This window comes from Rhizobium sp. R693, assembly GCF_002211315.1.
Lineage (GTDB): Bacteria > Pseudomonadota > Alphaproteobacteria > Rhizobiales > Rhizobiaceae > Rhizobium.
On sequence record NZ_LOKY01000008.1, the window covers coordinates 1 to 57283 of the forward strand.

54 protein-coding genes and 3 pseudogenes (1 of these 57 cut by a window edge) are annotated in these 57283 nt (G+C 60.0%); 37 read left to right on the plus strand and 20 right to left on the minus strand.

The genetic code is table 11. The features are described 5' to 3' along the window. The 4 genes and pseudogenes from ATY79_RS09050 to ATY79_RS31355 form a co-directional block, all read left to right on the plus strand. Positions 1 to 311 (plus strand): annotated as a pseudogene (locus ATY79_RS09050) (hypothetical protein); the annotation flags it as partial. A gap of 94 nt (positions 312 to 405) precedes the next feature. After that, positions 406 to 893, plus strand: a pseudogene (locus ATY79_RS09055) (two pore domain potassium channel family protein). 99 nt (positions 894 to 992) lie between these two features. Further along, positions 993 to 1466, plus strand: coding sequence for a DUF992 domain-containing protein (locus ATY79_RS09060; RefSeq protein ID WP_088703587.1), 474 nt, complete (start codon positions 993 to 995; stop codon positions 1464 to 1466). A gap of 137 nt (positions 1467 to 1603) precedes the next feature. Continuing rightward, a pseudogene (locus ATY79_RS31355) lies at positions 1604 to 1693 on the plus strand (transcriptional regulator); the annotation flags it as partial. Between the two features lie 261 nt (positions 1694 to 1954). On the opposite strand, the gene ATY79_RS09070 reads toward ATY79_RS31355, so the two are convergent. Then, entirely contained in the window at positions 1955 to 2821 is an 867-nt protein-coding gene (locus ATY79_RS09070; protein WP_088703588.1) for an aldo/keto reductase family oxidoreductase, read from the minus strand. A gap of 121 nt (positions 2822 to 2942) precedes the next feature. On the opposite strand from ATY79_RS09070, the gene ATY79_RS09075 reads away from it, so the two are divergent. From ATY79_RS09075 to ATY79_RS09125, 10 genes are all read left to right on the plus strand, one after another. Beyond that, complete coding sequence (locus ATY79_RS09075; RefSeq protein ID WP_088703589.1) at positions 2943 to 3836, plus strand: LysR family transcriptional regulator; 894 nt, start codon at positions 2943 to 2945, stop codon at positions 3834 to 3836. A 1009-nt stretch (positions 3837 to 4845) separates the two neighbouring features. Further along, complete coding sequence (locus tag ATY79_RS09085; protein WP_245312336.1) at positions 4846 to 6855, plus strand: protease modulator HflK; 2010 nt, start codon at positions 4846 to 4848, stop codon at positions 6853 to 6855. Then, entirely contained in the window at positions 6852 to 7862 is a 1011-nt protein-coding gene (locus ATY79_RS09090) for a protease modulator HflC (RefSeq protein ID WP_088703591.1), read from the plus strand. The genes ATY79_RS09085 and ATY79_RS09090 overlap by 4 nt, the downstream gene beginning before the upstream one ends. A 2-nt stretch (positions 7863 to 7864) precedes the next feature. Beyond that, positions 7865 to 8902 (plus strand): protease modulator HflK, encoded by a 1038-nt coding sequence (locus tag ATY79_RS09095; RefSeq protein WP_088703592.1) that lies wholly within the window; start codon positions 7865 to 7867, stop codon positions 8900 to 8902. Further along, positions 8899 to 10848 carry a heavy metal translocating P-type ATPase gene (locus tag ATY79_RS09100; protein WP_088703593.1) on the plus strand — a complete coding sequence of 650 codons (1950 nt, stop codon included), beginning with the start codon at positions 8899 to 8901 and terminating at the stop codon, positions 10846 to 10848. The genes ATY79_RS09095 and ATY79_RS09100 overlap by 4 nt, the downstream gene beginning before the upstream one ends. 646 nt (positions 10849 to 11494) lie before the next feature. Beyond that, positions 11495 to 13954, plus strand: coding sequence for an arylsulfatase (locus ATY79_RS09105; RefSeq protein ID WP_088703594.1), 2460 nt, complete (start codon positions 11495 to 11497; stop codon positions 13952 to 13954). Between the two features lie 21 nt (positions 13955 to 13975). Next, positions 13976 to 15478, plus strand: a complete 1503-nt coding sequence (locus ATY79_RS09110; protein WP_088703595.1) for a DUF1254 domain-containing protein — start codon at positions 13976 to 13978, stop codon at positions 15476 to 15478. A gap of 33 nt (positions 15479 to 15511) precedes the next feature. Beyond that, on the plus strand, positions 15512 to 15934 hold the full coding sequence (locus ATY79_RS09115) for a hypothetical protein (RefSeq protein WP_088703596.1): 423 nt from the start codon (positions 15512 to 15514) through the stop codon (positions 15932 to 15934). A 139-nt stretch (positions 15935 to 16073) separates the two neighbouring features. Further along, a complete protein-coding gene (locus ATY79_RS09120) occupies positions 16074 to 16307 on the plus strand; it encodes a hypothetical protein (RefSeq protein ID WP_088703597.1) in 234 nt (77 codons plus the stop codon). After that, entirely contained in the window at positions 16301 to 16498 is a 198-nt protein-coding gene (locus ATY79_RS09125) for a hypothetical protein (RefSeq protein ID WP_088703598.1), read from the plus strand. The genes ATY79_RS09120 and ATY79_RS09125 overlap by 7 nt, the downstream gene beginning before the upstream one ends. Positions 16499 to 16633: 135 nt before the next feature. Here the strand turns inward: ATY79_RS09125 and ATY79_RS09130 are convergent, their stop codons facing one another. The 5 genes from ATY79_RS09130 to ATY79_RS09150 all read right to left on the minus strand — a co-directional run bounded on the left by ATY79_RS09130 (position 16634) and on the right by ATY79_RS09150 (position 21413). Continuing rightward, a complete protein-coding gene (locus ATY79_RS09130; RefSeq protein ID WP_088703599.1) occupies positions 16634 to 16837 on the minus strand; it encodes a hypothetical protein in 204 nt (67 codons plus the stop codon). A gap of 797 nt (positions 16838 to 17634) precedes the next feature. Beyond that, a complete protein-coding gene (locus tag ATY79_RS09135) occupies positions 17635 to 18855 on the minus strand; it encodes an MFS transporter (protein ID WP_088703600.1) in 1221 nt (406 codons plus the stop codon). Then, on the minus strand, positions 18852 to 19955 hold the full coding sequence (locus tag ATY79_RS09140) for an FAD-dependent oxidoreductase (RefSeq protein ID WP_088703601.1): 1104 nt from the start codon (positions 19953 to 19955) through the stop codon (positions 18852 to 18854). The genes ATY79_RS09135 and ATY79_RS09140 overlap by 4 nt, the downstream gene beginning before the upstream one ends. Further along, positions 19952 to 20668, minus strand: coding sequence for a cupin domain-containing protein (locus ATY79_RS09145; protein WP_088703602.1), 717 nt, complete (start codon positions 20666 to 20668; stop codon positions 19952 to 19954). Before ATY79_RS09145 ends, ATY79_RS09140 begins: the two co-directional genes overlap by 4 nt. Position 20669: 1 nt before the next feature. Further along, positions 20670 to 21413, minus strand: coding sequence for an SDR family oxidoreductase (locus ATY79_RS09150; protein ID WP_088703715.1), 744 nt, complete (start codon positions 21411 to 21413; stop codon positions 20670 to 20672). Between the two features lie 104 nt (positions 21414 to 21517). Between ATY79_RS09150 and ATY79_RS09155 the strand changes: the two genes are divergently transcribed. Next, positions 21518 to 22426, plus strand: coding sequence for a LysR substrate-binding domain-containing protein (locus ATY79_RS09155; protein WP_088703716.1), 909 nt, complete (start codon positions 21518 to 21520; stop codon positions 22424 to 22426). A gap of 153 nt (positions 22427 to 22579) precedes the next feature. On the opposite strand, the gene ATY79_RS09160 is transcribed toward ATY79_RS09155, so the two are convergent. Continuing rightward, a complete protein-coding gene (locus tag ATY79_RS09160; RefSeq protein ID WP_189637986.1) occupies positions 22580 to 22885 on the minus strand; it encodes a hypothetical protein in 306 nt (101 codons plus the stop codon). Positions 22886 to 23261: 376 nt separating this feature from the next. Here ATY79_RS09160 and ATY79_RS09165 point away from each other — a divergent pair, with 376 nt between their 5' ends. Further along, on the plus strand, positions 23262 to 24074 hold the full coding sequence (locus ATY79_RS09165; RefSeq protein WP_088703603.1) for an alpha/beta hydrolase: 813 nt from the start codon (positions 23262 to 23264) through the stop codon (positions 24072 to 24074). A gap of 724 nt (positions 24075 to 24798) precedes the next feature. Here ATY79_RS09165 and ATY79_RS09170 read toward each other — a convergent pair. Next, on the minus strand, positions 24799 to 25776 hold the full coding sequence (locus ATY79_RS09170; RefSeq protein WP_088703717.1) for a L,D-transpeptidase: 978 nt from the start codon (positions 25774 to 25776) through the stop codon (positions 24799 to 24801). Positions 25777 to 26506: 730 nt separating this feature from the next. On the opposite strand from ATY79_RS09170, the gene ATY79_RS09175 reads away from it, so the two are divergent. Next, the gene (locus ATY79_RS09175) at positions 26507 to 27442 is read left to right on the plus strand and encodes an ABC transporter ATP-binding protein (RefSeq protein WP_088703718.1); all 936 of its coding nucleotides are present in this window, start codon (positions 26507 to 26509) and stop codon (positions 27440 to 27442) included. 368 nt (positions 27443 to 27810) lie between these two features. After that, positions 27811 to 28029 carry a hypothetical protein gene (locus ATY79_RS09180; protein WP_088703604.1) on the plus strand — a complete coding sequence of 73 codons (219 nt, stop codon included), beginning with the start codon at positions 27811 to 27813 and terminating at the stop codon, positions 28027 to 28029. 34 nt (positions 28030 to 28063) lie between these two features. On the opposite strand, the gene ATY79_RS09185 is transcribed toward ATY79_RS09180, so the two are convergent. Further along, positions 28064 to 28963, minus strand: a complete 900-nt coding sequence (locus tag ATY79_RS09185; protein ID WP_088703605.1) for a DUF6328 family protein — start codon at positions 28961 to 28963, stop codon at positions 28064 to 28066. Between the two features lie 194 nt (positions 28964 to 29157). Here ATY79_RS09185 and ATY79_RS09190 point away from each other — a divergent pair, with 194 nt between their 5' ends. Beyond that, entirely contained in the window at positions 29158 to 30114 is a 957-nt protein-coding gene (locus tag ATY79_RS09190) for an SDR family oxidoreductase (RefSeq protein WP_088703606.1), read from the plus strand. Positions 30115 to 30408: 294 nt separating this feature from the next. After that, positions 30409 to 30594, plus strand: a complete 186-nt coding sequence (locus ATY79_RS09195; RefSeq protein ID WP_088703607.1) for a DUF3008 family protein — start codon at positions 30409 to 30411, stop codon at positions 30592 to 30594. Positions 30595 to 30915: 321 nt separating this feature from the next. On the opposite strand, the gene ATY79_RS09200 is transcribed toward ATY79_RS09195, so the two are convergent. The 4 genes from ATY79_RS09200 to ATY79_RS09215 all read right to left on the minus strand — a co-directional run bounded on the left by ATY79_RS09200 (position 30916) and on the right by ATY79_RS09215 (position 34837). Continuing rightward, positions 30916 to 31800, minus strand: coding sequence for an SMP-30/gluconolactonase/LRE family protein (locus ATY79_RS09200; RefSeq protein WP_189637987.1), 885 nt, complete (start codon positions 31798 to 31800; stop codon positions 30916 to 30918). Next, positions 31778 to 32851 (minus strand): sn-glycerol-3-phosphate ABC transporter ATP-binding protein UgpC, encoded by a 1074-nt coding sequence (ugpC, locus tag ATY79_RS09205; RefSeq protein WP_088703609.1) that lies wholly within the window; start codon positions 32849 to 32851, stop codon positions 31778 to 31780. Before ugpC (ATY79_RS09205) ends, ATY79_RS09200 begins: the two co-directional genes overlap by 23 nt. An 8-nt stretch (positions 32852 to 32859) precedes the next feature. Further along, positions 32860 to 34083 (minus strand): mandelate racemase/muconate lactonizing enzyme family protein, encoded by a 1224-nt coding sequence (locus ATY79_RS09210; protein ID WP_088703610.1) that lies wholly within the window; start codon positions 34081 to 34083, stop codon positions 32860 to 32862. A 91-nt stretch (positions 34084 to 34174) separates the two neighbouring features. Beyond that, entirely contained in the window at positions 34175 to 34837 is a 663-nt protein-coding gene (locus ATY79_RS09215) for a GntR family transcriptional regulator (protein ID WP_088703611.1), read from the minus strand. Between the two features lie 271 nt (positions 34838 to 35108). Between ATY79_RS09215 and ATY79_RS09220 the strand changes: the two genes are divergently transcribed. From ATY79_RS09220 to ATY79_RS09255, 7 genes are all read left to right on the plus strand, one after another. Further along, complete coding sequence (locus ATY79_RS09220) at positions 35109 to 36332, plus strand: extracellular solute-binding protein (protein ID WP_088703612.1); 1224 nt, start codon at positions 35109 to 35111, stop codon at positions 36330 to 36332. 130 nt (positions 36333 to 36462) lie between these two features. Continuing rightward, positions 36463 to 37332, plus strand: a complete 870-nt coding sequence (locus ATY79_RS09225) for a sugar ABC transporter permease (protein WP_210421400.1) — start codon at positions 36463 to 36465, stop codon at positions 37330 to 37332. Positions 37333 to 37334: 2 nt separating this feature from the next. Next, positions 37335 to 38189: a carbohydrate ABC transporter permease gene (locus ATY79_RS09230; protein ID WP_088703613.1), complete on the plus strand. Its 855-nt coding sequence runs from the start codon at positions 37335 to 37337 to the stop codon at positions 38187 to 38189. Continuing rightward, a complete protein-coding gene (locus ATY79_RS09235) occupies positions 38186 to 38938 on the plus strand; it encodes an SDR family oxidoreductase (protein ID WP_088703614.1) in 753 nt (250 codons plus the stop codon). Before ATY79_RS09230 ends, ATY79_RS09235 begins: the two co-directional genes overlap by 4 nt. Before the next feature lie 231 nt (positions 38939 to 39169). Then, entirely contained in the window at positions 39170 to 39379 is a 210-nt protein-coding gene (locus tag ATY79_RS09240) for a cold-shock protein (RefSeq protein WP_088703615.1), read from the plus strand. Between the two features lie 457 nt (positions 39380 to 39836). Next, complete coding sequence (rpsU, locus tag ATY79_RS09250; RefSeq protein ID WP_088703720.1) at positions 39837 to 40076, plus strand: 30S ribosomal protein S21; 240 nt, start codon at positions 39837 to 39839, stop codon at positions 40074 to 40076. A 35-nt stretch (positions 40077 to 40111) separates the two neighbouring features. Then, positions 40112 to 40339, plus strand: coding sequence for a hypothetical protein (locus tag ATY79_RS09255; protein WP_088703617.1), 228 nt, complete (start codon positions 40112 to 40114; stop codon positions 40337 to 40339). Positions 40340 to 40538: 199 nt separating this feature from the next. Here ATY79_RS09255 and ATY79_RS09260 read toward each other — a convergent pair whose 3' ends face one another. Continuing rightward, positions 40539 to 41258, minus strand: a complete 720-nt coding sequence (locus tag ATY79_RS09260) for a GntR family transcriptional regulator (RefSeq protein ID WP_088703618.1) — start codon at positions 41256 to 41258, stop codon at positions 40539 to 40541. Positions 41259 to 41456: 198 nt separating this feature from the next. Between ATY79_RS09260 and ATY79_RS09265 the strand changes: the two genes are divergently transcribed. The 10 genes from ATY79_RS09265 (at position 41457) to ATY79_RS09310 (ending at position 50781) form a co-directional block, all read left to right on the plus strand. Continuing rightward, on the plus strand, positions 41457 to 42290 hold the full coding sequence (locus tag ATY79_RS09265; RefSeq protein ID WP_088703721.1) for a transporter substrate-binding domain-containing protein: 834 nt from the start codon (positions 41457 to 41459) through the stop codon (positions 42288 to 42290). Between the two features lie 73 nt (positions 42291 to 42363). Continuing rightward, a complete protein-coding gene (locus ATY79_RS09270; RefSeq protein WP_088703619.1) occupies positions 42364 to 43140 on the plus strand; it encodes an amino acid ABC transporter ATP-binding protein in 777 nt (258 codons plus the stop codon). A gap of 9 nt (positions 43141 to 43149) precedes the next feature. Next, positions 43150 to 43812: an amino acid ABC transporter permease gene (locus ATY79_RS09275; protein ID WP_088703620.1), complete on the plus strand. Its 663-nt coding sequence runs from the start codon at positions 43150 to 43152 to the stop codon at positions 43810 to 43812. A 10-nt stretch (positions 43813 to 43822) separates the two neighbouring features. Further along, positions 43823 to 44488, plus strand: a complete 666-nt coding sequence (locus ATY79_RS09280; RefSeq protein WP_088703621.1) for an amino acid ABC transporter permease — start codon at positions 43823 to 43825, stop codon at positions 44486 to 44488. A 32-nt stretch (positions 44489 to 44520) separates the two neighbouring features. After that, positions 44521 to 45399: a 4-hydroxy-tetrahydrodipicolinate synthase gene (gene dapA / locus ATY79_RS09285; RefSeq protein ID WP_088703622.1), complete on the plus strand. Its 879-nt coding sequence runs from the start codon at positions 44521 to 44523 to the stop codon at positions 45397 to 45399. 47 nt (positions 45400 to 45446) lie between these two features. Further along, positions 45447 to 46685, plus strand: a complete 1239-nt coding sequence (locus tag ATY79_RS09290; protein WP_088703623.1) for an FAD-dependent oxidoreductase — start codon at positions 45447 to 45449, stop codon at positions 46683 to 46685. Between the two features lie 27 nt (positions 46686 to 46712). Next, a complete protein-coding gene (locus tag ATY79_RS09295) occupies positions 46713 to 48188 on the plus strand; it encodes an aldehyde dehydrogenase family protein (RefSeq protein WP_088703624.1) in 1476 nt (491 codons plus the stop codon). Between the two features lie 13 nt (positions 48189 to 48201). Continuing rightward, entirely contained in the window at positions 48202 to 49263 is a 1062-nt protein-coding gene (locus tag ATY79_RS09300) for a proline racemase family protein (protein WP_088703625.1), read from the plus strand. Then, positions 49247 to 50005: an SDR family oxidoreductase gene (locus ATY79_RS09305; protein WP_088703626.1), complete on the plus strand. Its 759-nt coding sequence runs from the start codon at positions 49247 to 49249 to the stop codon at positions 50003 to 50005. The genes ATY79_RS09300 and ATY79_RS09305 overlap by 17 nt, the downstream gene beginning before the upstream one ends. Before the next feature lie 20 nt (positions 50006 to 50025). Beyond that, complete coding sequence (locus ATY79_RS09310; RefSeq protein WP_088703722.1) at positions 50026 to 50781, plus strand: SDR family NAD(P)-dependent oxidoreductase; 756 nt, start codon at positions 50026 to 50028, stop codon at positions 50779 to 50781. Positions 50782 to 50819: 38 nt separating this feature from the next. Here ATY79_RS09310 and ATY79_RS09315 read toward each other — a convergent pair whose 3' ends face one another. From ATY79_RS09315 to ATY79_RS09340, 6 genes are all read right to left on the minus strand, one after another. Continuing rightward, positions 50820 to 52481 (minus strand): GMC family oxidoreductase, encoded by a 1662-nt coding sequence (locus ATY79_RS09315; RefSeq protein ID WP_088703627.1) that lies wholly within the window; start codon positions 52479 to 52481, stop codon positions 50820 to 50822. A gap of 77 nt (positions 52482 to 52558) precedes the next feature. Continuing rightward, positions 52559 to 53641, minus strand: a complete 1083-nt coding sequence (ugpC, locus tag ATY79_RS09320; RefSeq protein WP_088703628.1) for a sn-glycerol-3-phosphate ABC transporter ATP-binding protein UgpC — start codon at positions 53639 to 53641, stop codon at positions 52559 to 52561. 6 nt (positions 53642 to 53647) lie between these two features. Next, positions 53648 to 54532, minus strand: a complete 885-nt coding sequence (locus ATY79_RS09325; protein WP_088703629.1) for a carbohydrate ABC transporter permease — start codon at positions 54530 to 54532, stop codon at positions 53648 to 53650. Beyond that, entirely contained in the window at positions 54529 to 55419 is an 891-nt protein-coding gene (locus ATY79_RS09330; RefSeq protein ID WP_088703723.1) for a sugar ABC transporter permease, read from the minus strand. The genes ATY79_RS09325 and ATY79_RS09330 overlap by 4 nt, the downstream gene beginning before the upstream one ends. Before the next feature lie 101 nt (positions 55420 to 55520). After that, positions 55521 to 56753 (minus strand): ABC transporter substrate-binding protein, encoded by a 1233-nt coding sequence (locus ATY79_RS09335; protein WP_088703630.1) that lies wholly within the window; start codon positions 56751 to 56753, stop codon positions 55521 to 55523. 58 nt (positions 56754 to 56811) lie between these two features. Further along, positions 56812 to 57283 carry the end of a sugar phosphate isomerase/epimerase gene (locus ATY79_RS09340; RefSeq protein ID WP_088703631.1) on the minus strand. The gene runs 482 nt beyond the window's last position, so only the last 472 of its 954 coding nucleotides appear in the window; its start codon lies off the right edge, out of view; its stop codon occupies positions 56812 to 56814.

Consider the following 57283-nt stretch of genomic DNA (forward strand, 5'->3'; position numbering starts at 1 on the left):
TGAAGACGCCGAAGCTCGATGGCGGAAACCTGACCTTCGAGGTCGCCGTTCTCGAGGGTGATCTCGCCGGAGCCGATGGTCCGGCATCACTGTTTATCGACTGGTTTGCGGCCCGCGGTCCGTACGGCGGCGTCGCCGTCGGAGGTATTGGCCGTGCAGCGGTCTGGCGTGGCGGCTGGTATGCGCATCCGGGCGCATACTACGGTGCCGGCGTCGTTGCCGGGGCCGCAATCGGCGCGGCAGTCGCGGAGGATCGTCGCTACTACCCGCCTCCGGCATGCGGCTATTATCCCTATCCTCCCTGCTACTAGCACCGGGGAAAGCAACAGGTCGTGCTGTTTTTGACCCAGAGGGAGGCTGGCAAGAAGGCCTTCCACTGGGGTGACAAGGCCAAGGATGCAGAGAGTGAACGATTTATCTACGCCGAACCCGGTATTCGAAATCTTCGTCGGCACTGTATTTCTGATCGTCGTCATCTTCGTACACGGCGTTGGTATCAGGAATATCAGCCGACAGTTCAGCAAATCCTGGGCACAGGTCACCAGCGTCACATCTCACTGGCGCCTGAACCTGATGCTGTCAGTGACGATCGCCGCGCTGGCGCTCCTGCACTTCGCAGAAACTCTGATCTGGGCGGTTCCTCTCTATGTCAGGGATATCATCCCCTCTATGCGCGACAGCTATTACTACGTCCTTGAGAGCTACACGACGCTTGGCGAGGGCACTGTCAGCCTGCCAGATCGATGGCGGTTGCTCGGACCGATCATCGGCATGTCCGGCCTGTTCACCTTTGGTTGGACGGGAGCGTCCTGGTCAGCATCATGACCGATTTCGGAAAGTTCGACATATTGCAGGCCAGGCGCGAGCGTGTGGAAGAGGACAAGGCGGCATGAGTCGGCTTTTGCCTTCGCCGTGCCTCATCTGCTCGCGCATGTAGGAAATGGCGGCACTCACTCTCGTGGCGTCCACGGTTCAAACGGAAAGGAACGACGATGTCTAAACACTGGATGGCTTCCCTGACATGCACTGCGTTTCTCATTCCATTCTCCGCGAGCGCGGCACAGCTCGGAGTCGGAAAGCTCGACTGTGACATATCCGCAGGCGTCGGTATGATCATCAAATCCATGCAGGCTGTCTCGTGCACGTTCACGCCATCGCCATCGCTCCCCGGCCCGGCGCAGACCTACAAGGGTTCGATCGACGAGTTCGGCCTTGCCATCGGCGACGTCAAGGCGGGGCGGATGGTATGGCTGGTCTTCAGCGTCACCGGTCAGCCGTTACCTGGCCTACAGGGTACCTACCGGGGTGTAGAGGCGGATGCCAGTCTGGGTCTCGGTGGCGGTGCGAAGGTACTGGTCGGCGGAAGCGGGGACAGTGTTTCGCTTCAGCCTTTGTCGCTGGAAGGTGAAGAAGGCGTCAATGTTGCGATTGGCGTGGCGTCGCTGAAACTTTCGGCGGTTGAGTGAGCAAGGATCCCACGTCGTAGATTCGGAATCTTGCGTCAGGAGAGCGACTCCGACGTCATGACCAAGTCTGGGCATCGGCCTCCGCCGCAAACGTTGCGGGACAATGGCCACTCCGAGTTCGCAGATCTCTTCAACGTTCGGCGTCGACTGCCCTGGTCAACATTGCTCGCGCGCTCGGCCTCGAAATGATGCTCATTCCGCAGGCCATGGTCCCAGCGATCAACGCTCACAATCGAAGGCGATCCGGCGTTGAGCCACGCACTACCTTCCTTGAACTCGATCGACGGGTCCGAAGTGTCGCGAAGCGAGACGCCGTCGCCGCACGACGGCCTTGAGCTTCAAAGCCGCGGTTGATGACCCCGCGCGCTTCGGAAGTTCGCGTACCGTCGGCGCTCACTTCAGGTGACGCCGCGAAGGTTCCGGGATGCGGAGAGCACACCGGACAGGATGGGAATAATTCATCTTGCCCGGTAGCGATTTACACGGCGTCAGACCGCGACCTTTTCCAGCTCGGCCAGGGCATCCCCCGGCAGTGCAATGCTCTCCGCCGCAAGGTTCTCCCTGAGATGCAACCGTGATGAGGTGCCGGGGATCAAAAGGATATTGGGCGACCGCCTGAGAAGCCAGGCGAGTGCAACTTGCAACGGCGTTGCACCGAGCCTGCCCGCGACATTCGACAAGGTCGAGGATTGCAGCGGCGAGAAGCCGCCTAGCGGAAAGAACGGCACATAGGCAACCCCTTGAGAAGCGAGCGTGTCGATCAATCCATCGTCTTCGCGATGGGCGAGGTTGTACTGGTTCTGCACGCAGGCGATTTCGGTGATCTTTCTGGCATCCTCGATCTGCCTTGCCGTTACGTTCGACAAGCCGATGTGCTGGATTAGGCCCTGCCGCTTCAGGTCCGCCAGAACTTCGAGCGGTTCATCGAGCGATCCTTCCGCAGGACCGTGCACGTCGAACATTGCGCGGAGGTTCACCACCTGCAGGACGTTGAGGTCCAGATTGCGAAGATTGTCATGCACAGCCTGCGTCAGTTCCTCCCGCGAGAACGCGGGATTCCACGAGGCGTCAGCGCCTCGACGCGCGCCTACTTTGGTGGCGATCACGAGGTCATCGCCGTAGGGATGCAGGGCTTCCCGGATGATCTGGTTTGTGAGATGCGGGCCGTAGAAGTCGCTGGTGTCAATATGATTGACGCCGCTTTCTACAGCCTCGCGCAGAACAGCAATGGCTTCCGCCCGATCGCGTGGAGGGCCGAACACGCCTTTGCCTGCAAGCTGCATCGCACCATAGCCGAGCCGGCGCACCGCGCGGCCGCCGAGGGTGAAGTTTCCGGATTGTCTAGTGGTCGTCATGGCTTGGGCTCCTGTTGTAGGGCAAAAGATAGGCCACTGACATAGAGGTCACAATCCGCTACAGTCAGGACAGCCTGTCCGCCATGGCGGACAATGCGATGCAGAAAAACTGGAGAACAAGATGCCGGACATGGCCGATGTCAGCGCATTCCTGCTGGTTGCCCGGGCTAGAGGCTTTCGTGAGGCGGCGCGCGCGAACGGCATGAGTTCGTCGGCGCTAAGCGATGCCGTCAAGCGCCTGGAGGCCGAACTTCGCGTAAGGCTTCTCAACCGCACCACGCGGAGCGTGCTGCCGACGGAGGCTGGTCGAACACTGATGGAACGCCTCGGGCCGGCCTTTGCCGAGATTGCTTCTGCGCTCGATCAGGCAAAGAGCAGCCGCGACCGCCCAGCCGGGTCCTTGAAGCTCAACGTCCCGGCAAGTGCTGCGCGCCTGGTCCTGCCGCGCATCGTGCCGCCCTTCCTTGTTGCCTATCCGGACATACGGCTGGAGGTCGTCACGGAGGAGAGCTTCGTTGACATCATAGAAAGCGGCTGCGACGCCGGCATCCGCTATGACGAACGGCTCGAACAGGACATGATCGCAGTGCCGATCGGCCCGCGCCACCAGCGCTTCGCCCTTGCCGCATCGCCGGAGTATCTTGCCACGCGGGGAAGGCCACAACATCCGCGCGATCTACTCGCGCATGACTGCATTCGCGGTCGGTTCCCTGCACGCGCCATTCCGTCTTGGGAGTTCGAGCGCAACGGGGAGGTGGCAGTCATCGAGCCTTCCGGCACCCTCGTTGTGCAATCCGGAAGTGGCACCGATCTCGGCATTGAAGCCGCCATTGCGGGTACTGGCATTATGTATCTCTTCGAAGACTGGCTGAAGGCACATTTTGAAAGCGGCGCGCTCGTGCCGGTGATGGAAGACTGGTGGCTGCGCTTTCCGGGGCCGTTCCTCTATTATCCTGGCCGCCGCCTCGTGCCTGCACCGCTGCGCGCCTTCATCGATTTCGTCAAGGGAATGTGAAGAGCTTAAGGCGCAGCTAGAACGCCGTGCATCGATTCCTGGGTGAGGCAATAGGAGGGGTCAATTCTTCGCTTAGCTTGACACGTGAACGCCACGAACGTGAGAAACGTTCCGCCAAAACAGTCGGAATGAATTGACATTTGCCTACCAAGTAGACTTCGGGAACCTTCAGTGCGGCCAGCCTGTTCTTGTCGGTGAAGCTGAGGAACTGGTTATGCCTAAAAGAAATGCTGCCCCCGCTAAAAAGATCGACCCTAAAGACGCGCCCGTCCGCCGTTCCGACGACCAGATGGCGCCCGCCGAGCCTGACGATCGCGAACATCCGCCGCGAGATACGAGGGATACGCCAGCGCCGAACCCAAACGACAAAGGGCTCCCGAACAGGCCGCCGGAATAAGCCGGAGACCGGAGAGGTCTCAAGGCGCGCGATCGGTAAGCGCGTCGGCTCCTTCCTGCTCGGCGCAATGCGCACAGCAGTAAATGATGTCGCCCTGCTCGACGCCGTGCCCGACGTTCTCCGCCATGATGAAGGCTAAAAGAACCCCGCCGGAGTGCTGATCAAGCGGGGCTCTTAGGCAGTTACAACTTGAGAAATGAAACGACGTGGAAGAAGGTCGCCGTTCCATGCTCTGAAAACGAGCGGTCTCTCTGTTTGTTCCGTCGCGGTAATTTCCCCATTTCAGGGTTAGTGTGTTGGCCTTATCAGCGGCCCCCTCGGTCCCTCCAAGGGACGCCGCCGAGTTACCCGCTAATGTGTACGCGTTACCTTAAACGGGCAGCTTGAAGCAGGTCGGTGAATGCGAAGCCTTGCGGATGCGCAACTGATACGTAATAACGTATCCAGAACAGTTGCGGATCCGTCGAAAGGTTCCAGTCGGAGGCCGATTGTCAGAGGGGTGAGCGGCTTCATTGAGCATAGGGTCGCCAATAGGGCAAATCCTTCAGGTCACGTACACAAAGAGTGATCCCGCTTTGGTTGGGTATGGAAGAGTGCAATCGAAATATGGCAATGCAGGATACGATCTCAAAGGATAGCCAAGAGCCCCCGGCCATCACCGACCGAGCAAATTTTCAACTGGCGGCGGCTCAAGCCCATGACCTTGCAAGTCAGTGCGCCAGCGTCTCGGTTTTTGCGATCCTGCTTCTGCTCAGCGCTCAGATTGTGAACATACTCAGCCTCGGCGCGATCTGGATCACGTTCTTCTGCAACAATGCGGCCGCACTGATCCTTTTCGGAGCTGGGCTTCGGTCTGCCCATGACGTCGCGCGGTGGCGTCGAGAGCAAGCCGGCCTGGCCAGCATCCCGCTCGGAAGAGCCACGCAATGGCTTATTTCTGCCGCCACCTCACCGTGGTCGTCGCAAGACATAGATGAGCCAGATCGAATTGAACGCTGGACCGGAAGCATGTTCTTCGCGGGGCAATCGTTCCTGTCACGCATCGGCTCCCGACCGCTCTCGGTCTTCGGCCTTGCCCTCTTAGCATGTTTGATCGTTTATGCCGGTTGGAACCTGACGGCCGACGACATAACGATCGGAACGATGGCTTTTTCCATCATTGCGGTCTGTCTGGCTTTCGCGTTCCTTCTGCTGGTGACGGAGAGACGGCTCGCCGCCATCGATGAGGTGGAATGGCCGGAAGCGAAAGCGATTGCGCAGTTGGCACGCGTGCCCATCTTCGTGCTCGTCCTGTCCTGCCTTTGCATGCTCTTGAGCTCGCGCGGATCCGGACTGTCCATCAAACTCCTGGCAGCGCTCGGAGGTTTTGTCGCGCTTGTCGGGCTCGAGTTCCTGATCCGCGCGTTCGCCTCCATGTTCCGCCCGCAAAACGACAGCCGCGAGCCGGCAATGATCGCCACCAGCCTTGTCGCGGGAGCACTTCAGTGGCCGCCCCAGCCTTTGATCGGCATTCAATCGGAGTTGCGGGCCAGGCACGGCATCGACCTTCGTCAGATCTGGGCCTTGTCGTTCGTCCGCAAGGCTGCTCCGGCCATCATTCTTGGAACGCTCCTTCTCGGCTGGCTGTTGAGCGGCGTGCGTGAAATTCCGATGACAGGCCGAGGCGTTTATGAACGGTTCGGTAAGGCGCAAGGCATCCTGCATCCCGGTCTTCATATCGGTCTTCCATGGCCGTTCGGTCGCGTCATTCCCATCGAGAATGGCAGCGTGCACGAGCTGGCAACGTCAGTCAGTACGAATGGCATCGAACCACCGGCTGAGGCCGAAGGGCCAGCGCCTGAAAGTGTCAACCGGCTGTGGGATGCCTCGCACATCAGCGAGAAATCGCAAGTCATCGCCAGCGGCGGCGAGCAAGGCTTTCAGATCGTCAACATGGATGTGCGCTTCGTCTACCGCATCGGTCTCTCGGACGAGGCGGCGATGAAGGCAGCATATCGGGTCGCCGATTTGCCGGCCCTGATCGAAAGCACCGCCAACCGCGTATTGGTGCATGATTTTGCCAGAAGAACCCTCGACGATGTCTTGAGCGAAGGTCGGTTGTCGCTGGCAAACGATATCGCCTCGGCCGTCCAGAAGAACATGAATGAGTTGAACAGCGGCATTGAAATCCTGGCGGTCGTCGTCGAGGCTATTCATCCTCCCGCCGGCGCCGCCAACGCCTTTCATGGTGTACAGGCAGCGCAGATCAGCGCGGACGCGATGGTGGCGCGGGAGCGGGGAGCGGCTGCCGAACAGACGAATGAGGCACAATTGAATGCCAGCGTTGCGCAAGACAAGGCGACCGCGACGGCAAAGGAAGCTGTTGCCGCTTCGGAGGCCGCAAAACTGCGCTTCCAGGCTGAACAATCGGCCTTCCAAGAGGCGGGGCAGGCGTTTCTGACAGAGGAATATTTCACTCAACTGACGAGGGGATTGTCCCATTCAAGGGCTTTCGTCCTCGATCACCGCATCGGCGGGGGCATCGCTCCGACCCTCGACCTGCGAAGCATGATGCTGCCGGTCGATCCCGACACAAGTGCCAAGCCTCACACTCCTAATCAAAGCGAAAAAACCGGCCCATGACTGACACGAATACCCATCCGGGCTCGGACCACCACGAGCACGATCATCATCATTCTCACGGCGATGATCACAAGGAAACAATGCCCTTTCGATGGTCTCGCCTGATCGTCGCGATGATCGTCGTCGCCATCATTCTGGTCGCCGCCTGCCTCGTCCAGGTGAGATCGGGGGCAGCGACCATCATCACCAGATTTGGCAATCCGGCTCGCGTTCTGATCGACCCCGGCCTTGCCTTCCGGCTCCCCATTCCTCTGGAGAAGACCATCGACGTCGACCTGCGGGCCAAATCGACCTCCAGCGGCCTGCAGGATGTCGGGACAAAAGATGGGCTGCGGATCATCGCGCAGGCCTATGCGATCTGGCAGGTCCCACCCGATCCGGATGCGATCAAGCGCTTCGTGCGGTCGGTTCAGAACCAGCCGGACCAGGCGGCTGCACAAATCCGCACGTTCCTCGGATCGTCGCTGGAAACCACGGCCAGCAATTTCGAGCTGTCATCGCTGATCAATCCTGATCCGGACAAGCTCCGGATCGATGCCCTGGAATTGCAGCTCAAAGCTCAGATCGCTCAGCAATTGTTCGATACCTATGGATTGCAGGTTGTCGAAGTTGGTATCGAGCGCCTGACCCTCCCCTCGGTGACATTGAACGCTACCGTGGACCGCATGCGAGCCGAACGCGAGACGATTGCCACCGAACGCGCGGCGGTCGGCAAACGCCAGGCCGCTGAAATCCGCTCCGCAGCCGAACGCGATGCGAGGGTCCTGCAGGCGGACGCGACTGTGAAGGCAGCCGATATAGAAGCCAAATCCCGCGTCGAAGCAGCGCAGATCTATGGAACGGCCTATAAAAGCGCGCCGGAGCTTTATGAACTGCTCCGCTCTCTCGACACGCTCGGCACGATCGTCAATTCCAACACGCGCCTTGTCCTGCGCACCGATGCCGCGCCTTTCCGCGCCCTCATCGATGGACCACCCAGCGCCGCGTTGGCTGGCGGAGCGCATTAGGGATGGATGCGGGCGGAGATAGGAATTCGAAGGCGCAACACCAGGCCGTTCGTCTGGTGTCCGTGCTGCTGTCTGCAATCATGGCGCTTGCGGCCGTCGGTTGGGCGACATCCAATATCCGGGAGATAGCGCCACAAAACCGTGCCGTCGTTCTACGTCTGGGTGCCTTGAACCGGGTGCAGGAATCCGGGCTGTTATGGGCCTTGCCGGCGCCTTTCGAAAAGGTTTTGCTTGTGCCCGACGCCGCAACGGTCTTGGAACGCCGGATCGGCGGATTGCTTCGCTCGCCCGCGGCCGAGAGCGGCGAGGCCGACGCCGTGATGGAGAGCGACGCCCTGGCGGGATCGGGATACCTGCTGACTGCTGACGCCAGTGTCGTTCGTCTCGACATCCGCGTCTTTTATCGGGTGACCGATCCCTTCGCCTATGCCCTGCAGGAGGAGCATGTCCTCCCGGCGCTCGACCGCCTGGTGACACGCAGCGCTGTTGTGATCTGCGCCTCACGCGATCTGGACAGCATTCTGGTCGCACGCCCGGAGCTAGTCTCCGACAGCGATATCGCCGGGCGCCGCGAACGGTTGCGGTCGGATCTAGTGAACAGCATCAACGCCAGCCTAAGCTCCCTGAAAGCGAGCGGCATGGGTCTCGGCATCGAGATCGACCGCGCCGACGTTCAATCCGGACTCCCGGCGACGGCCGTGAGCGCGTTCGATGGGGTGCTGACGGCCAGCCAGCAGGCAGAGCAGGCGATTGCGTCGGCACAAAACGATGCGGAGAAAGACCGGCAGGCCGCAGATCAGGAAGCCGACCGGATCGTGCAGATGGCAGAGGCTCAATCCAGCGAGCGTCTGGCAAAGGCACGTGCCGATACGGCTACCGTCAACGGATTTGCGAGCGCGCAAGGGTCCGATAGCGATCCCGGCCTTCTCTGGCGCCTCTATCGAGATCGCGTTGCCAAAATTTTGTCGCAGGCAGGCTCGGTCGTCACCGTCGACCCTGGGGACGATACACACCTCATTCTGCAGGGAGCCGACAAATGAGTATCGCAACGGATCATTCGCACGGCTCCGACGGCCACGCGCATCATCATGGACATATGCTCAGCGCCGGCCTACTGACGGCCAACGAGAAGAAGGCAGCGGCCGTTCAACTCACGCTCGCCATGATGGCCTTTTGCCTGCTCGCGCTTGGCATTGTCTGGCGCTTTCTTGCGCCGAACGAAGAGGGAGTGAGCCAGCTTTTGCTTGCTGCAGCCTCGCTGATCGTCGCGGTTCCAGTCATCCGGTCCGGCTGGCACAGCCTGCGCCATCCAAGCCTGCATGGCATTACCGATCAGCTGATCGCTCTCGCAATGCTCGCCGCCTGGGCAACAGGCGACCTCCTGACGGCCGGTCTTCTCCCGATCATCATGATATTCGGTCATGTGCTGGAAGAGCGCAGCGTCATCGGATCAAAAGAAGCGATGGAGGCGCTGACGCGTCTGACGCGCAGTTACGCGCGAGTGATCACGCCTGGCCGCGGAACGCGTGAAGTCGACAACGTCACGCTGAAGCCAGGCGATCTGGTGGAGGTGAGGGCAGGAGACCGGATTCCCGCCGACGGCCGTGTTCGAAAGGGACAGGCGAGCCTCGATACCGCGCCGATCACCGGAGAATCCGTGCCTTTGGAAGTCTCCGCCGGCATGGATGTCTTCGGCGGCGCGATTAATCTGGACGGTCGTCTAGAGATCGAGGTGACCCGAACCGGCGAGGATTCAACACTCGGAAAAGTCATCGCGCTGATGCAGCGCGCGGAAAATTCGAAACCGCCGATTACGCGACTCTTGGAGCGTTACGCCCAGCAATATCTGGGCTTCGTACTGACGATCGCGGCCATCGCTTGGTTCGTCACCTACAACGACCAGATCATGCTTTCGATTCTGGTCGCGGCGTGCCCCTGCGCCCTGGTCTTGTCTGCGCCAGCTACGGCAATTGCCGGTATCGCGGTCGCCGCGCGCCACGGCATCCTCATCCGCAGCTCGGCATTCCTTGAAGAACTGGCCGATCTGACCTCCCTGGTCATCGACAAGACCGGCACCCTCACATTCGGCCGGCTTCGCCTGCAGGGCATCAGGCTTACGGGCAATATGGACCAGGAGACGGTTCTGGTCCTGGCTGCATCTCTCGGCGCCGCCAGCAGTCATCCAGTCAGCAGGGCGCTCGCCTCGCTCGTTGCCCATGACGCTTACCATCCATTGACAAATGTCCGAGAACTGCAAGGGCTGGGCGTCGTCGCGGGAACGGAAATGGGCGAGGTGGCCCTCGGGCGTCCCGAGTTGTTTGAGGGCCTGTCAGTCGCCATTCCCCCGGTTCCCTTGCATGATGGTCCGCTCGCGGGCATGTCCATCGGCGGCGATTTTTGTGCCTGGCTTCTGCTGTCGGACACGATCAAGCCGGAGGCCGCGGTCGCGATGGCGGAATTGCGGGCGCTCGGACTCAACCGGCAGCTTCTGCTGACCGGCGACTGTCAGTCGGTCGCACATGCCCTGGCGCGCGACATCGGCATAAACGATGTCGCCGCTCAAGCTCTGCCCGCCGACAAGCTGAAGCGGGTGTTGAGTGAGACGGAAAGCGGCTTCAAACCCCTTGTCGTCGGCGATGGGATCAACGACTCCCTCGCTCTCAAGGCAGGTGCCGTCGGGATTGCGATGGGCGCGGGCGGCGCCGATATCGCGCTCGCCTCCTCGGATATCATCCTGATCGGCAGTGACTTGCGACGGCTCGGCACATGCATCCGCCTGAGCAGGCTCAGCCGCCGGACGTTGAAAACCAACGTCATCATCGGCCTTGGCTGGACGGTGGCGATCGTCGCATTGGCGGGGTTCGGTTTTCTTGGAGCGGCGGGAGCCGTCGTCGCCGCGATCCTGCATAATTTCAGCACATTGCTGGTGCTGGCGAACGCTGGTCGGTTGATGAGATATGACGAACCGCTTGTCGCTCAAGGGTAAGCAAGCTTTATTGTTCGCACTTGGTGACAATCCCAGACCGCCCTCGATTGTGCGTCAGCGAGGACAGGGGGACGGCAGCAGTCCCGCTGCACGACAGGTCGTCAATATCAAAACTCCTCCCACGCGGCGTCAACCCAACGCAGCATTGCCATGTGTTGCTGTGTCCTCTGCATCAAGGAAGGCTGGGTAGCATCAGGTCGCCAACGGTTCGGCCTGTAATCGTTGCCCGATGTGCCGGGAAAAATACTGATGGGTGGCTCGGTCCCTTATCGCGACACGATGTCAGCCTGGATGAAATCGAGCGAAGCTTGTCGCTACACCGCCCGACGTGATCAAAGACACTTTGTTTGGGTGGCGGCATATCAGTCTCACCGACGATTACGCCTGGTCCCCCAACGAACAGCCTCGATCTCAGATCGCTGCGGCGCAAGGCATCCATTTTTGGTACTTCACCGGCCGCCGACAATCAGCGATACTCCCGCAGTTTGCGGCGGCCCGAATTGGGAATTCGATCAGCTATACCCTGTTGTTTCCGGCCAGACAGTCCGCCCATTGCCTGCTTCTGACCGTCGTAAGTGTACATGCGCATGCGCGTATCGGTTCAGCCTGGGAGACGTTGCTCCAAAATAGGCAAGGAGGACTGCAGATGCGCTTTCATCGTGACGTGTTACTTATTTCTCGCAGCTTGATTGCAGCCCTCGGTTTCACGGCTTTGTCAGGAATTGTCGCCCCTGCGGTCGCGCAGGTGGTGACGGGCGAGCCGGGCTCCCCCGGGGCGACCACTACGCTCGACGGAAAACAGCTTCCGCCGCCCGATCCGAAATTCGGCGGGGTGATCAAGGAGAAAGCCTCGGACTCTCAGCCCTGGTGGGCGCCGCGCGTCGTGCCGCCCAAGGGCGCGCCGAACGTGTTGCTGATCATGACGGATGATCAGGGCTTTGGGGCACCAAGCACATTCGGCGGCGTCATCCCCACACCTGCCATGGATCGTATCGCGAACCAGGGCCTGCGCTTCACGAACTTCCACTCGACGTCGCTCTGTTCGCCGACGCGGGCAGCGTTGATCACCGGGCGAAATCACCATTCCGTCGGTTACGGGGTGGTTGGCGAAATTGCGACGGGGTTCCCTGGTTACAGCTCGATCATCCCAATTGAGAAAGGCACCATTGGCACAATCCTCAAGGAGAATGGCTACGCAACGTCGTGGTTCGGCAAGGACCACAATACGCCTTCTTATCAATCGAGCCAGGCAGGGCCGTTCAATCAATGGCCGACCGGAATGGGCTTCGACTATTTCTATGGCTTCGTTGGCGGCGACGCCAGCCAATGGCAACCGAACCTTTTCCGCAACACCACGGCCATCTACCCGTTCGAAGGCAATCCCGGCTGGAACATGGAAACGGCGATGGCCGATGACGCCATCCAGCACATCACACAGCTCAAAGAGATCGCGCCCGGCAAGCCCTGGCTCGTCTATTACGTACCGGGCGCCACCCATGCGCCGCATCATCCGACGCCGGAATGGGTCAAGAAGATCAGCGACATGCACCTGTTCGACGAGGGCTGGAACAAGGTGCGCGAGACGATCTTCGCCAACCAGAAACGGCTGGGCATCATGCCCGAGAACGCGCAACTGACACCCTGGCCGAAGGGGCTGCCAGAATGGGATACGCTCAGCTTCGAGGAAAAAAAGCTCTTTATCAAGCAAGCCGACGTCTATGGCGCCTACCTTGCCTATGCCGACCATGAGATTGGACGGGTCATCCAGGCCGTCGATGACCTCGGTGAACTCGACAACACCTTGATCATCTATATCGGCGGCGACAATGGCGCGAGTGCCGAAGGCATGGTCAACGGCACTCCGAACGAGTTCACCACGTTCAACGGCGTTCCGGTGCCGGTGAAGGACCAGTTCCTATGGTATCCGTTCTGGGGATCGGAACGGACCTTCCCGCACTTCGCGGCAGGCTGGGCGTGGGCGATGGACACGCCGTTCAAATGGGTGAAGCAGGTGCCGTCACACTTCGGCGGAACCGCTCAGGGCGTGGCCATGTCCTGGCCCGGCCACATCAAGGACGTGGGCGGCATCCGTCGGCAATTTCACCATGTCATCGACATCGTGCCGACCATCCTCGAGGCGGCCGGTATCCCGGCTCCCGATACGATCAACGGCATCGGCCAGCGCCCCATAGAGGGGACGAGCATGGTGTACACATGGGACAAGGCGAACGCCAACGCCCCGACCCGGCACACAACGCAATACTTCGAGATGCTCGGCAATCGGGCCATCTATAACGACGGATGGGTGGCGGCCACCACACCGGCGACGCTGCCCTGGGAACTGAGCACCAAGACGCCTCCGGATGTGATCACCGGGTACAACTGGGAACTATACAACGTAAAAGACGATCCCACCCAGTTCAACGATCTCGCCGCCAAGATGCCGGACAAGCTCAAGCAGATGCAGGACGTCTTCTATTCCGAGGCAAAGAAATATAACGTGCTGCCACTCGACAATTCGACGCTCACCCGCTGGAACACGCCGCGACCGAACCTCACGGCTGGGCGAACAGAATTCACCTATTCCGGTGAACTGAGCGGCGTGCCCGCCAGCGCTGCACCGAGCATCTTAAACAAGTCCTACACCATCACCGCCGTGGTCGAGATCCCAGATGGCGGCGCGGAAGGCATGATCGTCACCGAGGGCGGGCGGTTCGGCGGCTACGGCCTGTTCCTGAGCAAAGGCGACTTCGGCATCGGCAGAAGCCGGGTCGTGTTCCTTTACAACCTGCTCGATCTCAAGCGAACGATGTGGGAGGGGCCGGAACTGGAAGCCGGCAAGCACACCATCGTCTTCGACTTCAAATCAGACGGGCCTGATCTCGGCAAGGGAGGCACGGGCGTCCTGTCGGTGGACGGCAAGAAAGTGGCCACAAATTCCTTGGAGCATGGCACTCCGATCACATTCCCCGAGGACGAAACCTTTGACATCGGCCAGGACACGCGCACCGGCGTCGCATTGCTCGAGTATCGCTACGATGCTCCGTTCAAGTTCACCGGCCAGATCGACAAACTGACGTTTGATCTGGGGTCCACGCAGCAGTAAGGGTGACGCTGGGAGGCAGAGATGAACAGCTACAACCGGGCAAGAAAGATGCCGGTGTTGCGCCGGCGTGATCTCGGTACGGCGGCGCTAGCGTTCGGTGCGGCCGCGATTCTGGGGCCGCGGCTGGCCGCTGCCAACAGTCTGAGCGAGAGGGTCAGGAACGCACTCCTCGGCGAGTTTTCCGATCTCGGCGACGACGCGCGCGAGGAGGTCGCCTACTACGTCGGCCTGGAGTCCTACGTCTTCGGCTACCCGCTGGTCGTCATGGACGTCACGAAGGCCGTGGTCACCGCCGCGCCCGCGCCCAACGGGGAAGGCACAGCCGCCCCCATCAACCAGCTTGCCAAGATGCCGCACTATGTCAGCCCCTATTTCACGAATGTGGTGCGGATCAGCCTTAACTCGCTGTGGACCACGGGCTGGCTCGACCTGGAGAAGGAGCCGATGGTGCTCTCGGTGCCGGAGACCCGTGGACGGTATTACGTCTTTTCGATCATGAACATGTGGACAGATGTGTTCGCCTCGTTCGGCAAGCGCACGACTGGCACCGAGCCTGGCAGCTTTCTCGTCGCCGGGCCGAACTGGAATGGCACGGCGCCAGCCGGCATCAAGGAAACCTACCGGTCGTCGACCCGATACGCGTGGGCTCTTGGCCAGACACAGGCGAATGGGCCCGACGATTTCGCCGCCGTCAATCTGCTCCAGGCCGAATACAAGCTCACCCCGCTCAGCGCCTGGGGCACGCCATATTCGCCGCCCACCAATGTGCCGGTCGATGGTTCGGTGGCACTCACTCCCACGCCGCCGATCCAGGTGGCGAACATGGATGCCGCGACGTTCTTCAACCGCCTGGCGATGGCAATGAAGGACAATCCTCCCCGTCCTGCCGATGCAAATGCGGTATGGAAACTCGCCAAAGTCGGCATCGTGGCCGGTGTGAAATTCGACATCGAACAGATCGATCCGGCCGTTGCACACGGCCTCAACCGCGCGGTCAAGGACGTGCAGGTCCTCATGAACGAAGGGGTCACGAAGATCAAGAATATCAACGGTTGGATCAGGCCGGTCAACATGGGGCGGTATGGCACCGACTATGACACCAGGGCCGGCATCGCCATGGCAGGCCTGGGTGCCGACTTGCAGGAAGATACGATCTATCCGCTCGCCTTCGTCGACGGCGACGGCAAGCGTCTCGACAGCGCGCACAAATACATTCTGCATTTCGACAAGGACAAGCTTCCGCCCACCAATGCCACGTGGTCGGTCTCGCTCTACCAAGGCCCCAATTACGTCCCCAACCCGCTCAACCGCTACGACATCGCGCCCTGGATGCCGCTCGGCTACAACGCGGACGGATCGCTCGACATTTACATTCAGAAAGACTCGCCCGGTCCAGACAAGGAAGCCAACTGGCTGCCTGCTCCGCAGACGGGCGAGTTCAACATCATCATCCGCAACTACTGGCCGAAGGAGGAGGCGCTTAGCCCCACATACGCCAACCCACCGATCCGGCGGGTGCAGTAACTCCAGCGGGCAAGGCGGCTGCACGGTGACGACATGATGCTGCGTTCTTTGCTTCTGATCTCGGCGATTGCCGAGGGCGCGACCGGCTTGGCGTTCTTGCTGCTACCCAATATCCCGGTTTGGATCCTGTTCGGCCAGCCGCTCGAGACCCCACTGGCCATGCTCGTCGGGCGGGTGGCCGGCGCCGCATTGATCGCCGTGGGGATTGCCTGCTGGCGTGCTGCGGACGACCAGGAAAGCCGGGCTACAACTGGCCTCGTCCTATCCCTGTTGGTCTATGACGTGATCGCCATGGCTCTGCTTGCCTATGCGCGCTTCGCACTGGAGCTGTCCGGTCCGGGGTTCTGGGTAGCGCTCATCGGTCACCTCGTACTGGCGCTCTGGTGCATCATGGCTCTTCGCCGAAACCGTTCTTCAAATCCAGCGGCAGAAGGAAGCAGTCGCCATGCAGAATGACAATCACAACACGCACACAAATCTCTGGCGCCCGGTCTGATCTGCGCGGGCGCAATCGCAGCCGTCGCAGGCCTCGGAGCGCAACTTCGCCTCGTCGGCCACCGCCAGTGGTGAGGAAGCGAACCCCAAGACCAAGCACATGCTTATGTTCGTGCAGTTCTCGGAGGGCTTCAAGCACGATGAGGCGGCAAAGACTATCCGGCTGGTGGGCGTAGACCCCAACACCCTCTACTTCGGTGACCGGCTAGAGCGGATCGCCGGCCATATCAAGATGGACCGAATGGACATCCAAGGCGGGCAAGGCAATTTCGGCAACGATCCACCGAATGCACGCTGTCCGTCTACGAAGCGGGCCAGGCCAACAATATGGTAGCCGTCATTGAGGTTACCGATCCCCGGATCGAGGGCCACGACCTCGTTTACGGCTACAAGCTCATGGAGGGAGAACTCCCGGTCGCCGGCGAACAAACCTCACTGTTCATCGGCTGCATCGGAGTCGGCGGCGGCGTCGGCTTTGGCTACCACGGTGTAGGGGGAGGATTCCGCGGACCGGGATGGCGTTGAGTTTGCGGTGTGTCGAGAGCGCACCCGTTGCGACCGTATCGCAAACCGCTGCACAGAAAATCGTGTCCTTCACGAGCGACTGCATAAGGCCGGCTGCGTGGAATGGCGATCGAGTGATAGCGGTACTTGCTCCTCCTATTGAAGCTGGCTTGTGCAACAACGGCGCGGGGAGGACCATTCGCGTTCTTCCTCAATAGCCGCGATTTCGATCAGGCTTCCGACCGAGAATACGTGTCGTTTGTCCCCCGCGTGAACCACCAGACTGCCGCTCTCCATTCGAATTTTCGTGGCGACGAGGTTGCGCTCATGGCCATGGTCGATGATCGAAACGACGAACATATGTCTCCCCCACAGATACATCGCTACCCAGATTTTCAGCCAGCGGTTGGCAAATCATATACTACTGATTGTACGTGCCCCAATGTTTCCTGAGTCTCACCCAAAAAATGCCTGCCGCTGTTGTACGTTTTGGCGCGGTGCCAGTCCTTGTTCATTGCGAAACCGGAGGGCGTCCCAGGTGCAGGGCCGTTCATTTTCTGATTAATGATCGGGCCGTCTCCTCGACGATGACGCCACAGTTCCTTCCTCTCCGACGTCCTGTGCGCAGCCTTTTCAAAGACATTGTCTGCCAAGCACCTAGGCTCAGGACCTAATGATTTCAGCTGAGATGTAATTCACGGGTTCCGAGAAGGAGGCCGTGATGGGTGATTTGTTTTTGCTGAGCGAGTAGCTCGAATTCTTTGAAGACGGCTGAACTTTTCCGGCTATTGATCAATCCGCCTAGGGGCGCGAGAGGCTGGCCGTTGCCAGTACGAATGCCGACAATCGTCAATAAGAGCGGCCGACGAACACAGCGGCTGCACCGACGCACGTGAGCCGCAGTCCGCCGCTGCGCGCGTGATGGCGGCCTGCCTCGGGTCGTCGGCGTCACGGATCTTGGCTTCTCCTCAACGGAATCGGCTACCATCGCCGGACTCCAGTGCTGCGTCTGTTTCCGCAATGCCGACCGCGCGCCCGAGGCCAGCCGAGCGCTTGTCCCATCGATCGTTGCGCCGTGGTCGAAGTTGCCTTGGTCCGATTTTGCGCGGCTGGATATCGCCACGCAAGTTCGGGGAAGGTCGGGCGGCGCTCGTACCTCAGCCGATCGCTCTTCCCGCGTCGGGCCGCGCCGCGCGCCAGACGAGCGGAACGAGAACCAGGGCAACGGCGGGCAGAACGATCCAGTTGATCGTTTCCCAGCCGGAGCTGTGGAGCAGCGATCCGGCCGAGAAGGAGGCGCAGGCGACGGTGCCGAAGACGAGGAAATCGTTCGCCCCTTGCACCTTGCTGCGTTCGGCCGGCGTATGGCAGTCGGCGACCATGGCAGTCGCGCCGATGAAGCCGAAGTTCCAGCCGATGCCGAGCAGCACCAGGGACAGCCAGAAATGGGTGATGTCGAAGCCCGAAAGCGCCACCGCAGCCGAACTGGCGATCAGAAGCAGGCCGATTGCCGCAACCCGCTCCTTGCCGAAGCGCACCATCAACCGCCCGGTGACGAAGCTCGGGGCATACATCGCAAGGATATGCCACTGGATGCCGAGAGCCGCCTGGTCGATCGAATGCCCATGCCCCACCATGGCGATTGGCGAGGCGGTCATCACGAAGGTCATCAGCCCGTAGGAGACGACGCCGGTCGCAATCGCCAGCAGATAACGCGGCGACGTCAGGATTTCGAAGAGCGGCCTTTCGCCGGCATGGTCCCGCGCCTGCGCCTTCTGCTGCGACGAGGCGCGAAAGAGAAAGACCACCGGAAAGGCAAGCGCCGCCATGGCGGCCTGGCTGAGGAAGCTGCCGGCAAAGGGCGTGCCCGGCACCGCGTCACGCGTCCAGATGACGAGCTGCGGCCCGATCACCGCCGCCGCAAGGCCGCCGAGCATAACGCGGGCGATCGCCTTCTGGCTTTCAGCCCCGCTGGCGCTGTCGGTCGCGGCGAAGCGGTAGCTCTGGACATAGGAGGAATAGAAGCCGGCAAGGCACGTGCCGAGGCAGAAGATCAGGAAACTGCCGAAGGCGATGCCGATTGCGGCGATCGTGCCGGATACCATGCCGATCGTCGTTCCGAGCAGATAGCCTTCCCGCCGGCCGAAGCGGCGCATGACATAGGCGGCAGGCAGCGTTCCGGTCGCCAGGCCGAGGTTGAGCAGGCTGACGGGCAAGGTGACGAGATCGGGATCGGGCGACAGGTGCTGACCCACCAGCCCCCCGAGCGAAATGACGATCGGCGCGTTCGCGCCGCCGAAAGCCTGCGCAATGGTGAGGACCCACGAGTTGCGTCGTGCGATGCCCGGGTCGGCCGGGGCTTGATGCATGAGATTCATCTGCGATCGACTTTCGAGAGGATTTCGGCCACCGCCTGCTCGGCGGCGGTGACGGCGCCAGAGAGATAGCCGGGCTCGGAAGGGCTTGTCTCGCTGCCGGCGAGCAAAAGACGGTCTTTCCACGGGCCTGATACCCACTCTTTGCTTCCCGGCACGGGATGGGCACCGCCGGCGCGGTCGGTGGCGGTCGCCGTCAGCGGATCGGCTGCCCAGTCCTTGAGGATGGTGGCGCTGGGCTTAAGCGCCTGCGGGCCGAAGAGCCGCGCCAACTGCGTGAGGCAGGCCTGTTTCAACGCCTGCTCGCCGATCGCGGCCCGCTGGTCCGCACCGACGCCGAGAAAGCCGAACAGCGCCGCCTTGCCGGAGGCCGTCGTCGCGTCGTGGATCTCGACCATCGGTCCCACCATGCTTTGCGCCGTGCCGGACAGGCCGTCCGTGCGCCAGAAAGGCCGGTCGTAGATCGCGAAGAACTTCGCGTGCGGCGCCATCCATGTCGCGGTGGCGCGCCAGCTGGCGGCGGTCGCCGGCTCCTGCGCGGGCGCAAAACGCATCGTCGCTTCGAGAAGCCGCGGCGGCAGCGCGGCGATCACGTGCTCGGCCAGCAGGAGTGATGTGCTCCCCGTGCCCGCCTCGACGGTCAGTTCCACGCCGACATCGGTGAGCGCCATTGCCGTTACCTTCGCTTCGCTCAGAATGCGGCCGGCGGGCAGATCGGTGGCGAGCGCCCGGACCACGGCGGCGGTGCCGCCGGCAAGCCGCATCGATTGCTGGTCCATCGCGGTCGGGCTGTAGCGCTGCGGCCTCTCTCGCGACATGCGTTCGAAGATCACGTCGCCTTCGCCGTTCTGGCAGAAGGATGAAAGCTCGAGCTGGCCGACGAGCGTCGCCATCGCCGGCTGCATCTGCGGCCAGTACCAGGAGGGGCCGAGGTCGAAACCGTCTTCGCTTGGAAGTCCATCTTCATCGGCCGTCAGAATGCGGCCGCCGAGGCGGTTGCGCGCTTCGAGGAGAATGACGTCGAGGCCGGCGGCGTTTAGCGCCCGCGCGGCATAGAGCCCGGAGAGACCGGCGCCGACAACGGCGATTTGGCAGGTTTTCATGTGTTGCTTCCGGAGGATTCGAGCCGGGATTGAGGATTGTCGAAGGCGCAAACATGAGCATGCAGAAGCGGCGCGGCCTTGTACCACACCCGTGCGCCTTCCGGCCCGACTTTCGCATGCAGATCTTGTCCTGCTGGAAGCCGCAGCCAACTCCAGCGCGCCAAAGCTTCGCCCGCCTCGCTGAAGCCGCCGTCGAGCACCAGCAGTTCGAGCCCCTGCGGATTTGCGATCGCCACCTCCGCATTCGGCCGCCACGTCTCCAGCATCACCCGCTCGCCCGCGCCCTCGAAGAGGATCTTCGATGTGGCGACGCCGGCACGCAGTTCGCTGTCCTCACCTTCACCAGGCATGATGACCACCCGCTCGCGGTCGTCCGCCTTGAACTGCCAGAGCTTCACCAGAATGGTGCAGCCGCTCGCGCTTCGCGGCGCGTGGCCGCTGCCGGGCGGATTGCGGACATAGGCGCCGGTTGGAAAATCGCCGCTCTCGTCCTGGAAGACGCCGTCGAGAACCAGAAATTCCTCGCCGCCCGGATGCGCGTGATGGGCAAAACGACTGCCGGCGGCGTAGCGGACGATCGAGGTGGCGCGCGCCTTCTCCTCGCCGATCCGGAAGAGCATGCGCCGGTCGACGCCCTTGGCCGGGCTTGGCATCCAGTCGAGCGCGGCCGCATGCACGAGCGTGCGCCTGGAGACATCTTCGTTGAGCAGCATGTCAAAGCTCCGATCTGCCGCCGTCGACGACGATCTCGGCGCCGAGCATATAGCTCGAAGCGTCGCTTGCCAGGAAGAGCACGGCGGCGGCGATCTCCTCCGGCTTGCCCATGCGCCCGAGCGGCACCTGCGCGCCGACCCGCTCCGCATAGGCGCGGAACTCTTCTTCGCTCTGGCCCTTGCCGCGGTGGATCGGCGTCTCGATCGAGCCGGGGCTGACGGCATTCACCCTGATCTTCCGGTCGATGAGCGCGGCCGACATGGTTCTGGCGAAGGAGCGGACGGCCGCTTTCGAGGCCGAAAGGATCGCCCGGCCGGGCGTGCCCACCTGGTTCAGCCAGGAGGTGTTGAGCACGATCGAGCCTCCCTCGCGCATCAGCGGCAGGACGGCCTGCACGGTGAAGAAGACGCCCTTGACGTTCACGTCCATGATCCTGTGATAGGTCGCCTCGTCCGCCGTCGCAAGCGGCGTGCCGAGTGCAGCGCCCGCATTGGCAAACAGGATGTCGAGCGATCCGAACGCATTCTGAAGCACGCTCTTTACCCGGCCGAGATCGTCGAGCGAGGACACGTCCGCCCGGATCGCCAATGTGTCGCCGCCAATCTCGGCGGCCGCAAGATCGAGCTTTTCTTGCGTGCGGCCGGTGATCGCCACGCGCGCGCCATTGGCGCGCAACGCCTTTGCGGCGGCAAGGCCGATCCCGCTCGAACCGCCGGTGATCAGCGCCGTCTTTCCATGAAGCATCATTCGTCAGTCCTCTTGTCTGATGCAGACTCTAGCGCCGGCGATTGCTTTGACGAGGAAAACCGGCCATACCGTATAGAAAGAAAATCTTTGTCGTGAGCGCGATGAGAAACCTGACCAGACTGCGATCGCTCCAGGCGCTGGAGGCCTCGGCAAGACACGGCAGCTTTGTCGGCGCGGCAAGCGAACTCGACGTGACGCCGCCGGCCGTCGGCCAGCTCGTGCGCTCGCTGGAGGATTGGGTAGGCTATCCGCTGTTCAAGCGCAGCCGCTCCGGCACCGAACGCCTGACGCCGGTCGACGAGGCCGAGGATGCGCTTGAGGATATCGCCGAGGGGCTCGACCTGCTGGAGGCGGGCCTGCGCAAGCTGCGCGGCCGCAAGGCGCGCGCCGTCGTCGTGGTCACGGCCTCGCAGGCGCTGGTCGCCAACTGGCTGCTGTCGCGCCTTGACGATTTCTCCACCAGCTGCCCGAACATCGACGTCCGGCTTGACGTCTCCGACCGGGTCATCGATCTTGCCCAGGGCGAAGCCGATATCGGCATCCGCTGCGGGCTCGGTGCCTGGAAGGGCGTCAAATCCACCTTCCTGATGGGCGAGGAGATCATCGCCGTCTGCCATAACAGGCTGCTGCCGGCTGGCCGCGACGTCACCGCCGGCTGGATCGCCGAACAGACGCTGATTCACGACGGCACGCCGCATCCGGGCGGCGACTTCCCGTCATGGGCAGACTGGCTTTCCCGTTCCGGCGCCAACCAGGTGCCGGCCGAGCGCGGCCTGAAGATCAATTCCACCGCCGCGGTGATCCAGGCGGCGATTGCCGCGCGCGGTGTTGCCCTGGTGCGCAAGGCGCTGGTCGTCCAGGAACTCGAAAGCGGCCGCCTCGTCCACCTGCTGCCGCAGATCCGCTGGCCGGTGAAATGGGCCTATTACATCGTCGCCGCCCCAAAGGCGCTGCGGCGCCACGAGGTCGCTGCCTTCCACGAGTGGCTCTGGAAAAGTTACGCGCGTTGATCTCTTAAGCAGGCCCGCCGTCGGTTCCCGATAGCGTCGCAATCCGCTGCAGGATATTGGCTTTGCCTCGACTGGAAAGGTCGTTCGAGGGGCGCGCGATAGCTGCCAAGGCCGGGTGAATCCCCCAAGGCCGTCGGCGTCCCTCGAAGGATCCTACACGATAGCGGCAGTCCCTTGCTCAAATAGAGCTGGATCATCGAGGAGAGTGGCCGCGAGCATCGCGCCCTCGAGTGTCACGAGCGCTTGGACAGCAGCATCGCCGCTTAGGCCCGCTTTCATCAGCTTCTCGATGCCGAGCAGCAAGAACCGTTTCACCTCCTGGCGGACGTCCTCTGCCAGATCGTGCGAGGTCGCCGCCATGGCGCCGCAAAGACACATGCGGCCGCCGCGCTGGAGCGCTTCGCGGAAGACGTCCCGCCATGCCTGGACGATCGCCGCCGAAAAGCGGCAAATGCCCAACGCAGGGGCGGGAGCAGTCTATTCGGCCTCGTTGGCGGCCGCTATGCTGCGGCTCCTGCGGCTACCCTTGTTCGTAAGCGCTCATTTCCATGCACATTCACGTCTCTTGCGATGACCGATGGATGGACGGAGATAGCCAGTTCCTCGAACGGCGTCAGATGCGGCGAACAGGCTGTGTTGAAGATCAACAGGATGGCATCAGCTTTCTGGCAGGGACGCAGAGGTGTCGTTGGGGACGATCGTCGTGTCGACCTCTTCTCTATGGCGATGCTTTGTGCATATATTTGCTGCCAGGCTGGGCACACCACGCCGCAACGGGCCGCGGTTCGCTGCAAAGAATTCTTTAGCATTGCCAAATCGGCGGGTACATTCTGTCGTGAGCACTACAAAGTACTTGCTGATTTTGCCGCTGATGGCGGTCATCGCCTACATGGCACTTGTCGGTCTGGTCTATCTTTCTCAGCGAGCCCTGCTTTATCCCGGAGCCGGCGCCGCACCTATTGCGGAACACGCGGGTTGGGGCGAGACGGTCCACATCAAGACGCCCGATGGAGAGATGCTTCAGGGACTGTACAGCCAGGGCGACGACGACAAACCCTGCGTGCTCCTCTTTTTCGGAAACGGTGACCGCGTCAATAACTACGAGTTTCTTGCACAGGCGCTGGCCACGCGAAGCATTGGATTGCTGGTGATTTCTTATCGCGGCTATCCCGGATCGACCGGCTCACCCAGCGAGCAGGGGCTACTGACGGATGGCATCGCCGCGTTCGACTGGCTTTCGGCACGTACCAGAAGCGAGATTGTTGTGTTGGGCCGGTCACTTGGCACTGGCGTTGCTGTGAACACGGCCGGGAAGAGGCCGGCCGTTGGCGTCATTCTTGTGTCTCCGTACCTGTCGGTTCTGTCGGTTGCGCAGACACATTATCCGTTCCTCCCGGTCGAGGTTCTTCTCAAGGATCGCTTTCGCTCGGACCTCAACATCACCAAAGTAAGACAACCGAAGTTGTTCCTCCACGGCCGGCTTGACGATAGCATCCCGCTTTCCTCAGGGGAGGCATTGTACCGCATCGCACCCGAGCCCAAGCGGATGTTGATCTATGACGCTGCGGGTCACAACGATATCTTCAACGATAGGATGGTCGGTGACGTCATCCGTTTTGTCGAAGCGCTGAAAGGAAACGGGGCTTAAATCCCGTCACCGACGGGAGCGGTTTCCGGGTAACACTGGGAGGCGAAGCCAACTCGGACCGAGGGGAACAAAATCGTTGCCTGCCAATTCAGCACCTTTTTCGCTCCGAGATTGATGAACTAGATCTCAGCGCGGGGTATAAATGTTCCAACCCTCGGCCTGATAGACTTTGTGGCGCGGACCGATCGCTGACAGGTTGATTGGCACAGGCGCGAGTAATTCAAAGGCATCGATCAGGGCCGCATAGCCGACAGGGATGGCGGCTTCCGGCATCCGGCGGCTGTGAAAAATACTGACGGCGCTTTCTTTGTCCCTGCTGCATGAATCCCGATATCCGCTTATGAAAATGGATTTGGGAGAGAAGCTCTCATGAAATTCGATCCTATTCCATGAATTTCGATGACCGAGAAAAAGTTCTTATGAAGATCGATTCTGGCGGTGCATTGAGCACAGATGTTCCAAATGCAGAGGATACGAAACGTGTCCCTCGAGGTAGTATTCGTCGACGATGGCGCTCGCAGACTTCTCGAAGGTCTTAACCGCGTCCTGTTCGGGCGAGCGCCCATTTACGCCGATGATCTAACTTTCGGTAGTGTTCTTCGCCTGTTTAGCGAAAGGACCGCCGATCAGAGGATCATCAGAAAGGGCCCAACAAGCAAATGCGAGCGGTTTCCGTCCGAAACAGGTCCAATCTATCATCGGCAATCGGCGCCGCGAGTGACAATTAGTCGAAAAACTCGACGACAACGCCGGGCTTGACCATTCCGACCAACTCTTCGACATCCCAGTTCGTCAGCCGGACACATCCATGAGAACCGGCCTTGCCGATGAGTTCTGGATTGGGTGTTCCATGGATCCCATAAGTGGGTTGGGTCAGATCGATCCATGCAGTGCCAACGGGGTTGTTCGGTCCGCTGGACAGTTTCAGTATCGTCCTGTTCTTGCCCTGCTGAAAGTTGACTTTCGGATTATACGTGTAGGTCGGCATCCGCGCGACGCCCTTGACCTTATGGGTTCCTGTTGGCGAAGGCGATTCCTCGCTGCCGATCGTGGCAGGGTATGCGGCCAGCAGCGTGCCATCTTCCGCAAAGGCCAAGACTTGCCCTGATTTTTTGTGCGCTTCGATCCTTTTTGCCTCGCCGGAGCGCGCGGCACCGGGCATGGCCACGGAAACCGTCTCTCCCACAGCAATGGGGGCGTTGGGATTGAGAGCCTTGAAGAGGTTGATATCCATATGGAAACGCTCGGCGAGCTTTTCCGCGATGCTCGTATAGCCAAGGTGGTGCATCTTGGCCTGTTCGGCATAATCTTTCGGAATCTTCTCCACGAGATCCTTTCCGTCGTCTTCCGATATGACATACGGCTGTATGGCGGGAGCGTCGTCGGGAAGCCTGCCAATGACGTCCGGATCCAGCTTTCCGTCGACCGGAAGATGTTGCGTGAGCTCGAATCCGGCAATCGCCTTGCGGAGGTTTTCACCGTCATGACCGTCGATCACTCCGGGAGACGAGCCGGCGCGGTCGAGAAGCACCTGCAGATGAACGATCGCGGGATCAAACTTGGATCGGGAGTTGGCCAGCCGGTCAGTCGATACCGTCTTGATGGCAGCGTTGTTGACCTCTTGCGCTTTGAGCGGTGCTGCGGCAGCTGCGCCAGCCAGGATCAGAGAAAAGATGGGTACGAGGCAGAATGTATTATTCATGAACAAAAGAAGCGACTGGCGAGGAACTTGTTCCGTCATTCATGCGCCCGCATGAGGCTATGGTGATTGAGAATCAGGCTGTCCTGGCTGCTGCGGCGAACACCAGTTTGCTGGCGTGCTACGCGAGGCGATGACATCCTATGCGGCGGTTTTTGGGCGAGGACGGGAGCTGGCAGCATCTGAACGCCCTTCTTCATTTCGGCGCCTCGCCTTTGTGTATGATCCGTTCGAGGGTGCTTTTGCGAATGGCGAGTTCGCGCCCGGTCAACGGGCGACCTCTGCCCGGTTCCCATCACATTTCAAAAACGCCTGACGACCGTTTCAACCGCTAAATTATTGAGCGACACTACGCAGTCCGTCAGACCAGATCATTGTGGCGGAGAGCCCACTGCTTGGCGCAGTCCACCAGCCCAAGTAGGACGCCTCCCAGACTCCAGACTTATGGAAACGGCATGACACGCATCGTCGATAAACCACAAAAGATTTCGGTGAAGGACGATGAGTAGCGATCAACGTGATCGACGTCGGAGGCCGATATCAGATCCTGACCTCTGCATAACGGCGATCCCGATCGACCGTTTCTGATTGCTATGCGTTATTGAAACGTGAAGCAGACATCTGGTGGATGTCCTGACTGGAGGATGTCATGATCAGAGGAGACATTCCGCGGCACGATGCGTCCTTGGCCGACGAGCCGGGGGCGAAGCCAAGACCCCGCAGAGAACGTGCGATGCCGCGCAAACTCATCGGGTTCATCTTGATGATGGGACGTGGCCATCAGGCGGCTCTGCTGCTGTTGTCTATCCTCTTGTTTGCCGTCGGCATCCTGCCGCTCGAGATTCAGCGGCGCATCGTCAACGGCGCAACCCAGGGATCGAGCTTGAGCGCCATTCTCAAACTGGTACTCGCCTACGTCGCGGTTGTCCTGAGCGAAGGCGGAATTAAGCTCGGTTTGAACATCTACCGGGGCTTTATCGGCGAAGTGGCTATTCGCTGGCTTCGCATGGCCGTGCTCGATACGGGCAACCGGCACGCTGATAAAGTGACAACACCGGCAGAAGGCGTCGAGATGTCGATTGTGCTTGCGGAGGCCGAACCCGTTGGGGGGTTCGTCGGCACGAGTATCTCCGAGCCCGTGCTTCAAGCGGGCATTCTCCTGGCCGTCGGCAGTTACATGATCTATCTTCAGCCGTTTCTTGCACTGGCAGTCCTCGCAGTGTTCGTCCCTCAGGCGGCTCTGGTCCCCATCATGCAGAGCCTCATCAATCAGCGTGTCAAGACGAAGATCACTGTGATGCGCCATCTGAGCGACGGGATGGTGAAACACATGTCGCCGAAAGCGCCACAATATCAGGCGAGCCGCGTGCAACGGTTGTTTTCGACGAATATGAATATTTACAAGCTGAAGTACTCGCTCAATTTCCTGATGAACCTGATGTTCCATCTCGGTTATGCCGCGATATTCGCGCTTGGAGGATACTACGTCATAATGGGCAGGATCGAGATCGGAACGGTCGTTGCCTTCATCACGGGGCTGAACAAGATCGCAGATCCTTGGGGGGCGCTCGTCGATTGGTACCGCGACCTCAAGATGACTCAGGTCAAGTACGGGCTCATTCGCGATGCAAACAGCGCCGGAAGTTCCGCCACTGCGGTATCGCGATAGCGGCTGGACGTCGGGTTCTGGTTTCCGACCCCGGTTTGAGCTTGGTCAAGCCAATGCCCAACGGGTCCGCTAGCCTTGGGCAAGACGCGCACAAGGAGTTTCAGTCCTTTCGGGCAGCGGTCAAGAACGCACAGTGCTCGGTGACCACCGGCCCAAGATGGGAAGCAATTAAGGCTTGCATCGCTAGATCGACCTGCATTTTGCGATGCTAGGTTTAGGTGGCAACCGTGCCATCCTTGCGCCTTACTAGCCTGCCGGGCGCGCGCGATAGGCTTCCCGGGCGGCTGCCAATTGCGCGGGACTTCAGGTGCATCCTGAGACCATGCTTTCTCATTGCAATTGACGACGTATCGTTCATAAGTTGAACCATGTTCGAAACACAGGAAAAGAACCGCCGCGACGAACCGCTGACGTCGGAAGACCTCGCCGCCTGCAATAGCGTCCTTGATGACATTTGCCAGCGCTACGGCATCGAGAATGACAAGGACGCCGTGTCGCGCCTGGCTGCCATCATTATCGAGCTATACCGGCAAGGCGTGCGCGAGCCAAAACAATTGGCGCTGTTGGCAGGGGCTACGCGCGAATAAGGGCTTCTCATTCCTCACCGAGGCGCCTGGTCCGTCAGACACGGTCTCGCCGAACACGTTTCCACCACGGCCAGAGATGCCAAAATCCGAACAGCATGAGAGCGGCGACAGCCGCCGTAGCATTCGCAAAGACCTGGCTTTGGGTAACCTTGCCAATCACGACGTGAACATCGGCCGTTAAACCCAACGCCAAAAAGACCGTGGCAGCAAGCAGAAAGCGGCTCGCGATATGATAGAACTCCGCCACGTTTGAGCCGTCGTAAACGATGCGATGATATGCTGCGGGTGTTACCAGAAGTATGGTCGCAAGTGCGACCGCACCAAGGGCGACGCAATGAAACGCTTTTGCTGAGGTGCTAAGATCGGCAAACCCGCTCGTCAGGACAATTGCAAGCTGGAAGCCCAGCAACGCCTGGGCACCGGGCAATACCACGCGGGCTTCCGTCAGCACATAATCGATCTTGGCGACGGTCGGTGTCTTTTCGTCGGAGGTAGCCATGCTGAGATCTCCTTTGCCGTCGCGAAGTAGTGGGCCGTACCACAACCCGATTGCCGCGAGGCCTCCGAGGAGGCCCGCTGCGACCCCAGCCGTTAATCCAAGGCCGCGATTAACGGCAACGCCGATATCCAATCCGAGCGCAAGGGCAAATGGGGCAAGCGCCAGCAGGGAGATCCGCGTGACGAAACCGTTGAAGCCCGAAGTCGCTTCTCCTCGCTCCACAATCCGATGGCGCGCACTCGGTGTAATCAGAAGTCCGATGATCATGACCATGAGGCAAAGGACGATCACTTCGATCCCTTTCTCTAGGAAGCTTAGACTGGAGAACGCGTCTTGAAACGGCGCCTGGAATTGAAAGCCAAGCAGGATTTGCGCGCCTAGTATCAGCATGCGCAACTCGTCCAGAGCCGTCTTCGTTTTATCGGTCAGAGACACCTGCTCGACCTTTCTTGCACGCAAAAGCGAACGGCTAAGCTACAACAGGCGCATCGGGCAATTGTTCCCGCGGTCCTTTTCGAGAACACCGTGCGAGCCGCAGCGCCGACATCCGGCGAACATGGGCGACTCCGAGATCACTGCAAACTTTTCGGGCGGTTCGGAGTTCTACCTTCTCAACGAAGGAGGAACCCATGTCATCGAAAGCCACCGCCCAGAAGCAGCGAGAGATCCAGAAGGAAGTCGAAGACGCAGACAAGAGGGCAAAATCAAAGCCGTCCGGAGCAATGCAAGCCGGAGCCCGTCACTATCCCGAGCCACCATTGCCGAAGATCCACCAAGACAAACCAGGGTCGGAAGCCGATCTTCCATTGGCCCCAATGTGCGATGCGCCGTTCTATAGGGGATCGGAAAAGCTGAAGAACAAGGTAGCGCTTATCACCGGCGGAGACTCCGGGATCGGGCGATCAGTGGCCATCCTGTTTGCCCGCGAAGGCGCAGACATCGTCATCGTGCATCTCGATGAAGCTGAAGATGCGGAATTAACCAGAACGGCGGTCGAGAAAGAGGGACGGAAGTGCTTCGTTATCCGCGGCGATGTCAAGGATCCCGGCTTTTGCCGTATGGCAGTTGAGAAGACCGTAATGCAATTCGGGCATCTCGACGTCCTCGTTAACAACGCCGCCTTTCAGGTTCATGCCCGGACCATCGAAAACCTCAGCGACGAGCACTTCGACGAGACACTGAAGACAAACTTATATGGCTATTTTTACATGGCAAAGGCGGCCGTTTCGCATCTCAAGAGCGGCGCTGCGATCATCAACACGGGTTCGGTCACGGGTCTCGACGGATCCAAGGAGTTGATTGACTATTCCATGACAAAAGGTGGTATTCACGCGTTTACGCGCTCGCTTGCAGCACAGCTTGTGCCAAGGGGCATACGCGTCAACGCCGTTGCGCCGGGACCAGTCTGGACGCCGCTCAATCCTTCGGACAAGGAAGCCGAAGATGTGCAGATATTCGGATCAAAGACGCCGATGAAGCGCCCTGCACAGCCGGAAGAAATCGCCCCGGCATACGTGTTTCTCGCGTCACCGCAGATGTCGAGTTACATTACCGGCGAGATCCTTCCAGTCGTTGGCGGATATTGACGCAATTGTTCGAGGCTCGCGGGGGTTCTGTGTCCCCGTGGACGCGCAGCCTATCTTCGGGCGAGCGATAATAACGGGCCAAATTTGCCGGCGACAGAGCCAATGACGGCGCGGATACGCATCGAACTGCTGAGTGCCACGTAGGTCCGGCCGTAGACTTCAGGTGGTGGCATCACAAGCAAGGCAGTCCTCGTATGAAAAAGGAGGTGCTTTTTGCTCGCTCATCACCTCGCTCCGAGTTGGAACTTTGTCAGCGCCGAACAGTTCCTTCTTCCTCAGACAAGGAGAAACCAAATGCCCGCAAAATCCAAAGCGCAGCAGAAAGCCGCTGGGGCCGCCCTTGCAGCAAAGCGTGGCCAAACATCGAAGAGCAGGCTCAAGGGCGCCTCCAAGGAGATGGTCGACACCATGAGCGAAAAACAGCTCGAGGAATTCGCCGCGACAAAGCGCAAAGGAAAGCCAGAACGCGCTTCACACTAACGGCGTGCACGCCGTTTGCAGCGTGCCTTTGTGCCAGCGGCTTCTCTGGACAACAGGGGAAGTCGTCATCTCATGCGAAGGCTTGAGATCAGGAGGTAGCACCGACTGCCCTCTGGATCGTTACCGATGGCGCCGCCCCGCCTGATGCGTTAGCCGATCTCAATTTTGCAAATCTTCCAAGACCCGATCACTCCTGGCGAATCCAGATCGGACAAACCGGGAATATGCATGGCCCAGAAACGGCTGCGAGCGAGAATGGTCTCGTCCTCCAGAGCCGCTTCTCCGCCCCAAATGGGATGTTCTCGTTGCGAACATGCTCGTTCAGAAAGGCTCATTGTGAAGCGCAAAATTGGGATCGATCACACCGTTGAACCCGTCGGGATAAAAGACTGATCTTCCCTGGACGTTGTCGTCGGCAAGAGTAATCGAGGCGGACGTGACCAGCATGCCCTGAGCCTGTTTTCCGACGAACGTCGGGCAACTGGGTTGGGTGACAGGCACCTTGAGACTTAGCAATAGCTCACCGGAGGGTGCGATGCAGTCGAGGGCGGCTGCTCCCCAACGGGTGTTCCAGAGGTACCCGTTATTGTCCATGACCGAACCGTCGATCCCACCAGGGCGGTTACGCCCATCATGAAAGATCATGCGCTCGCCGACAACGTCGCCGGTTTGCGGACAGAGAGGTACGCGATAGATTATTCCTTCCCTCGTATCAGCGAAGAACCCGGCCGAACCGTCGGGGGAAAAACAGATCGAGTTGGGGATCGTCAGCCCTGAAAACAGGCGCTTGACCTGACTTCCACGAACCAAGTCTACATGGGCCCTTCCGGCTTCCGGTTCGTGCTTCATACTGCTGATCCACAATGAGCCGCTGGGGTGAACACGACCGTCATTCGTCCTCATGCCGGACGCCGAGCCCGCATTCAGCACGACATGGCGCGACAGTTTCCCCGTTGCCGGATCTCTTAGCCACAGTCCTTCGTCCATTGCGATGATCTGGCGGCCGTCTTTGGTGAGCGCCATCATGCTTGCCATTCCGGGAAGCACGATCTCGTCCACCTCGCGGCTCCCAAGACGCAGCATAAAGAGCTTGCAGGCCAATATATCGAACCACCAGGCTGTGTCTGTCGCGGGGTCATAGCCGGGCCCTTCTCCGAGCCGGGCTATCGGGGATGCGAGCAGTTCAGGAGTGATGACCGGTTGCAATGACGCCCTCCGTTTGACGATCGAAAAGATGAAGGGAATTGGTCTCCAGCCCTATCGAGACCTTTTGACCGGGCGTCGGCGCATCGGCAAAAGGATGGCTGACGATCACGCGCTCGCCGTTTTCCGCCTGAAGATGGACGACGGTCGCTGCACCGAGTTTTTCGACGATATCGACGGCAAACTTCCCGTCTGCATCGCGCAGGGTGATATGCTCTGGGCGAACGCCAAGCCAGTAGCGGCTTGCAGCGTGAGGCTTCGGCACCTTGAAGGAAAATGTCCGATGCAACGATGGGCAGTGGATTTGATCGTCGCTGCCGACGGCTTCGAGGAAGTTCATCGGCGGCGACCCGATAAAGCCGGCGACGAACTTGTTGGCGGGCGATCGGTAAAGCTCCATGGGCGAGCCAATCTGCTCGACATGTCCCTTGCGCAGAACGACGATCCGGTCGGCCAGCGTCATGGCTTCGACCTGGTCGTGTGTCACGTAGATGATGGTTGCCTTCAACCTTTTGTGCAGCTTGGCGATTTCGATCCGCATTTCGGCCCGCAACTCGGCATCCAAATTGGAAAGAGGCTCATCGAAAAGAAGCACTTTGGGCTCCCGGACGATCGCTCGCCCGATCGCCACACGCTGGCGCTGTCCGCCCGACAACTGCTTGGGGCGGCGATCCAGATAGTCCCCTAATCTGAGAATACGGGCGACTTCGTCGACGCGTTCGCGACGCTCATGTTGGGGGACTTTCCCAATTTTAAGACCAAAGCCGATGTTTTCACGCACGCTCATATGCGGGTAAAGCGCATAGGATTGAAACACCATGGCGATCCCGCGTTGCGCAGCATCGACGCCAGTCACGTCATTGCCGGCAATCTTCAGGCGTCCGGAGGTGCTTTGTTCGAGGCCGGCGATGGTGCGCAATAACGTCGACTTGCCGCACCCCGAAGGCCCGACCAGCACGCAGAATTCGCCTTCGTTCACCTTGATATCGATGTTGTGCAGGACGTTCAGCCCGCCAAACGCCTTGGAAAGGCTGTGAATCTCGACAGCGGACATGGCTTTGCCTACCAGTTCGTCAACGAGCCGTCGCGCCTGCGCAGAAACGGCGGGTTCCAGTTCAGGGCCTCGGACTTGCGCAGCGCCTCCTCGTTGACCTCGATGCCCAGTCCGGGCGCGTCCAGAACCGGATAGCCGTCGCCGGCAAGCTGATGCTGGAGCGGGAAGATGTCGGGATGGTGGAACCCGAGCGGGCAATTGGGAAGCTGATGGGTTTCAGTATAGGAGAACAAGGCGGTTGCAGCCGACATGTGGACGGTCGCCGCCGTGCAGATTGCTCCAAGCGGATTGTGCGGCATCAGATCGATATAGTGCATTTCTGCCCAGCCAATCACTTTCATGGCTTCGGTAAAGCCGCCAATATTGCTGATATCGATGCGCAGATATTGCGTGAGGTTGCTTTCGATATAAGGGGCTGCCTGCCACTTGGAGCTGAATTCTTCCCCAATGGCGAATGGCACGTCGCAAAGCCGGCGAAGCTCACGATAGGCCTCAGGTGTTTCGTCGCGAATTGGTTCCTCGATATAGTCGAGTGCGCCCCTTTGCAGTCGCTGGCAGAAGGAGGCAGCCTCGCCGATCGAAAGTCGGTGGTGATAGTCAATGCCGAGCATCAACCCCATGCCGAACCGTTCACGGATTGCGGCGATGCGCCTTGCGGTATCGACAATCGATTCGCGTGGTTCGAAAATGTCCTTTGCGCTGTGGCCGGCGATCGGAACGCGAATGCTTGTCCAGCCCTGTTCGACCAGGCCGGCCACTTCGTCGAGAACTGCAGCGGTGAACGATCCCGCGTCACCTGCGTAACTTTCGCAGTAGCAGCTTGCATAGGCGGGGATGCGCTCTCTCTGCTTGCCGCCGAGCAACTGATAGACCGGCAGGCCGTAGGTCTTGCCCAACAGGTCATGAAGCGCGATATCGATCGCTGAGATAGCGGCGGTGATGACGCGACCACCTTCAAAGTACTGGCTACGGTAGCATTCTTGCCAAAGCCGGCCGATCTCGCGACAGTCCTTGCCGACGAGGAAGTCCGCAAAGTGATTGATGGCCGCAGCCACGGCCTGCTCGCGGCCGGAAAAACCGGCCTCACCCCAGCCGACCACACCCTCGGCTGATTGGATTTTCACGACCAGCTGGTTGCGGGTCCCGATACGTGCAGAAATTGGCTCGATCGAGCGGATGCGGGTCGGAATTCCCTCCAGCGGGATCGACGGCTCTAGCGGATTGAATGACATAGCGGCTCCCCTGATGCACTCGAGGCGAACTATTATGCCGGATCGGCCAGACCTGCAATCCTAAAATACACGATATTGTAAAAATAATGTGCTATTTTTGATCACGCATGCGGATCTGCTCGTAAAGATGCTGCCCGGCATGCTCGATGTGCGCTCGAATGACAGCCGAGGCCTTGTCGGGATCGTGGCTCCGGAAGGCCTCGATCAGCATACGGTGTTCCTGGCAAATCGCCTTGTAGCGGCTGCGCCCAATCGGCAATCGAGACGCAAAGACCCGCAGCGCCGACCGCTGGCTCTTCCAGAGCGACGCGGCGCGCTCGTTGTAATGAAGGTCCGCTATGTAATTGTGAAACTTATGGTCCAGATCGGTAATGGTATTGCGCACAGGGTCCGAAACGGCCTCGAGTTCAACCTGAATTTGTTCAAGTTCATCAATATGTTTGTCTTCCGCGTATTCTGCAAACCATCCCACGAAATAAGGCTCCAGTATCCTCAAGATTTCATAGGTGTCGCGCACAGTATCGAAATCTATTTGACGGACCATTGCGCCCTTATTGGGCTCGAATTCAACATAGCCTTCGCCTTGCAGGACCCGCAGCGCCTCCCTGACGGGGTTCGTGCTCGTCTCGTAGCGGCTGGCGAGGTCTGAAATCTTCAGTCTGGCGCCGCTTTGAAAATAACCGGTGGCGATATCTTCCAACAGGCGCGAGTAGATATTGTCGCTGTCGATCGTGGATTCTGGCTGCTTGAGCACGCTCGCATTTCCTTACAAGTGGCGATGTTGTTGGTTTTTTGGCCGTTTCCGGTTCCAATGACGGTCTTATCATGGAGTTGACGGCGTCACGGATCAAGGGCTCGACATCCGAATCCACCGCCGGCGCGTGGGATTTTTAACATTTTTACCGCTTTCCGGGTCGGGATTATGGCGAACACACTCAAATGCGGCTGACGAAAATGTATAAAATGATTGACATCGTGTGTTATCGTGTTAGTCGTCGTCGCATTCAACACCTAGGGAGGATGTTATGCCGTCTATGAAATCGATGCTGCTGGCCAGCGTATTCGCTTCGGTACCCGTTGTTGCCATGGCGGGCGAGGTCACGCTGGAGGTCGCCGCCTGGAAAGGAAACGCAGCCGAGCCTGCCGGGCTGCCGGAGTTGATCAAGACGTTCGAACAGGCAAACCCCGGCATCAAGATCAAGCTGAGCTATGTCAGCCGAAACGATTTCGATACTGCGGTATCACCGCGCCTTGCAGGCGGGAATTCTCCCGATGTCGTGATGGCTGATATGGCGCTGATGCGGCAATGGGCGCGCGCGGGACTGCTGAGCGAACTCGACAAGGGCGATTGGTTCGCCAAGATCGACCCGACCTTGCGTGAGGCGCTGTCGAAGGGCAAGGGCAATTTCGTCTTTCCGCTGGAGGTCATCGGTATTGGCAATTTCGTCAATATGGACCTGCTGAAAAAGGCGGGCATCGACAAGGCGCCGCAGACCGTCGACGAGGTGAAGGCGGCCTGCAAGGCGCTTAACGCCTCCGGTATTCAACCGATGGTCATGGCGCCTGGATTCCCGGCCTCGGTCTTTGCGATGGCTCAGGGGCTGGCAGCCGGCGAGGCGCCGGCAGACGATTACGGTTCGGGTAAAGCGCCTTTCGGGGAGAGCAAAGCGTTTTCCGATGCGCTTGCAACGGTGCATCAGCTTGAAGAGGCCGGCTGCTTCAAGGGCAAGGAGCAAGCGGGTGTTGATCCATGGTCGACCGGTCTTCAGGAGTTCAAGGCCGGCCATTTCGCCATGATGCCGCAGGGCGCCTGGAATATTTCGGCATTCAGCAAGGTTGTCGGGCTCAATTATGTCTTCACGCCTTTGCCCGGCCCGAAGGCTCCGGGCGTTGCTTTCGATCTCTTCGGCTTTGGCTGGGCGCTGCCCAAGCACTCCGCGCATGCGGATGCGGCAAAGACATGGATCGATTTCTTCAAGAAGGACGAAAACCTGAAGATCCTTCTTGAAGGTGAAGCTGCAGGCAGCCCATTTACCGGTGGCACCACCGGCACGCCCGCTTTGGCTGCGAGCTATGAGGCAACGCGCACCGGCGGCGGACTGATCTGGTATCCGATAGGCGTGGGCCAATGGCCGTCTGCCGTGGAGGTCGAAATTTTCAGTTCCATGGCGGGCTTCCTCGCCGACACGTCCGCTTCGCCGAAGGACACGTTGTCCAAATGGGATGAGGTCGTCGAGGACCAGAATTGAGATCTTGCATCAGATTGCGCCCCTGATCATGGAGGGATCGCAATTTAAAGTCCAAATGCGATTGGGGCTTGATGTGACTTACGTCAAGCCTCGCTGACCTTGACGCATTTGCAGAAAACAGGAGGTAACATTGAGCCCTCGGATCCAGAAGGCCTTGTTTCTTGCGCCAGCCGTGCTCATGCTTGCAGTCTTCTTTATATTTCCCATCTTTGAAGCGCTGCGCCTGAGCTTCACCAATTCCGCGGGTCTCGGCGACTACGATTATGTCGGGTTCGAGAACTATGTCAGGATATTCACCCGGTCGCGATACTATGACACCTTTCGGGTGACTTTGGAGTTTGTGGCGATCGTCGTCGTGGTGCAGACGACCCTCGGTCTCATTTTCGCGACTGCGCTGCATGCGATGCCTCGCATACGCAACATATGTCGCGCGGCGCTGTTCATGCCGGCCATGATGTCGTTCATCATCGTTGGCTATGTCTGGTCGTTTATTCTTTCTCCTTTCAGCGGCGGGCTGAACGCGGTTCTTGACCTCATGGGTCTCGGCGCCTTCAAGCATGAATGGCTCGGCGATCCGACGACTGCCCTGCTTTTGGTTGCCGCCGCGCATGTCTGGATGTTTACAGGTTATACATGCGCGATCTTTCTCGCAGGTTATGCAAACATCCCGACCGATCTGGAAGAGGCCGCCCGGTTGGACGGGGCAAATGGCTGGCAACGGTTTCGCATGATCCAGCTGCCGCTCTTGGCCCCGAGCTTTACCGTCAACATCATGCTGTCGACGATCGGCACGATGAAAGCTTTTGAGCTTCCCTTCGTCATGACCAAGGGCGATCCGGACGGCGCCACGAGAACAGTTGGCCTGCAGATCATCCAGACCCTGTTTCGGGAATACCATTTTGGCCTGGCGAGCGCGCTATCGATCGTATTGCTCGTCGTCGTGCTCCTGGTTGCCTTCGTGCAAAACTGGTTGTTGCGAGCCCGGGAGGATATTCTGTGACAATGACGACGAGACAATCGAAGCAATTTCTGGCCAAGCAGTTCCCGGTCAAGCAGTTCCTGGCGCATGTTTTCGTGCTGGGGCTTGTCGCCGTCATGCTGCTGCCCGTCGCCTATATGGTGCTCATGTCGTTTCGCAATGGGCAGGAGGTCGTCAACGCCCCGCTGGCGCTGCCTGAACATTGGCGCTTCGAGAATTATGCAAATGCCTATGAAAAGATGTCCTATCTGCGCAGCATCCTGAACTCGCTCGGGACCACCATTGCGGTCACCATTGCCGTCTCGTTCACAGGTGCGCTTGCTGCTTATCCGCTGTCGCGCTCGAAAAGCCGCTCGACCCAGGTGACGATTTCCCTTCTGTCGCTCTGCCTGGCAACGCCATCCTTTGTGACGATCACGCCGATTTATGAAACCTTCGCCAGAATAGGTCTTCTTGACACCTATCTCGGTATCATCCTTGCCTTTACGGCGCTCAATCTGCCGCTTGCGATCTTCTTCTATACGAGTTTCATTCGCGCAATTCCAAAGGAGCTGGAAGAGGCGGCCGAATTGGACGGCTGCTCACAGTTCCAGATCTTTTGGTATGTGATCAGGCCGCTGCTTGGTCCGGCAACCGCCACGCTGTCGCTGTTTGTCATGCTGATGGTATGGAACGATTTCATCTATCCGCTGCTGCTTTTGACAGACGACAAAAAGTTTACGGTGATGATGAGCGTCTATCACTTTGTGGGCAATCACAGTCTCAATCCGGAAGAGCTGTTTCCAGCTGCGGTCTTGGGTTCGCTGCCGCTATTGGTTCTCTTCATTGTGTTCCAACGGCGAATTGTTAACGGGATTACAGCCGGAGCGGTGAAATGAGCGACGCACATCCACTTCAGGGCAAGACGCTCGTGGTCACCGGTGCCGGTGCTGGAATAGGGCTTGGCATCGTCAAGTCCTGTATTCAAGCCGGCGCGACCGTGCTCGGTGTTTCGCTCTTGGCTGAGGAGAGGCAAGGGGTTGTTGCGGCCGGAGCCAAATTCCTCCAGGCCGACGTCAGCGATCCTGATGCCATTGCCGTTCTTGCGCGTGAGGTCGGACGGGCCTTCGGCAAGCTGGACGGTCTGGTCAACAATGCCGGCGTCACCATCGAAAGGCCATTTCTGGAAATGCCGTTGGAAGAACTCGATCTGCTTTGGCGGGTCAACCAGCGATCGGTTTTTGTCGTATCGCAGGCGTTGGTACCGCTGATGGGAAGGCCGGCTTCGATTGTCAACATTGGCTCCAATCATGCCCGCGCCACGCTTGCCGGATACGAGATGTATGCTGGCACCAAGGGCGCTATCGTGGCGATGACGCGGGCAATGGCATGGAGCCTCGGTCCGCTTGGTATCAGGGTCAATGCCCTTTGCCCCGGCTTGACACGCACGGAGAAAATCGCTGCTCTGGAGGCCGAAGACCCGGGGATGGCGGCGCACTTCCTGAAGGCGCATGCGACGGGAACCTATAATACCGTCGAGGATGTTGGAACCTTGGCGGCGTTTCTGCTTTCAGACAAATCAGCCGCCTTGAGTGGAAGTGAAATCATCGCCGATCAGGGCATGTCGAGCCGGTTGGGCGCGTTCTAAGGCGAGGCGGTCGCGAGGGGCTTGTCAGAATCCGTCGCGGCTCGATGCGTGACATCAATAGACTGCCTTGGGTGCCTTGTTTAATCCACAGTTTGCGTTATATGTAGGTCATCGACTGTTGGTTGTGTCCTTTGTCAAAGAGCTCGAAGCTCCTTCAGATTTCCTCTCAAGATCGATCTTTAGCCTTGTGAATAGACGCATGGCAGTAACGACTATTGAAAGGAGATCGTTATGAATTCAGGTACCGTTAAGTGGTTCAATAGCACCAAGGGCTTCGGCTTCATTCAGCCGGATGACGGCAGTGCGGACGTTTTTGTTCACATTTCCGCTGTGGAGCGTGCTGGTCTCGGCAATCTGTCCGATGGCCAGAAGATCAGCTATGATCTCGTCCGCGACAAGAAGTCCGGCAAGAATTCTGCCGACAACCTGCGCGCAGCCTAGGTCTCATTCGGCCCGGCTGACCACGGATGTACTGGCAGCTGAGAGCCTGATGGCAAAGGCCGGGTCACGCCCGGCCTTTTATGCTTTTGACGATCAATGCAGTTGAGTGAAACCGAATGGCACGAATGCCGAGATACGCTGTCGGCGACAGTATTGTTTTGAAAGACGGTTTCGTCCGTACCGAAGTGGCGGGCAGGACCTGCAAGATTGCGGCGGTTCTTCCCTCTGAAGGCAGTCGGCCGCAGTATCGCGTTCGATTCGAGACCGAAAACTTCGATCGGCGAATCCTGGAGAGCGATATCGACCTGCAGCAATCCGCGCCGCCTTCGCCCCAGACTGCAAGGGTCACGGATATTCAGGGCGGATCCTGGTTGAAAACGTCAAGTCTCAGGGTGCGGAAGTAGTCTCCACTCTGGTCCAACGGGCAAAAGAGTTTGCCCACATGAAAGGAACGAATTTGCAGGTTCTCGTCAGAGACAACAACGTCGACCAAGCGCTCCGCGTCCTGAAGAAGAAGATGCAGCGCGAAGGTCTGTTCCGCGAATTCAAGGCGCGCAGTGCCTATGAAAAGCCTTCCGAGAAGCGTGTTCGCGAAAAAGCCGAAGCGGTTCGCCGCCAGCGCAAGCTTGCGCGCAAGAAGCTTCAGCGCGAAGGTCTCCTTCCGACCCCGAAGAAGGCAGTCCGCCCGGCGCGTTGAATTGCCATCGGGCAGGCTCCGGCGAGAGAGAGCAGATGACTTCAAAAGACGAATTCTTCAATCCGGCCAAGCTCTCAGCGCGCGATAAGGCGGCCGTCACCGATACGACGGCGAGGGCCATCGTCAACGCTGAGACCGCAGCTCGCGAAAAAAAGACGGAGAAGCTAAAGGCCTTGCGCTTGCAGCACGAAGCCGAGGCGCCACCGGTAACCACTCCTGCGAAGAAGCGGCGGACGGCGACGAAGCCGGCTTCATCCTCCTAAGAGCTGGGCCATTCCTCGCTCGCAATTTCGCAGACGCGTAGGCATTTCGCTGCCAATCATCGGTGTGTCAATTTCAGCAAGCGCGCAAACCATCGGCTGCGCATTCATGCCGTCATCTGCCGCTCCTTGGCAGACGCCAGCTAGCGCGCAGCTGGCATCATCCGCAGACGCCGGCTGAAGGGGCCACGCACCTGATCGATCACTCCGCGGCGCGAAGCGGGCCGAGCATCACGTCGGTTGTGTAATTCTCGCGCATGAAGTTGATGAAGTTATCCTGGAACTGGCGGGTGTGGGCGTGTGCCAGCTCGTCGGCCAGATCAACGTTTCTGTCCCGGATCGCCTCCAGCATCTGACTGTGTTCGTCGGTTAAGAGATAACCCTCATGCGTTCGTTCCAGGTATTCGAAATGCAGATGCAGCATGCGCTGCCCCTGTGAGAGGAGCTTCTCGTAAAAAGACGCGAGATATTGGTTCTTGCCGGCATAGGCGATGGCCATATGAAACTCCTTGTTCGCCTCCGACATTGCAAGATGGTTTCCCGTTTTGACCGCGCCCGCAAACGCCTTGTCACGCTTGGCGATGACCTTCAGGTCGGCCTCGGTCCGTAGCGCGGCGGCGAGCCGCGTATTCATGCGCTGGGCGATATCGAGCGCCTCGACATATTTCGGGAAGGTGGCAACCTCGATTGGCGCGACGATCGTGCTGCGGTTTGCAAGTGTGACGACCAGTTCATCGGCGCCGAGCCTGATCAGCGCTTCGCGCACAGGAGAGCGCGACATGTCGAAGCGTTCAGCAAGCGTCATCTCGTCGAGAAGCTGACCGGGCGGAAGCGTCAGGGCGAGAATCTCGTTTCGAAGCGTTTCGTAGACACTTTTCCAGCCCGTCCCGCGGACACGTTTCACTTCAGTTTCGTCAGACACTTAGGTCCCTTTCATGCGCGATGGCGCCATTGGGCCAGAAAAACAGCGTGTCGGCAATGTAATTTTTTCCGCTTGACATTGTCGACATGCTGTTGACACATAACAGCCAGTCGACACGCAGCCGACAGCAAAACAACAGAAACGGCTAGAGCCGACGAGTGGAACAACGCGCTTCGCGCACAGCAAAGAGGAATGCCGATGCTTACGAAGATGATGACGTCCGCCTTGCGGACGCTGCCCGCGCTCGCCCTTATGGGCGGGCTGACGATCACCGCAGCTCACGCCCAGACTGCAGAGGGATACTGGCAGGGCGTTCAAAAGGCGGGGGTCTTGAAGTGCGGCGCTGCCGTTGCACCACCCTACATCATGCGAGACCCTGCAACCGGCGACTATTCCGGCTTTTACGCAGACCTTTGCCGCGAGTTCGCCGACGTGCTCAAGGTGAAGCCGGAATTCGTCGATACGACCTGGGACAACATCGTGGCAGGTCTTCAGGCCGGCAAATGGGATGTCTCACTGGCGCTTAACCGCACGCCCGCTCGCGCCATGGCCGTCCAGTTCTCGATCCCGGCGATGGAATACCAGATCTCTCTCGCCTATAACAAAAGCAACCCGAAGATCCCTCAGGGTGCCGCATCTGTCGCCGACATCGACAAGGCCGGCGTGACGATCGCTGTCATGTCGGGCACTGCCCAGGACAAGGCGATCTCGGCAGTGGTAAAGAATGCCACCATCATGCGTCTGCCGGGCAACGACGAAACACGTCTCGCCCTGACCTCCAAGCGCGCTGACATACTGGTCGACGCCTCCGACACCAACCAGCTTCTCACGCAAGCCAATCCCGACTGGGCTGTCGCGTTAAACCCGACGCCGGCGCTTGCCAAGCAGGGGGTCTCGTTCGGACTGCCGCATGGCTTGTCGGCCGCCGACGTCGAAGTCGTCAACATCTTCCTCGAAGAGAAGGTCGCGACCGGTCACGTCGACGAGTTGATCCGCAAGGCCGTCGATCAGGTCCTCAAGGGCACGAACTGATCCCATCGGGCGTCGGCGCCAAGCCGTCGACGCCTCAATCTTGCTTTTCAGACAAACCGAGATCGGCACGACCATGTCTTTCAGCCTTCCCCTCGTGAAAATGCAGGCGCTCCACAAAAGCTACGGGGATGGAGCAGTTCAGGTGCTGAAAGGCATCGACATCGAAATGAAGCCCGGTGAGCGCGTTGTCGTGATCGGTCCGAGCGGCGGTGGCAAAAGCACCTTGCTGCGCGTCATGATGGGGCTTGAGCAGATCGACAGCGGATCGATCAGCTTTGATGGGAAGGCCTACATATCGTCGCAGGGCACCGGCCGGAAGACGGCGATCGACACCGAGGTTCGCCGGTCGATCGGCATGGTTTTCCAGCACTACACTCTGTTCCCGCATCTGAACGTCACGCAGAACCTCATCCTTGCGCCCTGCAAGGTCCGCGGTGAAACCAAGGCAAAAGCCGAGACCCGCGCGCAAACCCTTCTCGAGCGCTTCGGGCTCGCTGCCAAGGCAAAAGCCTATCCCGCCCAGCTTTCAGGTGGACAGAAGCAGCGTGTCGCCATTGCCCGTGCCTTGATGCTGGATCCAAAACTGATGCTGTTTGATGAGGTGACGTCGGCCCTCGACCCAGAGCTCGTCAGCGAAGTCGAGCAGGTCATTCTCCAATTGGCCTCCCAGAACATGCCGATGATGATCGTCACCCACGACATGTGGTTTGCCAAGAACATCGCCTCGCGCGTGATCTTCTGCGCCGGCGGGATCGTTGTTGAGGACGGTCCTCCCGAACAGGTGCTGGGCGCACCAAAGGAGGAGCGCACGAAAGAATTCATCGACCGCGTCTTTCACATCAAGCAATAGGAGGCGGCCGTGAACTATACGTTCGACTTCAATGCGGTGTCGATCTCGCCGCTTCTGCAGGGTCTCTGGGTTTCCCTCGAGTTGACCGCGGCGGCCAATGTCATCGGCGTCGTCCTCGGTTTTGTGCTTGCACTCCTCATCATGAGCAATTACCGGATGATCCGGCTGCCCTTCATGCTGTTCGTCGAATTCTTCCGGTGCACGCCGGCGATCGTCCAGATTGTCTGGATCTTCTACTGCGTGCCGATGATCTTCGACGTCTTCCTCGACCCGATCACGATGGGCGTGCTTGCGCTCGGGTTGAACCTCATGGCCTTCAACGCCGAAGCCTATCGGGCCGCGATCCAGGCCGTGCCGCGCGAGCAGCTCGATGCCGGGATTGCACTGGGCCTGTCACCACTGCAGCGAATCCTCTACATCGTCTTTCCGACCGCGTTCCGCGCCTCGATACCCGTATTGCTGACGAACGGCATCGTCATCTTCCAGCAGAGCGCGCTGGTCGCGATCGTCGCGATCCAGGATCTCATGTATCAGGGCAAGACGCTTGCCACCGAAACCTATCGCCCGATCGAGACGTTCACGGTCGTAGCCCTCATCTATTTTGCCGTGTCATTCCCGATAACCCAGATCGTCGGCTTGCTTGAACGCCGCCGGCAGCTTCTTTCCAGCTAGGAGACCAGGGATGACCCTCGACTTTGCAATCCTTCTGCGCTTCGAGCACGCCTTGCTGCTTGGCCTTTGGACAACCATCAAGCTGACCGTGATCTGCATCGCGCTTGGATGCTCCCTCGGCTTCCTCGTCGGTCTTGCCAGGACGTCGCGGAACCTTGCACTGCGGACAATCTCCGGCATTTACGTCGAGTTCTTCCGCGGCACACCCGTCCTCATCCAGCTTTTCTGGATCTTCTTCTGCCTGCCGCTGATCCTCGGCGTCGAACTCTCCAACCTTGCATCGGGCGTTATCGCTCTGACGCTCTACATGGGGGCGATAACGAGCGAAACGTTTCGCGCCAGCCTCAAGTCGATCGGGCACGAGCAGATGGATGCCTGCGTCGCCCTGGGTCTGTCCCGCAATGTCCGCATCGTCAACGTCGTGCTGCCGCAGGCGGTGCTGCGCGCGATCCCGACACTGTTGTCCAACTGTGTCAGCCTCTTCAAGGAGAGCGCCCTTGTCTCTGCCGTCGGCATGGCTGACCTGATGTTCGTTGGCCAGAACATCTCGAACAACACGGCACGGCCGGTCGAGGTGCTGACAGTGGTTGCCCTGATCTATTTCGCCATCGCGTTCCCGCTGACGAGGGCGGTCTCCCTTATCGAGGGCCGCATTCTCAAGAAACTCGCGATCTGATCGCACCCATTCGAACCAACAGGAGAACTCTCATGAAACTGTCCGGCGTCATGCCCGCGCTGATCACCCCGTTTGACGCAAACGGCAGGGTCGACTTCAGGGCCTTCGAGAAACATCTGACCGCGCTTCGCGCCGCAGGTGTGACCGGCTGGGTGCCGATGGGATCGACGGGGGAATATTCGGCCCTTTCGAACGCTGAGCGCGACGAGGTCCTGAGGTTCGTAAAGGACTTCGCCGATGAAGGTGAAGCCCTGATTGCCGGAACGAATGCCCCCGCAACCCGGGAAGTCATCGACAACACGCTTCGGGCCAAGGAGATCGGCTACGACACGGTGCTGCTTGCCACGCCGTTTTACACCCGCCCGACACAGGACGAACTGCTGGCGCACTTTCAAAAGGTGCTTGACGAGACCAATATCAACCTCGTTCTTTACAGCTATCCGTACAAGGACGGGGTCGAGATCGGCTTCAACATTCTGGACGCGCTTGCCGATGACCCGCGCGTTCTCGGCATCAAGGAAAGTTCTGGATCACTCCAGCGTGCGATCGACATCCACGCCCGCTACGACGGCCGCATCGACCTCGTTTCGGGATCTGATGACATCGCGCTTGACTTCATGCTCTGGGGCGCGGACGCCTGGATCTGCGGACCGGCCAACTGCATGGCGAAGGCATGCGTCGATCTCGACCGAACCTTCCGCGCGGGAGACCTGGCCAAAGCGCGCGAAAAGATGATCGTCCTCTATCGTGCCATGAACATCCTCGAAAGTGGCAAGTTCGTGCAGAAGGTCAAGTATGGCTGCGAACTCCAGGGGCTACCTGTCGGCAATTGCCGCGCGCCGCTTGGCGAGTTGACCGCTGAGGAAAAGGCCGAGTTCAAGGCTGCCATGCAGCCGATCCTCAACTGGTAAGAGCCTGGAGCGGCTCGGCTCCACATTTCAAATTCTGTGAGGTTGTCGTGGCATCTACCGTGGTCGTCGGAGCCGGCATCATCGGCGTGGCAGTCGCTTACGAACTGCAGCGCCGAGGCAAGCAGGTCACCTTGCTTGACAGGAGTGCGCCGGGATCCGGCGCCTCCTTCGGCAACATGGCAAGCATCGCCGTCACCGAATTCATGCCCGCTTCGAGGCCCGGCATCTTCGCGCAGATGCCGAAGTGGATGCTCGATCCGGAAGGACCGGTGCGCGTGCGGCCCACCTATATGATAAAGCTCATCCCCTGGTTCCTGCGTTTCCTTTCGGCAAGTCGTCCCTCGAGGCTCCGTGAACTTGAAGCTGCGGGCGCAACCCTGTGCCGGCGGGTTCACGAAGACCTTGACGCCCTTCTGAAAGAGACGGGATTGCGCCACATGCTGAGCGCCAACGGTTGCCTCAGCCTCTATGCGGACGAGGCGGAATTTCGCGCCGATCGTGAGCACATGGAGGTCCTGGAGCGCTTCGGCTTTCGCCACGAAATTCTCGGCGCAAATGCGATCCGTGACCTCGAGCCGGCGGTGACGACGACAATCGGCAAGGCCGTGCTGTTTCCTGACAACCGCTCGGTTGCCGATCCTTACAGGTTCGTTGTTGCCCTTGCCGATAAATTCCGATTGCTCGGCGGCCTGATCGAGGAAGGGGAGGTCGTGGAATTTGACCATGGCGAGAAGGGTGTCGTGGGATTGCGGCTGGCCGACGGGCGAAGACTTCCGGTAAGCGAAATCGTGCTGGCGGCAGGAGCATACACAGGTCGGCTCTCTGCACGTCTCAAAGAGTACATCCCGCTTGAAACCGAGCGCGGCTATCATACGCAGATCATGGATCCCGGCATTTCAATGCGACACTCGATCATCTGGCCAGCGCGCGCCTTCATGGTGACACCGACGGCAGGCGGCATCAGGGTCGGCGGCACGGTTGAAATGGCAGGCCTGGATGCACCGCCCGATTATCGACGTGCCGAGGTGCTGGTCAAGCGCGCCAGGCAAGCTCTTCCAGAACTCCAGCTTCGCCAGACGACGCAGTGGATGGGACATCGCCCGGCCTTGCCGGACACAATTCCGGTCATGGGGCCATCGGCCAAGCGCAACAATGTCTGGTACGCAACGGGTCACGGCCATCTGGGGCTGACCTATGCAGCAACCACCGGCCGATTGATGGCCGACCTCATTACGGGCGTCGAACCGCCCGTGGACATGAAACCCTATCGCGTCGACCGGTTCTAGAGCGCACGCGGCTACAAGGAGGACGATATGCGAAGCGAACTCTACATCGATGGCAAGTGGACGAGGCCGGTCAGGGGCGGCACCTGCGACGTCATCAACCCGGCGAGCGAAGAGGTCATCCAGGTGATTGCCGCTGCAACGGCCGAGGACGTCGATATCGCCGTCAAGGCCGCCCGCCGTGCCTTCGACGCTGACGGATGGCCAAAGCTTTCGGGTGCTGTGCGCGCCAGGTACCTGCGTGCCATCGCAGATGGTATCCGCTCGCGGCAGGCAAAGATTGCCCGCCTCGAAGTCCTCGATAATGGCAAGCCCTTTCCCGAGGCCGACTGGGACGTCGCAGACGCCGCCGGCTGCTTCGACTTCTACGCAGGCCTTGCAGAAAAGCTCGACAACGACCCGCAAGAGCCGATCGTGCTTAGCGATGATCGCTTCACCTCGAAAGCGGTCAAGGAACCGATCGGCGTGGCGGGGGCGATCATCCCGTGGAATTACCCGCTGCTGATGGCCGCTTGGAAGGTTGCTCCGGCGCTCGCCGCCGGATGCACGGTCGTCCTCAAGCCTGCCGAGCTTACATCGCTGACCGCGCTTGAACTGGCGGCGATCGCCGATGATGTCGCACTTCCTCCGGGCGTTCTGAACGTTATCACAGGTTCGGGCTCGGTTGCCGGACAGGCGATCATCGACCACAAGGGCGTCGACAAGCTGGCGTTCACGGGATCTGGTCCAGTCGGTTCGAAGATCATGGCTGCGGCCGCCCGCGACATCAAGCGCGTCAGCCTGGAGCTTGGCGGCAAGTCACCATTCGTGGTGTTTGAAGACGCCGATATCGACGATGCCGTCGAGTGGATCATGTTTGGCATCTTCTGGAACCAGGGTCAGGTCTGTTCAGCGACGTCCCGCGTCCTCGTCCAGGACACCATCTATGAGCGCCTCCTGACACGTCTTGTCGAGGAAACCAACAAGATCACGATCGGCAATGGCCTGGACGAGGGCGTGTTACTCGGACCCCTCGTCTCGAAGCGCCAATATGCACAGGTTGTCGCGGCGATCGAGGCGGCTCGCAAGGCCGGTGCGACGGTCGCCTGCGGTGGGACACGCCCGGAAGGTTACGACAAGGGCTACTACCTGCGACCGACGGTATTGACCGATGTTCCCCTTGAGAGCGACGCGTGGGTCGAAGAGATCTTCGGCCCGGTCGTCTGCATCCGGCCTTTCAAGACCGAGGAGGAGGCCATCGAACGGGCGAATGACTCGCGTTTTGGCCTCGCCGCCGCCGTCATGTCGAAGGACGACGCCCGTTGCGAACGCGTCGCCGCAGCGTTGCGGGCCGGGATCGTCTGGATCAACTGCTCGCAGCCAACCTTCACCGAGGCGCCCTGGGGTGGCTACAAGCAATCCGGGATCGGGCGCGAACTCGGCCGTTGGGGTCTTGAGAACTATCTCGAAACCAAACAGATCACGAAATACGTCACCGACAAGCCCTGGGGCTGGTACGTCAAGTAGGGGGTGATGCAGGATGTTCTTCGATCAATCTCTCGAACTGCTGCTCGTTCACTGCCAGGGCGAAGTCGGGCATGTGCTCGTCAGCGGCGCTGCGGAAATCCCCGGCGCGACCATGCTGGACAAGATGAACCACATCAACACGGTGGATGATAGTCTGCGGCGTTTCGTCGCCTTCGAGCCTCGTGCCAACGTCGCCATGTCGGTAAACCTCATTGTCGCGCCGACGCGTCCGGATGCCGATGCTGGCTTCATCGTCCTTCAAGCCGACCGCGCGCACCCGATGTCGGGCAGCAACTGCATCTGCGTCGTCACGGCGCTGCTTGAAAGCGGCCGCGTGCCGATGCAGGAGCCCTTTACGACGGTACGACTGGATACGCCTGCAGGCCTTGTCGTCACGCAAGCCAGGTGCGAGAACGGCCGCTGCGTGAGCGTCAGTCTCGACAACGTGCCAAGCTTCGCAGAGCTGCTCGATTGCGAGATCGACACGCCGGCATGGGGTCAAATCAAGGTCGATATCGCTTTCGGTGGCGTTTACTACGCGCTGATCGATGTGGCGCCGCTCGGTCTGGCCATCGAGCCCAGGAATGCTCGCGAGCTTGCTCAGGCAGGCATCGAGCTGAAACAGCTTCTGGCCGAACAGGTGAAGGTCGCGCATCCGACGCTGCCGGGTGTCGACGAGATCGCCTATGTCATGTTCCGCAACCAGGAGCCCGACGGTGCCGTGCGGACCTGCACGACCCTGCAGCCAGGCCGCGTCGACCGCTCGCCTTGCGGCACCGGCAGTTCAGCCAATCTGGCAACGCTCTTTGCACGCGGCCTTGTTGCGGTGGGCGACAGCCGAACCTCACGTTCCATTATCGGTGGGGAGTTTATTGCCGAGGCGATCGGCGAGACCAGGATCGGTGGGAAAAGGGCGATCCTGCCGCGCATCACTGGACGCGGTTACGTTTACGGACGCTCGCAGCTCAGGCTTGCGCAAGACGATCCCTTCGCCAATGGCTTTGCGCTCTCCGACACATGGGGACCGCAGGTCGGTCTGTTGACGGGAGGCAAAAGCCATGATCACGCCGCTTGAAGAACAGGCCATCCTGGTCACCGGGGCAACAGGCGGCATCGGTGCTGCAATCGTCGAGCGCCTCGCCGCAGAAGGCGCTCGACCGATCATCCACTACGGACGAGACCGACGTGGAGCCGAGGACCTGCTGTCCCGGATCGGCGGACATGGATGGCTGATAGAGGCCGATCTTTCTGTGCCGGAAGGCGCAGTTGATCTCTGGCGCAAGGCTATCGAGGCGGCCGGACGTGTCCACGGGCTCGTTAATAATGCGGGTATCCGCACGGAGATCTTGATCGACGCGCCGGCGCAAGAATGGCGGTCCGCCTGGCAGAGCGAGTTCCAGGTCAATTTCTTTGCGGCAGCAGACCTTTGCAAGGATGCAATCGGCCATTTCAGGACAAATGGCGGCGGCCGCATCATCAACATTGCGAGCCGCGCCGGACAGCGCGGATATGCCGCCGACGCCATGCCTTATGGTGCTGCCAAGGCAGCCCTTCTCAATCTGACCAAATCGATAGCCCGCAGCTTCGGTGCTGATGGCGTGGTGGCGGTTGCTATCGCTCCTGGCTGGGTACGGACTAAGATGGCCGAGGATTTCATCGCGACCCATGGGGAGGCTGCGGCCGTCGCCGACATACCGATCGGAAAGATGGCGAGCCCTTTTGAGATCGCCGAACTGGTCGCCTTTGTTTTGCGCCCCAGCCAAGCGTCGCTCAATGGGGCGACCCTCGATGTCAACGGCGGAAGCTACATTCGATGATCCCAGAAGAGGATGGTTTTATGAGACGGTTTGAAGGCAAGGTCGCCATTGTGACGGGTGCGGGAGGCGGGATCGGCTCGGCCATTGCGCGTCGGTTAGCATTTGAGGGTGCGTTGGTCGTCGTTACCGACGTGAACGGCGAAGCGGCTCTCAAGGTCGCAAGCGGAATCGGGGACGACGGCGGTTACGCGACGGCAATTACGGCGGACATCTCGAGCAAGGAGGAATGTTTCTTGCTGGTGGCGAAGGCGTTCGAACTGAAAGGTCACCTGGACGTCCTCGTGAACAATGCCGGCATAAACCGGCGTGGAAACCTGCTGTCGCTTTCGGACGAGGATTGGGATGTCAGCTTCACGGTTAATCTGGATTCGATGTTTCACCTGTGCCGTGCAGCACTTCCGCACATGATTGCGGCTGGCGGCGGCGCCATTGTCAACACAGCCTCGCAGTGGGGGCTCTATCCGGCGCCGAACCACATCGCCTACAACACGACCAAGGCTGCGGTCGCGGCCTTCACCCAGAACCTTGCCCGTGACTACGCGCCGGACAAGGTCCGGGTGAACGCTGTCTGTCCTGGCGAAATTCACACAAGCATGCTTGAGGCAGGCGTGAGGCGCTCGGGCAAGACAATCGCAGATCTCGATAGGCTGGTGCCCTTCGGCCGGATTGGCAAGCCCGAGGAGGTTGCAGCATTGGTTGCATTTCTGGCCTCTGACGAGGCGGCGTTCATGTGCGGATCGCTGGTCGAGATCACTGGCGCGCAGGCGGTTGCCTGAGCCGGCTCGACGATTGCCGAAGGCGAGCCAGTCCGCGTTCAACGCGTCTGGAACTTTCCGCTACGATACTGCTCCACCAGGTTGCGGCATGCTCTCAACGTCAGGCCCATGACCGTTAGGGTCGTGCCGGCGACGCCACTTCCGGGAAAAGCGCTGGCATCGGTCACGATCAGATTCGGCGCGTCCCACATCTGATTATAGGGATTGAGGACCGAGGCCTCCGGCGTCTTGCCCATGCGAGCGCCGCCGCTCTCGTGGATTGCAGCACCCATGCACATGGTCTTGCGGAACCATTTGCGAAACATGAACCGGCTAAACCGGGAGGCGTCGGGAAAGGCGCCCTTTCCCATCTCCTTGAGGCCGGTTGGGGAGCCGATGAATTCGAGCGCGCCACCCACCCCCTCGATCATTGAAATCAGCGTTTCTTCCTGCTGTCTAAGCAGGGCGTGCTCCTCTGCCTGCATCACGCAACGGATATGGGCAACCGCAATGTTCCAGGCATCCTTTCGGCTTTGATCAAGGGTGATGCGATTGTCCGCGTAGGGCAGCATCCGGCCGAAGCCGAAGAAGGCGAGGCGTGCATCGGCGTCGTGGGGTACAGGCGCGCGACCGACGCTGCCCTGATAGTCGAAATCACCGCGACTGCGGTCACCCTCGCCGAAACGCGGAATGAAGATCCCGCCCGACGGATTGTAGAACGGATCGGTCGGTGCGGATTGATCGAGCGCCCAGCCCTTTGAGCCGGAAAAGGAACCGAAGGCGAGGCATGGAAGCTGGTCCATGAAATAACGTCCAAGTGCCCCGGAGCTGTTGCCGAGCCCGTTCGGGTGCCTGGCTGCGGCGGAATTGAGGAGAAGCCGCACGCTTTCGATCGGAGAGGCGGCAAGCACGACGGATGCGGCGCGAACGGAAGATATCCTGCCACTTTCACGATCGACGAATTCGGCGCCGGTGGCGTGTCCGCTGGTCTCGTCGGTGGTGATGCGACGCACGACAGCGTTGTACTGGACCGTCAGGCGTCCACTCGCCAGGCCCTCCTTAAGCGGCCGCGGCATGCGTTCGGCATCAGGGGCGATATAGCGCCAGGAGACGACGCGACGCTCTGGCCAACGGCTCTCGACTGCCTTGCGGAACGTCTCTTCGGCGGGCGTCAGACCTGCCGGCTTCGCATAAACGCCGTCGGGAAGCGTTGCGACATTATCCTTGTTTCCGTAGAGCCCGAGATAGGTCTCGACCTCTTCGTAGAGCGGTACCATTTCTTCGTAGGAGATCGGCCAGTCGACACCCTTGCCGGTGCGCGAGTGGATCTTGAAATCGTCGTCGGTCCAGCGCAGCAATACGCGTCCGAAACTGTGCAGCCGGCCACCGCCCTGGCGGCCACGAATCCACAAAAACGGTTCGTCCCTTGGTGTGGTGTAGGGGTTTTTTCGGTCATTGACGAAGAAGTGGCTGAACCGCTCCGTGAAGAATGCGGCCCGCGCCTGGATCGGCTGGCCCTTCACGGTGGCGCGGGCACGCTCCCAGATGTTGATGCTGCTTGTCGGCGGCTTCTTGCGAGACGGATCGAAATCGTCTGGCCCGACGGCTGGCCCTGCCTCGAGGAGCAGCACGGAGAGACCTTGCGCGGTCAGCTCCTTGACCGCGAAAGACCCTGCCGCGCCGGAGCCGATCACCAGCGCATCATAAATCGTTTGAGACATGTCTTTTCAAATCCTGCTTGAAGCAGTTCCCCAAGGAAGCCCGAGCGCCTGGGGACTGCAAGAACACAATGATGGCGTCAAAGACGCTGGCCGTCGGCGCCAAAGAGCGATGCCCTGGCGATATCGAGACCCGGTGTGATTGCCTCGCCGGGCTGAAGCTGAACGTCACCCATCAGGCGAAGCGACAGGCTCTGGCTGCCCCAGTCGAACCAGACGACCGCATCCGAGCCCATGGGTTCGACAACGGATACGCGACCGGACATGGTGGGCAGCCCGCCTGCCGCACCGTCGAGCCTGAAATGCTCGGGCCGCAACCCGAGCGTGGCCGATCCTTCGCAAGCGCCTGATCGAAAGGCGTAGGCGGACACGTCAATCGACAGAGCGTTGCTTGTAAACCTTACCGATCCCTTGCTCCGCTCGATCCGACCGGCGATGAAGTTCATCGCCGGAGCGCCGATGAAACCGGCGACGAAGAGATTTGCGGGGCGATGATAGATCTCAGGCGGCGATGCGAGCTGCTGGATCACTCCGTCGCGCATGATCGCAATCCGGTCGGCAAGGGTCAGCGCCTCGACCTGGTCGTGCGTCACATAGATCATCGTGTTGCCGAGGCTCTGGTGAAGCTTCTTGATTTCGACCCTGAGTTCATTGCGTAGCTTGGCATCGAGGTTGGAGAGCGGCTCGTCGAATAAAAAGACATCGACCTCGCGCACGAGCGCGCGGCCGATGGCGACGCGCTGGCGCTGGCCGCCGGATAGCTCTGCCGGGCGCCGGTCGAGCAGCTTTTCGAGATGAAGGAGAGCAGCCGTGCGCTGAACGCGGGCATCAATTTCCGGCTTCGGCAATCCGGCGACGCGCAGCCCGAAGGAAAGGTTCTTGCGCACCGACATGCGTGGGTAAAGCGCATAGGACTGGAAGACCATCCCGATGCCGCGATCCTTCGGTTCTTCCCAGGTGACATTCTTCCCGGAGATCCAGACTTCGCCGGCGGTGATGTCCTGAAGACCGGCGATAGCGTTGAGGAGTGTTGACTTGCCGCAGCCCGAGGGCCCGAGCAGAACCAGGAACTCTTGGGGGGCGATGTCGATCGACATTTGTTCGATCACCGCATGGTCGCCATAGGCGATCTTCAGGTCCTTGATGGAAACGGCTGATTGCATGGTCGTTTATCCCTTGACTGCGCCGGCGGCGATACCGCGCACGAACCAGCGCCCGGACAGGAAATAGATGGCGAGCGGGACGACGGCCGTGAGGATGGTCGCTGCCATGTTCACGTTGTAATTGCGCTCGCCCATTGTGGTGTTGACGATGTTGTTGAGCTGGACCGTCATCGGCAGGTTGTCGCGTCCGGCAAAGACGAGGCCAAGCAAGAAGTCGTTCCAGATTCCGGTGAACTGCAACATGGAAACCACGACCACCATCGGCACGGCAAGCGGCAGCATGATCTCGAAGAAAATCCTCCAGAATCCTGCCCCATCGACCCTGGCGGCCTTGCACAGCTCTTCGGGCACACTGACGAAGTAGTTGCGAAAAAGCAGTGTCACCAGGGGCAGACCGAAGATGACATGGACGAGGATGATGCCGGCAAGCGAATTATAAAGACCGATATTCGCCATGGCCCGGACCATCGGATAGAGAAAGATCTGGTAGGGGATCAGGCCACCGATCATCAGCAGTGCAAAAAGCACGTTTGCTCCGCGCGGGCGCCACAGCGACAGCGCATAGCCGTTGATGGCGCCGATCAGGACCGACAAAGCAACGGATGGAACGGTGATCGCCACGGAATTCCAGAAGCCGCTGCGGATACCAACACAAACCGTTCCCATGCAGGCGCCGGACCAGGCGGTGATCCAGGCCGCATAATCGGGCTTTGCCGGCAGGGAAAAGATATCACCAAGGCGGATCTCGTCCATGGTCTTCAGCGACGTGACGATCATGGTGTAGAGCGGCAGCAGGAAAAACAGAGCCGCAACGAAGAGAAAGGCATAAAGGCCGATGCGGCCGGCCGTGAGGCGGGAGGGTTTTGGGCCATTCGGACGCGGGCCGGTCATCGTACTCCTCCCCTTGCCTTGCCGCGCACATGCATCGCATAGCGCAGGGGAGCGATCGTCGTGACCACGCCGAGCACAAGTACGGTCGCACCTGCCGTTGCGAGCCCTAGGTTCTGGCGTCCGAAAAGATTGTCCATGATGAATTTTGCCGGCACTTCCGTTGCGTTGCCGGGCCCGCCATTGGTCATGGCGACGACGATGTCGTAGGTCTTGATCACTCCCATCGCCAGAAGCATGCCGGCTGCGGCAAGGGCCGGGCCGAGCTGGGGCAGGACAATCGACACGTAGATGCGCCAGACCGGGATGCCGTCGATCCTTGCGGCCTTCCACTGCTCGGTCTCGATGCCGCGCATGCCGGCAAGCGCGATCACCATGACAAGACCCGCCCCCTGCCAGACGCCGGCAAGCACCAGCGCATAGATCGCCATATCGCGGTTCACCACCCAGTCGAAGACGAAGCTCTCCCAGCCGAGCGCGCGCACACTTGCCTGGATGCCGAGCGTCGGGTTGAGCATCCACTGCCAGATCAGTCCCGTCACCACAAAGGACATGGCGTAGGGGTAGAGGAAGATCGTCCTGAAGGTGCTTTCGAAGCGGATATTGCGATCGAGGGCAGCTGCCAGAAGAAAGCCGAGCAGCAGGCAGCCGCTAACATAGAGAACGCCGAAAATCAGGACATTGTGCAGCGAGGCAAGCCATTTGGCGGAAGAAAACAGCCTGGCGTATTGCGCCAGCCCCACATAGGTCGACGACGGGAAGATCGTCGAGTTGGTGAAGGACAGCCGGATTGACCAGGCCATGGTGCCGATGAAGACGACCACCGCGACCAGCCAGGTCGGCAGCAGCGCAATGGTCGCAGAAAGATTTCGCTTGCGTTTCATGGGCATCGCGCATTCTTGAGGGATGGGAAACAGGTGCCGCGCCGTCCGCACGCTCTTGGTGGCGGACAGATGACGCCAGACTGCGCCCGGCGTCATCTGCTCAAATCCTATTCGAAGATGGCGAAAAAGCTCTGCGCGGCCGCGTCCGCATCGTACGAGCCGCCGTTCCAGTATTCGTCGACGAAATCGTCGAGAGAACCGACCTGCTGCGGCGTCAGAACGATCGCCTGGTCGGGAACGATGGCTCCGGCGCTCATCAGTTCGAGGCCTTTTTGGGCGCAGACGTCGAGTTTCGACCTGTCGACATCCGTGCGGGCCGGAACAGAGCCTTTCTTCAGCGAGAACTCGATCTGAACCGCCGGATCCATGACCACTTCGGCCAGAAGTTTCTGCGCCTTGTCGGTTTCGGCCTTGCCGGTTTTCGGGAAGTAGAAGGAGTCGGCGATATAGACCATGCCCGGTGATTGCGGGACGATCATGCAGCCGTAGTCCTTGCCAGGCTGCTTGCCGGCGACGGTGAACTCGCCCTTTGCCCAGTCGCCCATGAACTGCACGCCGGCCTTGGCGGTGATCAGCATGGCGGTGGCATCGTTCCAGTTTCGACCGGCAGCGCCGTCATCGACGTAGCCATGCAGTTTTCCAAGAAGCTGCAGGGTCTTCTTGACCCCCTCGACGGAGGCTTCGCTCTTGTCCTTGTGAGCATAGATCTTCTGGAAACCATCGATGCCCACCTGGGACAGAAGGATCATGTTGAAAACCTTGGACTGCTGCCAGGGCTGCCCACCCCAGGCGACGGGTTGGATGCCTGCGGCCTTCAGCTTGTCGAGATCCTCGAAGAAGGCATCCCACGTCTTCGGCTCTTCGCCAATACCCGCTTTTTGAAAGGCGTCCTTGGAATAGAAGACCCAGCTTTCGCCATGGGCGCCGGTCGGGGCGAGATAGACCTTGCTGTCATAGGAGATGAGGTCATGGATCGACTTCGGCAGCGTATCGGCCCATTTTCCGGCTGCCGCCACATCATCGATCGGATTGAACATCCCCTGTCTGACGAAGTCGGCGGCGGCAAGGCCGATGACACCCTGCTTGGCGCCTGGGGCATCGCCTGCCACGATCCGGTTCTGGAACGACGCGTCGGCAGCGCCGAACCCCGCAATCGAGGAATCCTTCCAGACCCCGCCGCGCTTTTCGAACTCGGTCTTGATGACGTTGAGTGCAGCCGCTTCTCCACCTGAGGTCCAGGAGGAGAGGATTTCGATCGTCGGTTTGTCTTCGGCCTGTGACTGGATCGAGAAGCCGGCGAAAGCCGCGCCGGCTAGAAGGAGTTTCATCATTGTCTTCATGGTTCCACCTCTTGGATTTGCCCTCTTGGCGGGGCGCTGGTCGTTTTGGAAATGATAGTCAGCGATAGATCGGCAGGAGCGATTGCCGCACGAGCGTCAACCCGTTGGCGATGTCGAAAACCGGGTCGGGCGCGGCATCGAGCTCGAGGATTGCCCAGCCCTGAAAGCTGCGGTCGCGCAGCAACCGGGCCCAGGCCGGCCAATCGACGCGTCCGAGACCGAAACCGCAAAAGTAGGGCCGATGGCGATCATGGATATGTTCGTCGATTGGCGTGTCGGCCGGCATGGGGCCGAGGGCATCCTTCCAATGGGCGATGATCACGCGCTCATGATGGCGATCAACGAGCTGGACGGGATCCGAGCCAGCGACGATGATATGAGCGGTATCCGGGCACATGTGTACGTAGGCTGGATCGGTGAGCATCATCATCAGATCGACGTCACGCGCTGCGGCGAAGATCGAATGCGCCTCGGTATGCAGCGCCAGCCGTACGCCGCGAGCGTAAAGAATAGCGCCAAGCCTGTTTAAA

Coding starts and splice junctions, on each gene's coding strand:
- ATY79_RS09060 (WP_088703587.1), top strand. CDS start 993: ATGTCTAAACACTGGATGGCTTCCCTGACATGCACTGCGTTTCTCATT.
- ATY79_RS09070 (WP_088703588.1), bottom strand. CDS start 2,821: ATGACGACCACTAGACAATCCGGAAACTTCACCCTCGGCGGCCGCGCG.
- ATY79_RS09075 (WP_088703589.1), top strand. CDS start 2,943: ATGCCGGACATGGCCGATGTCAGCGCATTCCTGCTGGTTGCCCGGGCT.
- ATY79_RS09085 (WP_245312336.1), top strand. CDS start 4,846: ATGCAGGATACGATCTCAAAGGATAGCCAAGAGCCCCCGGCCATCACC.
- ATY79_RS09090 (WP_088703591.1), top strand. CDS start 6,852: ATGACTGACACGAATACCCATCCGGGCTCGGACCACCACGAGCACGAT.
- ATY79_RS09095 (WP_088703592.1), top strand. CDS start 7,865: ATGGATGCGGGCGGAGATAGGAATTCGAAGGCGCAACACCAGGCCGTT.
- ATY79_RS09100 (WP_088703593.1), top strand. CDS start 8,899: ATGAGTATCGCAACGGATCATTCGCACGGCTCCGACGGCCACGCGCAT.
- ATY79_RS09105 (WP_088703594.1), top strand. CDS start 11,495: ATGCGCTTTCATCGTGACGTGTTACTTATTTCTCGCAGCTTGATTGCA.
- ATY79_RS09110 (WP_088703595.1), top strand. CDS start 13,976: ATGAACAGCTACAACCGGGCAAGAAAGATGCCGGTGTTGCGCCGGCGT.
- ATY79_RS09115 (WP_088703596.1), top strand. CDS start 15,512: ATGATGCTGCGTTCTTTGCTTCTGATCTCGGCGATTGCCGAGGGCGCG.
- ATY79_RS09120 (WP_088703597.1), top strand. CDS start 16,074: ATGCTTATGTTCGTGCAGTTCTCGGAGGGCTTCAAGCACGATGAGGCG.
- ATY79_RS09125 (WP_088703598.1), top strand. CDS start 16,301: ATGGTAGCCGTCATTGAGGTTACCGATCCCCGGATCGAGGGCCACGAC.
- ATY79_RS09130 (WP_088703599.1), bottom strand. CDS start 16,837: ATGTTCGTCGTTTCGATCATCGACCATGGCCATGAGCGCAACCTCGTC.
- ATY79_RS09135 (WP_088703600.1), bottom strand. CDS start 18,855: ATGAATCTCATGCATCAAGCCCCGGCCGACCCGGGCATCGCACGACGC.
- ATY79_RS09140 (WP_088703601.1), bottom strand. CDS start 19,955: ATGAAAACCTGCCAAATCGCCGTTGTCGGCGCCGGTCTCTCCGGGCTC.
- ATY79_RS09145 (WP_088703602.1), bottom strand. CDS start 20,668: ATGCTGCTCAACGAAGATGTCTCCAGGCGCACGCTCGTGCATGCGGCC.
- ATY79_RS09150 (WP_088703715.1), bottom strand. CDS start 21,413: ATGCTTCATGGAAAGACGGCGCTGATCACCGGCGGTTCGAGCGGGATC.
- ATY79_RS09155 (WP_088703716.1), top strand. CDS start 21,518: ATGAGAAACCTGACCAGACTGCGATCGCTCCAGGCGCTGGAGGCCTCG.
- ATY79_RS09170 (WP_088703717.1), bottom strand. CDS start 25,776: ATGAATAATACATTCTGCCTCGTACCCATCTTTTCTCTGATCCTGGCT.
- ATY79_RS09175 (WP_088703718.1), top strand. CDS start 26,507: ATGCCGCGCAAACTCATCGGGTTCATCTTGATGATGGGACGTGGCCAT.
- ATY79_RS09180 (WP_088703604.1), top strand. CDS start 27,811: ATGTTCGAAACACAGGAAAAGAACCGCCGCGACGAACCGCTGACGTCG.
- ATY79_RS09190 (WP_088703606.1), top strand. CDS start 29,158: ATGTCATCGAAAGCCACCGCCCAGAAGCAGCGAGAGATCCAGAAGGAA.
- ATY79_RS09195 (WP_088703607.1), top strand. CDS start 30,409: ATGCCCGCAAAATCCAAAGCGCAGCAGAAAGCCGCTGGGGCCGCCCTT.
- ugpC (WP_088703609.1), bottom strand. CDS start 32,851: ATGTCCGCTGTCGAGATTCACAGCCTTTCCAAGGCGTTTGGCGGGCTG.
- ATY79_RS09210 (WP_088703610.1), bottom strand. CDS start 34,083: ATGTCATTCAATCCGCTAGAGCCGTCGATCCCGCTGGAGGGAATTCCG.
- ATY79_RS09220 (WP_088703612.1), top strand. CDS start 35,109: ATGCCGTCTATGAAATCGATGCTGCTGGCCAGCGTATTCGCTTCGGTA.
- ATY79_RS09230 (WP_088703613.1), top strand. CDS start 37,335: ATGACGACGAGACAATCGAAGCAATTTCTGGCCAAGCAGTTCCCGGTC.
- ATY79_RS09235 (WP_088703614.1), top strand. CDS start 38,186: ATGAGCGACGCACATCCACTTCAGGGCAAGACGCTCGTGGTCACCGGT.
- ATY79_RS09240 (WP_088703615.1), top strand. CDS start 39,170: ATGAATTCAGGTACCGTTAAGTGGTTCAATAGCACCAAGGGCTTCGGC.
- ATY79_RS09255 (WP_088703617.1), top strand. CDS start 40,112: ATGACTTCAAAAGACGAATTCTTCAATCCGGCCAAGCTCTCAGCGCGC.
- ATY79_RS09265 (WP_088703721.1), top strand. CDS start 41,457: ATGCTTACGAAGATGATGACGTCCGCCTTGCGGACGCTGCCCGCGCTC.
- ATY79_RS09270 (WP_088703619.1), top strand. CDS start 42,364: ATGTCTTTCAGCCTTCCCCTCGTGAAAATGCAGGCGCTCCACAAAAGC.
- ATY79_RS09280 (WP_088703621.1), top strand. CDS start 43,823: ATGACCCTCGACTTTGCAATCCTTCTGCGCTTCGAGCACGCCTTGCTG.
- dapA (WP_088703622.1), top strand. CDS start 44,521: ATGAAACTGTCCGGCGTCATGCCCGCGCTGATCACCCCGTTTGACGCA.
- ATY79_RS09295 (WP_088703624.1), top strand. CDS start 46,713: ATGCGAAGCGAACTCTACATCGATGGCAAGTGGACGAGGCCGGTCAGG.
- ATY79_RS09300 (WP_088703625.1), top strand. CDS start 48,202: ATGTTCTTCGATCAATCTCTCGAACTGCTGCTCGTTCACTGCCAGGGC.
- ATY79_RS09305 (WP_088703626.1), top strand. CDS start 49,247: ATGATCACGCCGCTTGAAGAACAGGCCATCCTGGTCACCGGGGCAACA.
- ATY79_RS09310 (WP_088703722.1), top strand. CDS start 50,026: ATGAGACGGTTTGAAGGCAAGGTCGCCATTGTGACGGGTGCGGGAGGC.
- ATY79_RS09315 (WP_088703627.1), bottom strand. CDS start 52,481: ATGTCTCAAACGATTTATGATGCGCTGGTGATCGGCTCCGGCGCGGCA.
- ugpC (WP_088703628.1), bottom strand. CDS start 53,641: ATGCAATCAGCCGTTTCCATCAAGGACCTGAAGATCGCCTATGGCGAC.
- ATY79_RS09325 (WP_088703629.1), bottom strand. CDS start 54,532: ATGACCGGCCCGCGTCCGAATGGCCCAAAACCCTCCCGCCTCACGGCC.
- ATY79_RS09330 (WP_088703723.1), bottom strand. CDS start 55,419: ATGCCCATGAAACGCAAGCGAAATCTTTCTGCGACCATTGCGCTGCTG.
- ATY79_RS09335 (WP_088703630.1), bottom strand. CDS start 56,753: ATGAAGACAATGATGAAACTCCTTCTAGCCGGCGCGGCTTTCGCCGGC.